Annotated in this window: 48 protein-coding genes (2 of these 48 running past the window's edge); 39 read left to right on the top strand and 9 right to left on the bottom strand. The window is 42.3% G+C overall.

Annotated features, from left to right (window positions below; all coding sequences use genetic code 11):
- Together ACZ5AE_RS14055 and ACZ5AE_RS14050 are read right to left on the bottom strand one after the other, a co-directional pair.
- Positions 1–457 carry the 5' portion of a cytochrome c oxidase assembly protein gene (locus ACZ5AE_RS14055; protein ID WP_464573295.1) on the bottom strand. Its footprint begins 347 nt before the window's first position, so only the first 457 of its 804 coding nucleotides appear in the window; the start codon lies at positions 455–457; its stop codon lies off the left edge, out of view.
- Entirely contained in the window at positions 444–947 is a 504-nt protein-coding gene (locus ACZ5AE_RS14050) for a DUF2243 domain-containing protein (RefSeq protein WP_464573293.1), read from the bottom strand. Before ACZ5AE_RS14050 ends, ACZ5AE_RS14055 begins: the two co-directional genes overlap by 14 nt.
- 166 nt (positions 948–1113) lie before the next feature.
- On the opposite strand from ACZ5AE_RS14050, the gene ACZ5AE_RS14045 reads away from it, so the two are divergent.
- The 3 genes from ACZ5AE_RS14045 (at position 1114) to ACZ5AE_RS14035 (ending at position 4676) form a co-directional block, all read left to right on the top strand.
- Positions 1114–2121, top strand: a complete 1008-nt coding sequence (locus ACZ5AE_RS14045) for a TAXI family TRAP transporter solute-binding subunit (RefSeq protein ID WP_464573291.1) — start codon at positions 1114–1116, stop codon at positions 2119–2121.
- Between the two features lie 79 nt (positions 2122–2200).
- Positions 2201–2734 carry a DUF1850 domain-containing protein gene (locus ACZ5AE_RS14040; RefSeq protein WP_464573289.1) on the top strand — a complete coding sequence of 178 codons (534 nt, stop codon included), beginning with the start codon at positions 2201–2203 and terminating at the stop codon, positions 2732–2734.
- Entirely contained in the window at positions 2721–4676 is a 1956-nt protein-coding gene (locus tag ACZ5AE_RS14035) for a TRAP transporter permease (RefSeq protein ID WP_464573287.1), read from the top strand. Before ACZ5AE_RS14040 ends, ACZ5AE_RS14035 begins: the two co-directional genes overlap by 14 nt.
- Positions 4677–4742: 66 nt before the next feature.
- Here ACZ5AE_RS14035 and ACZ5AE_RS14030 read toward each other — a convergent pair whose 3' ends face one another.
- A complete protein-coding gene (locus tag ACZ5AE_RS14030; RefSeq protein WP_464573285.1) occupies positions 4743–6323 on the bottom strand; it encodes an acetolactate synthase large subunit in 1581 nt (526 codons plus the stop codon).
- A 151-nt stretch (positions 6324–6474) separates the two neighbouring features.
- On the opposite strand from ACZ5AE_RS14030, the gene ACZ5AE_RS14025 reads away from it, so the two are divergent.
- The 10 genes from ACZ5AE_RS14025 to ACZ5AE_RS13980 all read left to right on the top strand — a co-directional run bounded on the left by ACZ5AE_RS14025 (position 6475) and on the right by ACZ5AE_RS13980 (position 17855).
- The gene (locus ACZ5AE_RS14025) at positions 6475–7131 is read left to right on the top strand and encodes a PIG-L deacetylase family protein (protein ID WP_464573283.1); all 657 of its coding nucleotides are present in this window, start codon (positions 6475–6477) and stop codon (positions 7129–7131) included.
- Entirely contained in the window at positions 7128–8423 is a 1296-nt protein-coding gene (locus tag ACZ5AE_RS14020; protein WP_464573281.1) for a glycosyltransferase family 4 protein, read from the top strand. The genes ACZ5AE_RS14025 and ACZ5AE_RS14020 overlap by 4 nt, the downstream gene beginning before the upstream one ends.
- A 23-nt stretch (positions 8424–8446) precedes the next feature.
- A complete protein-coding gene (locus tag ACZ5AE_RS14015) occupies positions 8447–9625 on the top strand; it encodes a carboxylate--amine ligase (RefSeq protein ID WP_464573627.1) in 1179 nt (392 codons plus the stop codon).
- Positions 9626–9654: 29 nt separating this feature from the next.
- Positions 9655–10722: a phosphotransferase gene (locus ACZ5AE_RS14010; protein ID WP_464573279.1), complete on the top strand. Its 1068-nt coding sequence runs from the start codon at positions 9655–9657 to the stop codon at positions 10720–10722.
- 82 nt (positions 10723–10804) lie between these two features.
- Positions 10805–11743 carry an NAD-dependent epimerase/dehydratase family protein gene (locus ACZ5AE_RS14005; protein ID WP_464573277.1) on the top strand — a complete coding sequence of 313 codons (939 nt, stop codon included), beginning with the start codon at positions 10805–10807 and terminating at the stop codon, positions 11741–11743.
- A 104-nt stretch (positions 11744–11847) separates the two neighbouring features.
- Positions 11848–12297: a hypothetical protein gene (locus tag ACZ5AE_RS14000; RefSeq protein WP_464573275.1), complete on the top strand. Its 450-nt coding sequence runs from the start codon at positions 11848–11850 to the stop codon at positions 12295–12297.
- A 97-nt stretch (positions 12298–12394) separates the two neighbouring features.
- On the top strand, positions 12395–13381 hold the full coding sequence (locus ACZ5AE_RS13995) for a proline dehydrogenase family protein (RefSeq protein WP_464573273.1): 987 nt from the start codon (positions 12395–12397) through the stop codon (positions 13379–13381).
- Between the two features lie 385 nt (positions 13382–13766).
- Positions 13767–14696 (top strand): thermonuclease family protein, encoded by a 930-nt coding sequence (locus ACZ5AE_RS13990; protein ID WP_464573271.1) that lies wholly within the window; start codon positions 13767–13769, stop codon positions 14694–14696.
- Positions 14697–14961: 265 nt separating this feature from the next.
- Positions 14962–15957, top strand: coding sequence for a VanW family protein (locus ACZ5AE_RS13985; protein ID WP_464573269.1), 996 nt, complete (start codon positions 14962–14964; stop codon positions 15955–15957).
- A gap of 146 nt (positions 15958–16103) precedes the next feature.
- Positions 16104–17855, top strand: coding sequence for a bifunctional metallophosphatase/5'-nucleotidase (locus ACZ5AE_RS13980; protein ID WP_464573267.1), 1752 nt, complete (start codon positions 16104–16106; stop codon positions 17853–17855).
- An 83-nt stretch (positions 17856–17938) separates the two neighbouring features.
- Here ACZ5AE_RS13980 and ACZ5AE_RS13975 read toward each other — a convergent pair whose 3' ends face one another.
- Positions 17939–19081, bottom strand: a complete 1143-nt coding sequence (locus ACZ5AE_RS13975; RefSeq protein ID WP_464573265.1) for an acyl-CoA dehydrogenase family protein — start codon at positions 19079–19081, stop codon at positions 17939–17941.
- Between the two features lie 150 nt (positions 19082–19231).
- Between ACZ5AE_RS13975 and ACZ5AE_RS13970 the strand changes: the two genes are divergently transcribed.
- On the top strand, positions 19232–20296 hold the full coding sequence (locus tag ACZ5AE_RS13970) for a tellurite resistance/C4-dicarboxylate transporter family protein (protein ID WP_464573263.1): 1065 nt from the start codon (positions 19232–19234) through the stop codon (positions 20294–20296).
- An 876-nt stretch (positions 20297–21172) separates the two neighbouring features.
- On the opposite strand, the gene pepF is transcribed toward ACZ5AE_RS13970, so the two are convergent.
- Positions 21173–22990 carry an oligoendopeptidase F gene (gene pepF / locus ACZ5AE_RS13965; RefSeq protein WP_464573261.1) on the bottom strand — a complete coding sequence of 606 codons (1818 nt, stop codon included), beginning with the start codon at positions 22988–22990 and terminating at the stop codon, positions 21173–21175.
- 246 nt (positions 22991–23236) lie between these two features.
- Between pepF and ACZ5AE_RS13960 the strand changes: the two genes are divergently transcribed.
- The 4 genes from ACZ5AE_RS13960 to ACZ5AE_RS13945 all read left to right on the top strand — a co-directional run bounded on the left by ACZ5AE_RS13960 (position 23237) and on the right by ACZ5AE_RS13945 (position 26151).
- Positions 23237–23614 carry a CidA/LrgA family protein gene (locus tag ACZ5AE_RS13960; protein WP_464573259.1) on the top strand — a complete coding sequence of 126 codons (378 nt, stop codon included), beginning with the start codon at positions 23237–23239 and terminating at the stop codon, positions 23612–23614.
- Positions 23598–24287, top strand: coding sequence for an LrgB family protein (locus ACZ5AE_RS13955; RefSeq protein ID WP_464573257.1), 690 nt, complete (start codon positions 23598–23600; stop codon positions 24285–24287). Before ACZ5AE_RS13960 ends, ACZ5AE_RS13955 begins: the two co-directional genes overlap by 17 nt.
- A 214-nt stretch (positions 24288–24501) precedes the next feature.
- Positions 24502–25653, top strand: coding sequence for a lactate 2-monooxygenase (locus ACZ5AE_RS13950; protein ID WP_464573255.1), 1152 nt, complete (start codon positions 24502–24504; stop codon positions 25651–25653).
- A 12-nt stretch (positions 25654–25665) separates the two neighbouring features.
- Entirely contained in the window at positions 25666–26151 is a 486-nt protein-coding gene (locus ACZ5AE_RS13945) for a PaaI family thioesterase (protein WP_464573253.1), read from the top strand.
- Positions 26152–26207: 56 nt separating this feature from the next.
- On the opposite strand, the gene ACZ5AE_RS13940 is transcribed toward ACZ5AE_RS13945, so the two are convergent.
- Positions 26208–27110, bottom strand: coding sequence for a TetR/AcrR family transcriptional regulator (locus tag ACZ5AE_RS13940; protein ID WP_464573251.1), 903 nt, complete (start codon positions 27108–27110; stop codon positions 26208–26210).
- 184 nt (positions 27111–27294) lie between these two features.
- Here ACZ5AE_RS13940 and ACZ5AE_RS13935 point away from each other — a divergent pair, with 184 nt between their 5' ends.
- The 10 genes from ACZ5AE_RS13935 (at position 27295) to ACZ5AE_RS13890 (ending at position 40118) form a co-directional block, all read left to right on the top strand.
- Positions 27295–28875, top strand: a complete 1581-nt coding sequence (locus ACZ5AE_RS13935) for a DHA2 family efflux MFS transporter permease subunit (RefSeq protein ID WP_464573249.1) — start codon at positions 27295–27297, stop codon at positions 28873–28875.
- 98 nt (positions 28876–28973) lie between these two features.
- Entirely contained in the window at positions 28974–29741 is a 768-nt protein-coding gene (locus ACZ5AE_RS13930) for a cobalamin-binding protein (RefSeq protein ID WP_464573247.1), read from the top strand.
- Positions 29734–30564, top strand: a complete 831-nt coding sequence (locus ACZ5AE_RS13925; protein WP_464573245.1) for a uroporphyrinogen-III synthase — start codon at positions 29734–29736, stop codon at positions 30562–30564. The genes ACZ5AE_RS13930 and ACZ5AE_RS13925 overlap by 8 nt, the downstream gene beginning before the upstream one ends.
- Positions 30565–30943: 379 nt before the next feature.
- Positions 30944–32311 (top strand): NAD(P)-dependent oxidoreductase, encoded by a 1368-nt coding sequence (locus ACZ5AE_RS13920; protein ID WP_464573243.1) that lies wholly within the window; start codon positions 30944–30946, stop codon positions 32309–32311.
- 44 nt (positions 32312–32355) lie between these two features.
- Positions 32356–33642 (top strand): NAD-dependent dihydropyrimidine dehydrogenase subunit PreA, encoded by a 1287-nt coding sequence (preA, locus tag ACZ5AE_RS13915; RefSeq protein ID WP_464573241.1) that lies wholly within the window; start codon positions 32356–32358, stop codon positions 33640–33642.
- 21 nt (positions 33643–33663) lie between these two features.
- Positions 33664–35070, top strand: coding sequence for a dihydropyrimidinase (hydA, locus tag ACZ5AE_RS13910; protein WP_464573239.1), 1407 nt, complete (start codon positions 33664–33666; stop codon positions 35068–35070).
- Between the two features lie 147 nt (positions 35071–35217).
- Entirely contained in the window at positions 35218–36693 is a 1476-nt protein-coding gene (locus ACZ5AE_RS13905; protein WP_464573237.1) for an NCS1 family transporter, read from the top strand.
- 13 nt (positions 36694–36706) lie between these two features.
- On the top strand, positions 36707–36925 hold the full coding sequence (locus ACZ5AE_RS13900) for a hypothetical protein (protein ID WP_464573235.1): 219 nt from the start codon (positions 36707–36709) through the stop codon (positions 36923–36925).
- A 335-nt stretch (positions 36926–37260) separates the two neighbouring features.
- Entirely contained in the window at positions 37261–38727 is a 1467-nt protein-coding gene (locus ACZ5AE_RS13895) for a CoA-acylating methylmalonate-semialdehyde dehydrogenase (RefSeq protein WP_464573626.1), read from the top strand.
- A 35-nt stretch (positions 38728–38762) separates the two neighbouring features.
- Entirely contained in the window at positions 38763–40118 is a 1356-nt protein-coding gene (locus ACZ5AE_RS13890; protein WP_464573233.1) for an aminotransferase, read from the top strand.
- A gap of 41 nt (positions 40119–40159) precedes the next feature.
- Here ACZ5AE_RS13890 and ACZ5AE_RS13885 read toward each other — a convergent pair whose 3' ends face one another.
- Together ACZ5AE_RS13885 and ACZ5AE_RS13880 are read right to left on the bottom strand one after the other, a co-directional pair.
- On the bottom strand, positions 40160–40597 hold the full coding sequence (locus tag ACZ5AE_RS13885; RefSeq protein ID WP_464573231.1) for an Rrf2 family transcriptional regulator: 438 nt from the start codon (positions 40595–40597) through the stop codon (positions 40160–40162).
- Between the two features lie 93 nt (positions 40598–40690).
- Positions 40691–42649, bottom strand: a complete 1959-nt coding sequence (locus ACZ5AE_RS13880) for a helix-turn-helix domain-containing protein (protein WP_464573229.1) — start codon at positions 42647–42649, stop codon at positions 40691–40693.
- A gap of 258 nt (positions 42650–42907) precedes the next feature.
- On the opposite strand from ACZ5AE_RS13880, the gene ACZ5AE_RS13875 reads away from it, so the two are divergent.
- The 9 genes from ACZ5AE_RS13875 to ACZ5AE_RS13835 all read left to right on the top strand — a co-directional run bounded on the left by ACZ5AE_RS13875 (position 42908) and on the right by ACZ5AE_RS13835 (position 53690).
- Entirely contained in the window at positions 42908–43120 is a 213-nt protein-coding gene (locus ACZ5AE_RS13875; protein ID WP_464573227.1) for an acetyl-CoA carboxylase biotin carboxyl carrier protein subunit, read from the top strand.
- Positions 43121–43192: 72 nt separating this feature from the next.
- Entirely contained in the window at positions 43193–44755 is a 1563-nt protein-coding gene (locus tag ACZ5AE_RS13870) for an ABC transporter substrate-binding protein (RefSeq protein ID WP_464573225.1), read from the top strand.
- Positions 44756–44779: 24 nt separating this feature from the next.
- Entirely contained in the window at positions 44780–45727 is a 948-nt protein-coding gene (locus tag ACZ5AE_RS13865; protein ID WP_464573223.1) for an ABC transporter permease, read from the top strand.
- 15 nt (positions 45728–45742) lie between these two features.
- Positions 45743–46582, top strand: coding sequence for an ABC transporter permease (locus tag ACZ5AE_RS13860; RefSeq protein ID WP_464573221.1), 840 nt, complete (start codon positions 45743–45745; stop codon positions 46580–46582).
- Between the two features lie 12 nt (positions 46583–46594).
- Positions 46595–47608 carry an ABC transporter ATP-binding protein gene (locus ACZ5AE_RS13855; RefSeq protein ID WP_464573219.1) on the top strand — a complete coding sequence of 338 codons (1014 nt, stop codon included), beginning with the start codon at positions 46595–46597 and terminating at the stop codon, positions 47606–47608.
- Complete coding sequence (locus ACZ5AE_RS13850; protein ID WP_464573217.1) at positions 47601–48569, top strand: ABC transporter ATP-binding protein; 969 nt, start codon at positions 47601–47603, stop codon at positions 48567–48569. Before ACZ5AE_RS13855 ends, ACZ5AE_RS13850 begins: the two co-directional genes overlap by 8 nt.
- 25 nt (positions 48570–48594) lie before the next feature.
- Positions 48595–50244, top strand: a complete 1650-nt coding sequence (locus tag ACZ5AE_RS13845) for an AMP-binding protein (RefSeq protein WP_464573215.1) — start codon at positions 48595–48597, stop codon at positions 50242–50244.
- A 67-nt stretch (positions 50245–50311) separates the two neighbouring features.
- Complete coding sequence (locus ACZ5AE_RS13840; protein WP_464573213.1) at positions 50312–51916, top strand: acyl-CoA carboxylase subunit beta; 1605 nt, start codon at positions 50312–50314, stop codon at positions 51914–51916.
- A 43-nt stretch (positions 51917–51959) separates the two neighbouring features.
- The gene (locus ACZ5AE_RS13835) at positions 51960–53690 is read left to right on the top strand and encodes an AMP-binding protein (protein WP_464573211.1); all 1731 of its coding nucleotides are present in this window, start codon (positions 51960–51962) and stop codon (positions 53688–53690) included.
- 37 nt (positions 53691–53727) lie between these two features.
- Here ACZ5AE_RS13835 and ACZ5AE_RS13830 read toward each other — a convergent pair whose 3' ends face one another.
- Complete coding sequence (locus tag ACZ5AE_RS13830; RefSeq protein ID WP_464573209.1) at positions 53728–54966, bottom strand: MFS transporter; 1239 nt, start codon at positions 54964–54966, stop codon at positions 53728–53730.
- Between the two features lie 447 nt (positions 54967–55413).
- Here ACZ5AE_RS13830 and proB point away from each other — a divergent pair, with 447 nt between their 5' ends.
- Complete coding sequence (proB, locus tag ACZ5AE_RS13825) at positions 55414–56526, top strand: glutamate 5-kinase (RefSeq protein ID WP_464573207.1); 1113 nt, start codon at positions 55414–55416, stop codon at positions 56524–56526.
- Between the two features lie 5 nt (positions 56527–56531).
- Positions 56532–57671 carry the 5' portion of a glutamate-5-semialdehyde dehydrogenase gene (locus ACZ5AE_RS13820; protein ID WP_464573205.1) on the top strand. The gene runs 102 nt beyond the window's last position, so only the first 1140 of its 1242 coding nucleotides appear in the window; it begins with the start codon at positions 56532–56534; the stop codon falls past the right edge of the window.

Raw genomic sequence — 57671 nt, 5'->3', positions numbered from 1 at the left:
TAGCCATATAAAGGTCACTTGTATAAAGAACCCAAAGTCCTCCGACGTTTATTAGGGAAGCAACAACCGGATCACCAAGAAACAGAAAATACCTCTTTTTTAAAAAGGAAACTAGCCTCCGCGCTGTGATCACGTTTAATGTTCGCAAGATTAGTTTCATGGGAGCTGCCAATACCATTAACAAAGGAGCCAGCATGCCCAAAAGCAGGTGGCCGAGCATATGTGCGGTAAAATCTTGATGGGCCCTCGAAGCTACAGGGCCTATAACTGCAACAGCAGTACAACATATGGCTAAAACAAAGAAACATGTCCGGTTCAGCGGCCATGACTTTTTTCGGAATTTTAAAAGATAAACTGCTAATAGATACAAAAACAATATCAGAACGGTCGGCAATATAAGGACAAGCTGTAAAAATGTTTCATCCATATAATGAGTACCATGATCATTGGAGTGCATTTTCTGGCAGCTCTCCTGAAGGCAAAGATTTTCTCCGTGCCCGGAGAAGAAGAATGAGGCCTGCGATTATAATCATCATAGCCAGAACGTTCCACACGATGTCATAGGGCATGATTTCAACGTTATAGCGAATCTGGTGAAGCTTCATCAGTTTGTGCTGTACGATGCCATCATATAGATTAAATAAACCTGCACCGAGGCACATGCCTGCTAACCATCTCGTCGTCTCCCATGCGTTCCGGCGCCGCAAATCTGCCGCCATAAACAACGCCCCTACAGTCGCAATCCAACTAAACGCATGGAAAAGTCCGTCAGAAATCAGACCAATACCATTAGTGGATTTGTCATAGAAGTGATGCCAGTGGAGAAGCTGGTGAAAAACAGTCTCATCAATAAATGCCACTAATCCAAGACCAAACAGGAAGCCCGACCAAACATTTCGGTTAGAATAAACTACTTTCTTATTTTTTTGATTAATCGTTCCAGCCATATTACCATCCTCGTTTTTTTCCTATTATTAATTTATCCGAAATCGAATAGCTATAATCCGAATTTAGGACTAAAGAACTAATTTAGCCATAAATGACAAGTTTCCTCGCTCTACTTAATAAGAATAGTTACGACAGACAGAAAATTTTTAAAGGGGGCTCTTACAATTGAAAAAGAAAAAGTTTCTTCTCTCTATTATTTTTGTTATGGTCATGTCTATGATTCTGGCAGCATGCGGTTCCAGCACGAAGGAGGAGGAAGAAACCACTAGCGGGACAAGCGGCGGTAAAAAAACAGAAGAAAGGCCAAAATTCATCAGTATTTTGACTGGTGGAACAGGCGGGACCTATTATCCTCTAGGTGGTTCATTTGCCAAGATTATTAAGGATGCCACAGGAATCGAAGCAAACGCTGAGACTTCAGGAGCTTCCGCAGAAAATATGAACACATTAAAAAATGGTGACGGAGAAATTGCTTTCACCCAGACCGATATTGCGGCTTATGCTGTTGATGGTAAGTTGATGTTTAAAGAAAAGGTCGGAAATATAAAGGCCATTGCCACCCTCTATCCGGAAACTATTCAAATTGTCACCACAAAGAAATCAGGCATCAAAACCATCGCAGATTTGAAGGGGAAAAAGGTTTCTGTGGGGGCACCAGGTTCCGGAACAGCAGCAAATGCTGAGCAAATTCTCGAAGTGCATGGCCTTTCCTTCAATGATATTCAAAAGCAAGACCTTTCCTTTGATGAATCTACCCAAGGAATTCAGGACGGGACGATTGATGCAGCATTTGTAACAGCAGGTACGCCAACAGGAGCGGTAGAAAGTCTATCTGCGACAGAAGACGTGGTGATTGTTCCGATTGCCCAGGATAAAATTGACGCGCTGATTAAAAAGTATCCATACTATATCAAAGATGAAGTTCCATCCGGAACATATGGGCTCAGAACTACGGTTACTACTGTAGCTGTTCAGGCTATGCTTGTAGCAAGAAGTGATTTGTCAGAACAAGTTGTATACGATATTACGAAAGCCATTTTTGAAAATCTCGATAAAGTGACCCATGCCAAAGGGAAACTGATAAAAGTGGAGAATGCCTTAAATGGGGTAGGGATCGATGTCCATCCGGGAGCAAAAAAATACTTTGATGAGAAAGGCGTCAAAGCCCAATAAAAACTATCTAGTTCACATATAATGACCGGCTCTGGCAAACGCCAGCCGGTCTCGTTTTCTTCATCAGTAAGGAGGAAAAATGAAAATCCCTAAAATAGCACAAACAATCATTGTGCTAGCAATCTGCTTGTCAATCGCTTCACTTGTAATAGCATCCATTCCGCTCCGGCAAGCACTCGTATTCACACCAGTTCATTCAACTTCTAAAACCGCTTTTATTCTATTAAATAAGGAATCTACTTTTCAAATTAAGTACACCCATTCGATCCACCTGTCTGACGTAGTGGAAAGCTACAAAATCACCGCTAAGCAGCTAATCCTGCAATATGAGTTGGAATATGAGGATACATCAATCGGGATGCCGGCCAATGCCGAAAAGGGAGAACGATTTGAACAACTTAACGGAAAGTATTACATCAAGAACATGAAACGAATTTTCCCATCCTTTTATTTGCGAATCGGACAGGTTCGGGCTAATCACCGCGTCATTTTTAATCATAAGGAATATCCTTTAGCGCATACCATTAAACCGGGAACAGTCGTTAAAGTAGAAATACGGAAACTGAATATATTTCAAATTTGGAAAGGAGTGAACATCCTTGAGTATTCATGAGGAAGCACTGTCTGAAGAAAAACAGCAGGAGCTTTTAGAAAAATACGACCCGGAAGCAGGAGCAAGAAAGCTGAAGGGCAAGATTGGCTGGATTGTGTTTGCCATTTTGTTGGCCTTTTCTATATTTCATCTCTATACGGGAATTTTCGGAGTGTTAACTGCCCAACTGCAGAGGTCCATTCATTTAGGTTTTGCATTAGCGCTTATTTTTTTACTTTTTCCAGCCAGCAAGAAAAATCGCGGGAAGGAGCATAGGGTTGCCTGGCACGATTATATTTTAGCTGCCATTTCAGTGGTAGTTGGCGCCTATTGGCCGGTCATGATCGATGACTTAGTGTTACGGGCAGGTATGCTTACCGATCTTGACTTTTATGTAGGTTTGGCAGCTATTTTATTGGTGTTGGAAGCGACCCGCAGAGCGGTTGGTTTGCCTATCGCGATTATTGCAATCGTTTTTATGTTGTACGCACTTTTCGGCCCCTACATGCCTGGCTTTTTAGCACACCGCGGTCTGGAAATGGACCGTCTTGTGCAAACGATGTTTTTTACGACGGAAGGCATTTTAGGAACACCGATTGCGGTGTCTGCCACCTACATCTTTTTGTTCTTATTATTTGGTTCTTTTTTAATTAAAACAGGAGTTGGGGAATACTTTAACGATTTGTCGATTGCAATTGCCGGCCGAAGTGTCGGCGGGCCGGCCAAGGTGGCTGTTTTCTCAAGCGCCCTGCAAGGAACAATCAGCGGCAGTTCTGTCGCCAATGTTGTTACCTCTGGGGCATTTACAATCCCGATGATGAAAAATCTGGGTTATAAAAAGGAATTTGCAGGGGCAGTTGAGGCATCATCATCAACTGGGGGGCAATTGATGCCGCCAGTGATGGGGGCAGCGGCCTTCCTCATGGTCGAGTTTATCGGTAACGGGATTTCTTACTGGGACATTGCTAAAGCTGCGGCGATACCCGCTGTCCTATATTTTGCCGGAATTTGGATTATGACTCATTTCGAAGCAAAGCGAATTGGTCTCCGAGGGTTAACAAAGGAAGAGATGCCAAGCAGAAAAGAAGTGTTCAGCAAGCTTTATTTATTGCTTCCTATTGTTGCCATCGTTCTGCTGTTGATGTCCGGGATGAGTGTAATCCGTGCCGCTCTATGGTCAATCGTCATCACTGTGGTGGTAAGTGCAATTAAAAAAGAAACCAGAATTGGTTTTAAAGGGATCATCGACGCGTTGGCAGATGGCGCTAGGTCAGCCCTCGGAGTGGCCGCTGCTACGGCAGCAGCTGGTATCATTGTTGGGGTGGTGACGAAGACGGGACTTGGCCTGAAAATGGCGAATGGCTTGCTCGATTTATCCGGCGGATATTTGCTGCCGACTTTATTCTTGACAATGATCGCTTCTCTGATATTGGGCATGGGATCTCCGACGACCGCCAACTATGTCATTACCTCCACGATCGCCGCACCGGCCATCATTTTATTAGGGGTTCCAGATTTATCAGCTCATTTGTTCGTGTTTTATTTCGGGATTGTCGCCGATATTACACCGCCAGTAGCATTAGCAGCGATGTCAGCAGCGGCTATATCGGGAGGTGAACCGTTCCGAACAGGGGTGGAGTCAACCAAACTGGCAATCAGTGCATTTATCATCCCGTATATGTTTGTGCTTTCTCCTGAATTGCTGATGATTAACACAACCTGGACGTATTTGATTTGGGTGGTCTTAACTGCGTTTATCGGGATGATTGTGATCAGTGCAGGGGTAATTGGTTTTTGGGTGAGAAAAATGCACTGGATAGAACGGATTGTCGCCTTAATTTCCGGTTTATGCTTGATTTATCCAGAAAAAATAAGTGATATTATCGGGCTCGTGGGGTTCGCACTTTTATTCGCCTTACAGATCATGAACAAACGAGGAAATGCTGCGAAAACAGGTACCTAAACAAGGCGGTTCCACCAGTAAGTTCTAAGGTGGATCCGCCTTTTTATATCCCGTCACGGGTTTCTTTCAGATTGAAACGTCAATTAACACGATTTCCTCAGAGACAAGCGCCTCTTTAAAAACTTTTTCAAAATACGACAACGTTTCGATCCGGAAACCTTTGATTCCGAAGCTATCGGCCAATTGAACAAAATCAGGATTCCCGAAGGTAAGGCCGTAGTTTTCTCCAAACATTTTGTTCATAGTTTGGACTTCAAGTTTGAGCATTGAGTCGTTTAAAACAATGATTATAAAAGAAAGGCCTAAACGCTTGGCAGTTTCGATTTCGGAAATATTCATTAAAGCTCCGCCGTCTCCGGCAATGCAAATAACCTGGTCGGAAGGACAGGCAAGCTTCGCGCCAATGGATCCCGGGATGGCAATCCCCATTGAAGCCAGCCCGTTTGAGATAATCGTTCGATTCGGCTTTTTAGGCTGATAGGTTCTGGCGATTGCAACTTTATGTGCACCTACATCGGAAATCACAATTGCGTTTTCGTTGGTGCATTTTTCAACTATATGAAGAATGTTTTCGATTGTTAAATTTGAATCGGTTTGTTCTATTTTATAAGCTTTTTTTATTTTTTCCTGAAGGCCGCCTGACGGAGACCATTTTTTGGCTCCAAGATTTTGCTGATCTAGCAATTTAAGTGTTTTCTTGATATTTCCGACCAATTCAGCTTGTACAGGGTAATACTCATTTATTTCGGCCGGAACTGTATCAATATGGATAACCGGCAGTTTTTTCGGATTCCAGTCCTTTGGCAATTTTTCAACAAAATCAAACCCTATAACAATAAGGAGGTCAGCTTCTTCTAGTCCAACTAAAACTTCGTCCTGCTCATTAAAGCCAAATGTAAAATATTGCTGCGGGTGATCTTTTGGCAGCACCCCTTTGGCCATAAAACTATGTGTGACAGGGACATCGAGGGCTTCGATAAAGGTGAGCAGTTCGTCTCCTGCATCCTGACGGATGACCCCGTTTCCGACAATAACAAACGGTTTTAGGTGGTTTTCAATAATCTGGACTGCATAATTTATGGAATCCATATCAGGAATAATTTCTGGAATCGGTGCCAGAGACAGAGGCATGTTTGGAATCATTTGGGCAGCCAGATTTTCCGGCAAGGTGACCACTGCTGAACCGGGTTTTTCTAATTTTGCCATTCTGAAAGCTTTTCGGATGGCAGTAGGAAGGGATTGAGACTCCAGTATTTGCGTACTCGATTTTGTGACCGGTTCAAATAGTTTGATGATGTCGACAAATTGATGTGATTCTGGATGCTGTCTGTTCAATCCGGCCTGACCGATAATTGCCACGACCGGTGAATGGTCGAGCAGGGCACTGGCGATGCCGGTTATTAGATTGGCGGAACCTGGTCCAAGAGTGGACGTACAAACACCGGGTTTATTAGCTAACCTCCCATAAACATCTGCCATAAAAGCGGCCCCTTGTTCATGCCTCACATTCACAAACTGGATTCGCTCCGATTTTGACAGGGATTCGGCAAAATCAAGTGTTTCCTTACCGACAATTCCAAAAATATATTCCACACCTTCATTCTCCAAACAATGCACGAGTACATCAGTTACTTTCAATTCATTCATCTCCCAAGAGTTTTTTCATAGTCTAGTTTTTACCAAATAGCATCCAAAAAATATGCCCGTTTTCTTTGTTCCTGAACGAGTATCCATTTCCCTGTAATATTTTTTACATATAATTATAAGAAAGTATTTTTTTATAAGGTGAGGTGGAATAGTGAATCAGACAATTCTCGTGGTTGCTGCACACCCGGATGACGAAATCCTCGGAATCGGCGGAACGATAAAAAAATTAATTAATCACGGCTTTAAGGTTGTAACCGTTGTTGCTGCCAAAGGGCGGAAGGAGGAGGAGCATCATATCAAGCCCTATTTGCAAAAAGCAAACGAACAACTGGGAGTGGAGGAAACCATTTTTTTAGAAATGCCGAACCTGTTATTAGAAATGATACCCTTGCACGAACTTAATAAGGAAGTTGAAAAATTAATCGCCCGTTATGAGCCATGCATGATTTTTACTCATCATTATGGCGATTTAAACCGAGATCATCAGGTACTGTTTCAAGCGGTCCTAACGGCAGCCCGGCCGCTGCCAGACAAGCGGCCGATAGAAATTCTCTGCTTTGAAACAGTCTCATCAAGCGAATGGAGTCAGCACACAAATGACAAGCAATTTAAACCTAATTATTTTGTCAATATATCCGAAACCATTAATGATAAACTCAATGCCCTAAAGCATTATGATGTTGAAATGCGACCATATCCACATCCTCGTTCTTATGAGGGAGTCACCTATTTGGCTAGAGTGCGCGGGATGACGGTGGGTGTCGAATACGCCGAAGCATTTGAAATCATCAGGAGGGTTTGGAAGTGACTGAAGAACAAAAAAACGAACACCCCTTCACACAAATCTTATTCCCGCAACTCATCACCCAAATAGACAATTATTATGGATTAACGGAACAATTAGAGGATAACGGAAAAAGGTGTCAAGCACCTTCTTCCATAAGTTCTCAAAAGGATAAATTGCGTATTTTAATTACAACTTTTTGGGATTATCCGTTTGTGGGGGGGTTGCAGAATTATATTACTGCCTTAAAGAGCGGGCTGGAGGATTTGGGGCACCAGGTCGATGTTCTGAGCCCGAATCAATTCCCAAAGGATGAAGTGAAAAAGCTTCGTTTGGAGATTACCAAAAATGCAAAACAATTTTTTACCAATCGTTATGGGAGTTATAATAAAAGAATTTTAAGAAATTATTGTAATTTATCTATTTATGAAGCTTTGGCAAAAAGTGTGGATTTAGGAGAATACGATATTATTCATTCGCAAGACAGGTTTACTGCATTTGTGATGGCAAAATTAAATCAGAAATATAACAAACCACTATTATTTACTCCGCATGGCTTTATGACCCAGCGCCGCTTAAAGTTCAATCTAATTGATAAAGGATCGTTAGAGGAATTCTACTTTTCTGAAATTGATAGACAAGCCGTAATAAACGCCAGCCATATCGTCATCTTGTGCGAAATTTTCAAGCCTCTTTTGCAAAATCTGGGAGCAGAAGATAAAAAGATGACGACTGTTTATACGGGTATCCAATTTGAAAGAGTAAAAGCTCAGAAGCCGCAGGACATCATCGTGATAACCTGTGTTTCCCGCCTTCGTCCCCGTAAAGGCCATAAATATTTATTCGAGGCACTTGCCCTCCTTAAAAAAAGACTTAGTAATGTTGAAGTCCGAATTGTTGGTGATGGGGATATGCGGGAAGAACTTGAGAAGCAGGTTCAGGACCTTCAACTGCTGAATGTTAAATTTTTGGGGAAGAGGACCGATATTCCAAACCTTTTAAGCGAATCAGATATCTTTGTCCTGCCAACGACGAGTGATACATTACCGATTTCAGTCATTGAGGCGATGTTCGCTGAACAGGCCATAATAACAACTGATTGCGGCGGCATACCGGAGATTATCAGGGATAAATACACCGGATTGATTGTGGAACCCGCTAATTCCAAACTGCTGGCGATAAAGCTTCTCAGTCTGGTTAAGAAAAAAGCTTTAAGGGAGAAATTAGCCAAGCAGGCATGCAACTATGCAAATAAACATTTAACAGTGAATTGTATGGCTCAAAAAATAGCCGAAATTTATCAATCTTTATTATGAAAGGAGGGAAGCATGTGAAGCATATGAATCATGATATCCCTGCTGTTGTCCTTGATATGAGTGCCACTGGAATCGGTATTGTTAGGAGCTTGGCCCAAAAAGGGATTGCGGTTTATTCATTTGATACTATAGGAAAATACAAAATTGGCAAAACGCGGCATGCCATTTGCGGCGCCTGTCCAAACCCGGTGACGGAGGAAGAGGAGCTGCTTTATTTCCTCTGCCAGGTTGGGCAAAATTTCCCGCAGAAAGCGGTCATGTTAGCTGGGTCGGATGATTATGTCCGGTTTATTTCAAGAAATAGGTACGTTTTATCGCAATACTACCGTTTTTTATTGCCAGATCATTCTCTTATCGAAGCAGTCCTCGATAAACGACTCACCTATGAATTAGCCGTTAAAGCGGGGGTCCTCTGTCCGAAGACCCTTTTCGTAAATGATGAACAGCAGATTGAACAAATTATTGAGCAGATAATCTTCCCCTGCATTTTAAAGCCTGTCCACTCCTCTCATTTTCGCTCCAATATTGACCACAAGCTCTATAAAAAAGCCATCTTGATTGAAGATGCTGCTCAGCTTCAAAAGGAATTTCTTTTTTATCGCCAATATGGAGAGCTAATGATTCAGGAAGTTATACCTGGTGAAGAAAATGCCATTTTCTCCGTAAAAACCTTTTTTGATAAGAAAATGGATTTGAAAGGTCTGTGGATGAATCAAAAGCTTCATCAATTTCCACCCAACTTTGGCTCTTCAGCACTTGCCGTCAGCAAAAGGGAGGAAGAAGTTATCGATCTGGCAATACCCTTTCTAAGGTCTATCGAAATGAAAGGATTGGCTATTGCTGAGTTTAAGAAGGATCCTAGTGACGGAAAGTTTAAATTTATCGAAATTAACCCAAGAATCGGCTTGACTCAAGGCTTATCGATTGCTTGTGGCGTTGATTTAGCATATTTATATTATTTATCACTTACAAATCAAAATCCAAAGCCGGTCGTAGTGCAGAAGGATGGAATCAAATGGGTCTACTTAGTTCGTGATTTCTTGTCTTACCGGCAAAAGAAAAGACTTGGCGAGATGACATTTTTTGAGTGGCTGAAGGGTCTTTCTGGGAAAAAGGTCGAAGCGCTGTTCAGGTGGGACGATCCTCTCCCATTTATTCGCAGCTTTGTATCACATCTTCGCAATTTATGGGGCAGGAACTAAAAAAATATATATAAGGGGGGATATTTCATTTGACCAGTAAGGAAGAAATTCTCAGCCAATGGCTGCACTATGCCTGGGAAGAAAAGTTTGCGGGTGTTCTTCAAAAACCCGTCACCTTAGTCGAAATAGAATGTTTGAAAAATTCACGGGTTAAAACCAGCGTTTGGAAACTAACCTTAAATTCTGAATCAGAAACCGTTCCAGTCATCCTGAAGATTTTTAAGCAACCGCTAAAAGAAAACCACCTGGTAGAAATGAATATGTATCGTAAGGCTTATCCTGTTTTTCAGGAAATGATGCCGAAAATGATTTGGCTGGAGTCTGATGTAAAAAATGGTGAATTCTGGCTGTTTACTGAATGCTTGAAGCCCGTTCGTGGTCAGATTAAGCTGAGACCTTATCATCTGGAACGGATAATACCAACGGTAGCTAAGTTTCATGCCCTTACTTTTAACAACCGTCTTTCGGATAAGCATGCGACGTTTTTTGATTCATGGCTTCCCCATTATGAGTCTAAGGAGTTGACTGCGGAGAGAATCAAGCATATTAAAAAAACAAAGGAATACCTGGATTTAGCCATGAAGGATCCAGATTTAAGGAAAGTGGTAGAACCAGCTTATGATATCATTAAAGTCATTTTGGGAAAGGGACCATTATTTTTTCCTGAAGTCATCGAAGCGGGTCAGTGCCTCATCCACGGTGATCTTCATATTCACAATATTTGCTGTCAAGATACGAGTGATGAACACAATTGGCCTGTTCAATTGATTGATTGGGAATCCGCTAAATACGCACCTTGCTGGTATGATCTTGTTGTACTTGTTGAACTGCTTATTGATTTCCGCGCTGATTGGCATAAGAACGATGAGGACATTCGCAGCCGCTGTGTAGACATTTACAACAAAGAAATGGAAAAGTATGGAATCTCCTTTCGAGAAGATCCCGTTAATCTTTTAAAAATGACTTATTTGCAAAGGGTTTTGGAAAAAAAACTGCTTAATCATTTACGAAGGGTGTTAAACGGAGAAAAGAGCCTCCTTTTAAAAAGATACCTTGAGAAAATCGTGGTTTGGGGGAAGGAGCTCGATTTATATTAGGTTTTTATGAAGGTAAGGGGGATTATTTTTTGATGAGAACGAAGCAGGGCAGTCTTGCTGATCTGGATGGCAGTGAGTATAGATGAAGGTGCTGGTAACAGGTGGAGCGGGGTTTATCGGTTCACATGTTGTGCAAGATTTAGTAAAGTCCGGCCATGATCCGGTTGTAGTCGATAATTTATGCACAGGAAGTCTTGAGTTTGTTGAAAAGGATGTTCCCTTTTATAAGGCAGATATAACCACGCCGCAGATCGAGACTGTTTTTGCAAAGGAACGTCCGGATGCGGTTATTCACCTAGCGGCACAGGTAGATGTAGCCTATTCAATTAAAGAACCGGCGGGGGATGCCAGACAAAATATTCTCGGAACAATTCAGCTTTTGGCCAATAGCCAGCGCTTTAATGTGAACAAATTTATCTTTTCCTCAAGCTGTGCTGTCTATGGGAATCAGGATGATGTAAGTATAGAGGAGACATTCCCTGTTCAGCCTTTATCCTATTATGGGATTTCCAAGTATTCCTCGGAAATGTATATCAAAGCCTTTAACAGTTTGCATCAACTTCCATATACGATATTGAGATATGCAAATGTATACGGACCCCGACAGAGCACAAAAGGTGAAGGCGGAGTCATTTCGATTTTTGTGCAAAAGGTTCTTCAAGGAAGTTCGCCTTTAATTTATGGCGACGGGGAGCAGACAAGAGATTTCGTCTTCGTGAAAGATGTTGCCGAGGCTAATGTGCTTTCGCTTAATAGCGGTACGAATGAAACCATTAATATTGGAAGCAATACAAAAACTAGCATCAATGAACTCTATCAATCTATCTTCAAACTTTCCTCTAAAAATATCAAGCCAATCTTCACGCAAGCCCGCAGTGGAGATATTCTTCACAGCCGCCTTAACAACTCCAAAGCTAAGTCACTTTTGGGCTGGGAGCCAAAATATGATCTTCATAGCGGTCTAACCAAAACACTAAATTATTACTTGAACATAAATGAAAATGGTTCATTTGGTGCCTGAACAACACCGCCTCCTGGCGATAAGAAGAAAGGGAAAATAAAATATAACTTAAGTGAAATACTATAGGCAGACGGGCTTAAGCTATTTCTAGGGCAGGGATGAAAATGACTTTTACGAGCATCATAATCATTATCTTATTAGTATATTTTTTGATTATTCGCCCATTAACCAATCGCAATCGTCCACAAATCATGGAACCGCCCCGCAGAAATTACTACGGCAGGCCAGATTATTACCCACCTGGCCACAATGGTTTTGGACGTTTTGGAACCTTTGCAGGGGGTATAGCAGCAGGGGCTTTATTGACCTATCTTTTTGAACAAGGCAGAATTAGTTTTGATCAGTTTCAAGCAATGCAGCATCTGCAGGACCATGAAATCATGCAGCAGCTGATGGACCAAAATATTATCCAAGAGGATGAAATCGAACAGCTCCAGGAAGAGATAGGTGATGAACCTAACCGGGATTATGATTATGACAATTCAGACAACAATGACCAGCAGGATATTTATGATCAAAGAGATTGGGACAGCGGTGACGATAATTGGATATAAACTAGATTCATTTTGAATTTTCTCAAAATAAGTTTTATTGGAAGCGTATGCTATAATATTTTTTGTAATTTGAATACATCAGTAAAAGGGAGCAGTCATGATGTTAAAAGATATTTTTATGAGTCTATCGCAAAATCAATTCCTTAATAGTACTGCCAAAAAGTACGGACTGAAGATGGGAGCACAAAGTGTTGTTGCGGGAACAAATATTGAGGAAGCAATAAAGAGTATTAAAGACCTCAACGCCAACGGAATCTCCTGTACTGTCGATAATTTGGGTGAGTTTGTATTTAAAGAAGAAGAGGCAGCAGCTGCTAGGGACCAGATTCTTAAAGTTATTGATGCAATACATAGTAATAATGCAGATGCGCATATCTCTTTAAAACCGACGCAGCTTGGGTTAGATATTGATTATAGTCTTTGCTTAAGCAATGTCAGGGAGATTGTTGACAAGGCAAATCAATATAACATGTTTGTCAATATCGACATGGAAGATTTCAAGCATCTTCAGCCAACTTTTGATCTATTGGATGATATTTCTTTAGAGTATGATAATGTCGGTACTGTTATCCAGGGTTATTTCCATCAGGCAATGGATTATCTTGAAAAATATAAAAACTATCGGATTCGCCTTGTAAAAGGTGCATATAAAGAGCCTGCAGAGATTGCCTATCAGGATAAAAAGGATATTGATGCCAATTACATCAAGCTGATTGAATGGCACCTATTAAACGGCAAATTTACATCGATTGCCACTCATGACCATCGAATCATTAATCATGTGAAGGAATTTGTTAAACGGAACGATATTCCTAACGATAAATTTGAGTTTCAAATGCTGTATGGTTTTAGAAAAGACCTGCAGTTAAAGCTCGCAAAAGAAGGCTATAATTTTTGTACGTATGTCCCATTTGGCAACGACTGGTACGGCTATTTCATGCGTCGTCTGGCCGAAAGACCGCAGAATTTAAATCTTGTGGCGAAGCAAGTATTCAATAAGAAAACAAACACAATTCTTGGTGTTGCAGCTGGAGCCTTCATTTTAGGACGTGTGACAAGAGGCAATAACAATAAACGAAAATAAGACTTCAAACTCCCATTTTTACGAATGGGAGTTTTTTAGATAGGCTCTTTTCTCAGAGATGTTGCTTTTAACTATATTGAAAACACCGAGTGGATTGGAGCGAAAGGCGCTTGACTCCTGCGGGAAATAGAGGAAAGGTCGAGACCCCGCAGACGGAACGTCGAGGAGGCTCGACTTCCTCCCCGCGGGTTTGCTGAGCGCCTGTAGCGGAAAGGAACGGACAGTGTTATTCCCAAAAACAACAAACTTTACGAAGAAAAGAGCCTTTAGATAATACACATATTTACATGGTAAATATAAGTAAATCCAAAGAAATTTATCACGAAAAATGCTATAGTAAACTAGTTGAATAGTTCGGTATATTTTTTTTAAGGAGAGAATAGCTTTGGATAGACTTAAATGGAACCATAGTTGGGTTATTGTCATTTCCCTCATTACTTCATTACTGTTGGGAGCATGTTCTAACGATTCTGCATCAAAAGAAACAAACAATACAAAAGTAGATACAGTTTCAAAGGAAACAACGAATAAAAAGATAGACGCTGAAGAAAAAGGATCGACGCAAACTGCAGAAGAGGGGAATACAAACGAGCCAGTTTCTGAGCCCAAGCAAAGTCAAGAGGAACTTGCCAAAAGTCTTGGTTTAGAGCTAGTCACAGTTGGCAGGGTAGTGGACGGAGATACGATTGTTACTTCAGACGGAAGAAAAATCCGCTTTGTTGGGGTTAACACGCCGGAATCGACGACTAGACATGAAGTTTACGGGAAGGAAGCCAGTGATTATACGAAATCAAAGCTAGCCGGAAAACAGGTTTGGCTGCAAAAGGATGTATCGTCAACCGATCGCTATGGGCGCTATTTACGGATTATCTGGATGGGTGTACCTACAAATGATATGGATGAAGCGGAAATTCGCAGCAAAATGTACAACGCAGATTTGGTCTTAAATGGCTATGCGGAACCTTCCACTTATCCACCGGATGTTAAATACAGCGAGTTTTTTGTGAAATTTGCCCGCGAAGCACGTGAAGTGAATAAAGGTCTTTGGTCATATGGTGCAGATGGAACGACGAAGGGTGATCTAGATGGAAGTTCTAATTCAAAAAGCAGCAATTCCTATTCAACAGGGAGCAGCACGTCTTCAGGTTCTTCTTCGAGCGGAACGGATGCAAGCACATCAGCGGGGAATAAATCGGAGTTTTTCAAGAATTGCACTGAATTAAGGAAGGTGTATCCTAACGGTGTTCCTGAGGGACATCCTGCCTATCAGGCGAAAATGGATCGTGACAAAGATAATTATGCATGTGAGCAGTAAGGGGATTCAGGTTTCTGAATCTCCTTTTTTTATTTAGTCAGACAAACAGACAAACTTCGACATTACCTTTGTTATATAATTTAAAAGGACTGGATAATAATCCCTGTTTTCTCATTACATATATTGTCGTTTATTATGGTCATTTGATGCAGACGGGAAAATACCTAGTCATATTGACATGTAATCCGGAATAGGATAGTTGAGTGGTCTCAAGTATAGTGTTGACTCGGACAACTAGATAAAGGATAAGAGGAGAAGTTGCGTAATGGGAAAGTGGAAGTGGGTCGTGCCAATTTGTTTAATTGGTAGTTTACTAGGATTGGCCGGCTGTGCTGAAAAAACGGTCAAAGAGACCACCGGGCCAAAAGTGGCAGAACCGGCCAAACAGCCTGCTAAAACAGCAGAAGAAAAACCTAAGAAGGAAGAACCAAAGCCTATAACAGTCAATGTTATTGATCCAAATACTAAGGCAATTATTAGAACGTTTTCACCGAAAGAAATGGGCTTTGAAACAAATAAAGAAGACTATCAAAAAGAACTTGAAAAATGGGCGAAGGAATTGGCGAGAGGAACTGAAGCAGCACCGGGATATGATCAAAAGATGGTTCTTGATAAAATCGATGCTAATGGCCAATTAATTAAAGGAAAACCGAGGATTATTCTTGAAGAATCGGAATTGGTGGAAAAAATAATGGCGGCATCCGTGACAGGCGGGGATGTGATGCTGCCGATTTATGTGACAGAAAGCGGCTATAAGCCTGAAGATATAGCTGGTTTGGGAGAAGTAGTATTGGCATCATACTCGACTTACTTTGACAGTAGAGTGGCTGGGCGCTCTAAGAATATCGAACTATCAGGCCAAGCAATTGATAATGTTATTGTTGGTACTGGAGACGTTTTTTCCTTTAATACAACTGTCGGGCCAAGTGATGCTGCTCATGGATATCAGCCCGCAAAAGAAATCGTCAATAAGAAGCTAGTAGATGGGATTGGCGGTGGTATCTGCCAAACGTCTTCAACATTGTTTAATGCAATTGACAAAGTTGGGGTGGAATATATTGAATGGAATCACCATTCACTTTCGGTTGGCTATGTCCCTTCTGGCCGTGATGCCACTGTCTCTTACGGCGGCAAAGACTTCCAATTCCAAAACACCACAGGAGTGCCGTTATTAATCAAAACCATTTACGGAAAAGGAAAATTAACCATTGAAATAAGAACATCCGCAGCTTATCAATCCCTTTATGCACAGGGTCATTAGATGTTTTAGTGGTGTCAGGCACAAGTATCCATATTGGATAAAGTGCCTGACACCACTTTTTTATTGGTTACTTTTTGAATACATATTCCTTCTTTACAAAGCGAAAAATAGCTTTGGTTTGTAATAAAATACAGGGAGGAAATGGCATGAAATGGATTAATAAGTTATTTGTTTTTGCGATTATTTTTTCCTTGATGGGCTGGGCGGGTGATTTGCAAGTCTCTGCGCAAGGGACAGATGGCCAACACCATCATGAAGTAATTTCAGAAACTCACAGTATTGAAACAGCCAGACAGAATCAAGGGGAAAATGGCGGCCAAGGGTTATCGGAAGAATACCACGGACATATTTCCAATCGGCCAGAAACAAAACAGAAAAAACAGAAGCCGCCAGGCCCGAGTCAGCGCTATATTCCGATTCAGCTTTTGGGAATAAATGATTTACACGGCCAGTTAAACGTAACCCGTAAGGTAAACGGGAAACCAGTTGGACGGGCTGACTTTTTAGCGGCTTATTTAAAGCAGCGTGCTGCCGAAAATAAAAACACGCTCCTTGTCCAGGCAGGTGATATGGCAGGCGCGAGCCCGCCCGTTTCGGCGCTTTTGCAGGATGAACCGACAATTGAGTTCTTAAACCGAATGGGGTTTGATATTGGTACCGTGGGAAATCATGAATTTGATGAAGGGGTAAATGAACTGCTTCGTCTGATCCATGGCGGATCACATCCGAAAACAGGCAATTTCGCAGGCTCCAAATTCCCTTGGGTGGCAGCCAATGTTATTAATAAAGAAACAGGCAAAACGATCTTGCCGCCTTACCAAGTCATGAAAATAAATGGAATGCCAATCGGCTTTATCGGTGTTGTCACGACGGAAACTCCCACTATAGTGGTACCAAGCAGTGTAGCAGGTTTGCAATTTACGGATGAGGTCGAAGCGATAAATAAAAACGTTGCCGAATTGAAAAAGCAAGGTGTCAAAGCGATTGTCGTTTTAGCCCATAATCCTGGTACTTCAGGTCCTAATGGGGAAAACCCAACTGGCCAGCTGGTGGATATTGCAAACCGTGTTGATGATGAAGTGGATGTAATTTTTGGCGGTCATAACCATGCCTATATGAATGCCACAATCGATAATAAGTTAATAGTTCAAGCCTACTCTTATGGAACGGCCTTTTCTGATGTCGATATCGAGATTGATCCAAAAACGAAGGATATTGTCACAAAAAGAGGTGAAATTGTGACAACCTTCCAGGAGGGTAAAGACCCAGACCCTGAAATAAAGCAAATGATTGAGAGTTATGAAAAGAGAATTGAACCTATTGTAAACCGTATTGTTGGTTCTACCACAGAACCATTAACAGCCAAGCAAAACGAAAATGGTGAATCGGTTCTAGGCGATTTCATTGCAGATGCACAAAGGCAGGCCCTAGGAACGCAATTGGCATTTATGAATCCAGGCGGGATCCGCGCAGATCTTGATCCGGGGGATATCACATGGGGCGAAGTGTATACGGTTCAGCCGTTTAATAATGATATGGTGAAAATGGCAATGACGGGGCAGCAAATTCGCAATTTGCTTAACCAGCAGTGGATAGACTCGAAAATGACCATGCTTCAGATTTCTGGGTTAACCTATACTTGGGATTCAACGAAACCTGCTGGCCAAAGAGTACAAAGTATCAAGCTTGCTGATGGAACGGAATTAGACCCGAATGCTTCCTATACAGTAGCGGCCAATATCTTCCTCTCTGGGGGAGGAGACGGTTTCACAGAATTTACTAAAGCCACAAATAAAGAGATTGGTCCGGTAGATTTAGATGTTTTGGTGAATTACATTCAGGCTCAGCCAAAAATGTTCACGTACAACATCCAAAATAGGATTCAGAAGATTAAATAATAGGAAAACCAAAAAGGGCAATGATTTTAAAAAATCAGAGCCCTTTTTCATTTTATTATAAACGTTTAGCCTTAAGCCGGTTCTTAAATTCCAAGAACCATTTTACTTATATTCGATCTCATCACGTCATTATTGCCAAAATGTATCGTCAAGGCACGGGCATCCCGATAATATTGTTCGAACGGATATTCTTTGGAATAACCATACATCCCGTGTAATTGAATAGCCGTATCAATGATTTGCAATGCCTTTTCCGTGGTATTGATTTTAGCCTGAAAGACGGTGGGAATCGGTCCGTGTTTACTTGTGTCCCTGTCATGGGCAGCTTGGTATAAAAGGCTTCGGGCAGCTTGAAGTTCAATCAGCATATCAGCAAATCGCATTTGAACAGCACCCATTTCTCCTAGTTTTTGCCCGAGGATTTGACGCTCCTTGAGATAGGTCTTTGTCTCATCAACGGCGGCCTGAGCTAATCCTAAAGCGATGGCACCCGCGCCTAAAGCGGCCAATCCGCCTGCCACACCCATTACTTGAAGACCGGATCCAATTGATCCGAGTAGTGCATCAACAGAGAGGCGGCAATCTTCAAAGAGTAATTCTCCTGTTGGGAGGGCAAGCATTCCAAGTTTATCCTCCAGTTTTCCAAAGGTAAATCCAGGTGTACCTTTTTCAACTAAAAACATACTTAATCCAGCTTTGCCTGATTCATTAATTGTTTTCGCCATCACCAAATAAACATCTGCAAAGCCTGCACCACTGATAAAGGTTTTTGTTCCATTTAAAATATAAGAATCCCCATTTTTAACTGCTGTTGTTTGGATGGTAAAAGGATTCGAACCTCCGCCTGATTCGGTCCCTGCAAGAGCGCAAATCCCTTCACCCCGTGCCAGAGGCTTTAGGTATTTTTCCTTTTGCGGGGCCGAACCAAATGCAAGAATGGCTAATGAGGCAGCCAGATGTGTGTTGAATAGGAAGGCTGTCGATGGGCAAGCCCTGCCGATGGATTCCATTGTAATGAGGAAACTGTATGTATCTGCACCAGCTCCTTCAAAAACCGGCGGGAGCATTAATCCCATCAATCCTTGTTTGGAAAGAAGGGAGAAAATTTCAGCTGGAAAAGCGCCATTTTGATAAATTTGTTTAGATATAGGTGATATTTTTTCAACGGCCAAATCCTTCACCATTTTTTGGAGTTGAGTCTGTTCATCAGAAAGCAATAAATTCATAACAATAAAAACCCCTTTCGATATTCCTGAATTTTCAATCTATTGACAGTATATAGAAGGGGGGGGCTATTGGTCTATGAACTGTATCACAGAGTCCGAAAAAATGTTATTGTTATAGTAGTGATATTTTGCATCCTAGGAGTGGGGAAGATGATAAATTTTATAAGGCAAACAGCGAAAACGCTTTTTCCAGGGTATTTCGCTGTGGTGATGGCAACCGGCGCATTATCGATTGCGGCCTTTTTGCTTGGAATGAAACTAATCTCGATAACTTTGTTATATGTTAATGTGGCGGCGTATGTTGTTCTATGGTTTTTAACATTGGTCCGGTTAATTAAATATTTTCCCAGTCTAAGAGCAGACATCTCAAGTCATACAAAAGGACCCGGTTTTTTCACCTTAGTCGCTGGTACAAGTGTGCTCGGAAGCCAGCTTATTATTGTTGAAAAGAATTATTCGATTGCGGTCTTTTTATGGTACCTTGCCATTTTTTTATGGATTTTGGTCATGTATACGTTTTTCGCAGCTGTAACCATTAGAAATGATAAACCTTCTTTGGCAGACGGGATTAACGGTGGATGGTTAATTGCGGTTGTGGCCACACAGGCTATTTCTATTCTCGGTACCTTGCTTTCCCCGCATCTATTGGCAGGGAAGGAAATGGTTTTATTTTTTACCTTGTGTATGTACTTTTTAGGATGCATGCTGTATATCAACATTATTACTCTTATATTTTATCGATTTACTTTTATAGAGTTGAAATTCTCTGCTATGACACCGCCTTATTGGATTAATATGGGCGCAGTTGCCATTACGACTTTAGCGGGTGCTACATTGATTCTAAATTCACAAAATTGGTCATTTCTTATTGAAATAACGCCATTTATTAAGGGATTTACGTTATTCTTTTGGATTACCGGTACGTGGTGGATACCGCTTTTATTCATTTTGATGGTATGGAAGCATTTATATCACCGTGAGCCGCTAAACTATGACCCGCAATTTTGGGGAATGGCCTTTCCGCTTGCTATGTACACGCTGAGTACATTTCAATTATCAAAAGCCCTGAGGGTGCCATTTTTAACCGTTATCCCGCACATTATGGTCTATATCGCCATGGGGGCATGGGTGACCGTATTTATCGGGCTCATTCATCATTTGTTTCACCACTTCAAAACAAAACATAACACCACTGGTATTGGGCATGGTGCCTGACACTCTATTGAACTCGTAACACCACATCGCACGAAGGAATCAGAGCCCCGGTCGTTATGAAGGGCTCATAACTCCCGAACACACGAAGGAATCAGAGCTCCGGTCGTTATGAAGGGCTCATAACTCCTAAGCGAACGAAGGAATCAAAGCTCCGGTCGTTATGGAGAGCTCCTAACTCCCAATCGACCGTAAAAATTAGAACTTCGGTCGTTATGAAGGACTCCATAACACCCGAATGCCCGAAAAAATTAGAACTCCGGTCGTTATGAAGGGCTCATAACTCCCGAATGCCAGAAGGAATCAGAGCCCCGGTCGTTATGAAGGGCTCATAACTCCCAAACGAACGAAGGAATCAGAGCCCCGGTCGTTATGAAGAGCTCATAACTCCCAAACGAACGAAGGAATCAGAGCCCCGGTCGTTATGAAGGGCTCATAACTCCCAATCGACCGTAAAAATTAGAAATTCGGTCGTTATGAAGGGCTCATAACTCCCAAACGAACGAAGGAATCAAAGCTCCGGTCGTTATGGAGAGCTCATAACTCCCAATCGACCGTAAGAATTAGAACTTCGGTCGTTATGAAGGACTCCATAACACCCGAATGCCCGAAAAAATTAGAACTCCGGTCGTTATGAAGGGCTCATAACTCCCGAATGCCAGAAGGAATCAGAGCCCCGGTCGTTATGAAGAGCTCATAACTCCCAATCGACCGTAAAAATTAGAACTTCGGTCGTTATAAAAGGTTCATAACACCCAAACTACTGAAGAAATGGGAGCTCCAGTGGTTATGAAATTCAATTATTTACAAAAAAGACAAAATGTCAGCCTGTGGACATTTTGTCTTTTTTGTCTTTATGCGGTGCCTGACACCAAACTTTTATTCGTAAGACTGCTCAAGTTCCTCGATTAGTGACCCAACATAAGCTACTGCTTTCTTGATAGGTTCCGGGCCAGACATGTCAATGCCAGCGTGTTTAATCAGCTCTAACGGTTTCATGGTTCCGCCAGCGCGAAGGACCTCGAGCCATCTATCAACAGCAGGCTGGCCTTCTTCCTGAATGATCTGGGCCATGGCAGTGGAAACTGTTAGACCAGCGGAGTAAGTATATGGATACAAGCCCATATAGTAGTGCGGCTGGCGCATCCAAGTAAGGCGCGCACCTTCATCAATGCTTACAGCATCACCCCAGAATTCAGAAAGCACGGAACCAGTAACTTCGGTTAATGTTTTGGCTGTCAGCGCTTTGCCTTCCTCTGCCATAGCATACACCCTGCGTTGATATTCAGCCTCCAAAAGATGGGTGACAAAGTTATGATAATAAGTTCCTAAAAGCTGAAGGATGACCCAGCGGCGCATTTGCTTATCTGCTTTATGTGTGTCCAATAAGTACTGTCCTAATAGCATTTCATTCATCGTTGAAGGCGCTTCTACGAAATACATCGAAGGACGGACATTCATGATTCTTTGATTTTTATTCGCCAAAAAGAAGTGTCCAGCATGGCCGAATTCATGGGCAAGGGTAAAACAACCGCGCATGTTATCCTGCCAAGTAATCAGGATATACGGATGTGCCCCGTAAGGACTTGAACAGAAGGCCCCGGTTGATTTGCCAATATTGTCGGCCCTGTCGACCCATCTTTCATTAAAACCTCTTTCAATCACTTCACAATATTCAGGTCCCATGACTTTCAAAGATTCCAATATTACTTGGCTGGCTTCTTCAAAGGTGGTACTTGGATTGAAATCCGGGTCAAGCGGTGCTTTTAAATCACAGAACAGCATCTCATCAAGGCCCAAAACCTTCTTCTTCAAAAGCGCAAATCGCCTCATATGCGGCGCCAATTCTTTATAAATAATATCTATTTGATTGTTATACATTTCAAGCGAAACCTGCTGCGGTTCCAACAGCATGTGGGTGACAGATTCATAATTGCGCAGTCGGGCAAGTGTAACTTGCTTTTTCACTTCTGTTGCATAAGTAGCAGCCATTGTATTCGTGTATTGTTTAAGCGTAGAAACAAAAGACTTATAGGCTTTTCGGCGGACATCAGTATCTTCCGAAAACTCAAATCGGCTTTCAAAAAGGGCAAAGGAAACCGGAAGCTCGTTTCCGTTTGAATCATGAATGGCCGCAAAGTCCATATCTGCCAATTTCGTCATTTGATAGATTTGATAAGGGGCACCGTGAACATCCCCAAGTGCGGCAAGCGCTTCTTCGGTTTCAGGGGAAAGCCGATGTTTTTTTGTATCAAAAAGCTCTTCTAAATTTTTTCGGAATGGTTCTAGCCTATGCTCTTCTTGAAAAAACTTTTCAAGGGTTCCTTCTTCAAAATCAAGGATTTCCGAATTGATAAACGATAGGGCAGCAATACTCTTTGTCCGTAATAAAGCAAATTTTGCGGAATTGGCTTGGTTTTCCGGATCTGACCCGTCAGCCGATTGCTTTAAGTTCACATATGTCCAAGCTTTGATAATCCGCATCGAATGCTGCTCCTGTGCCGACAGGCAATCAAGCAAAGCTTTAGAACTTGTATGTAAAGTACCTTTAAACTGATCGAAGAGGGTAATCTCTTTATCTATTATGTCTAACTCTGCTTCCCATGCCGCCAAAGATGGGAATAAATCACTGAGATTCCAAGTGAAATCTTCGGGAACTTCGGACCTGATTAGCCGTTTTTCGCTTGTTTTATCCATACATGCATTCCCCCTAAAATATTTAGCTTCCCTAAATTTTATCATATAATTTCCCTGAAAATTTAGTCAACTTTATTTTTTAGAAAAAGTTAGGATATCTCACAAACATCAGCTTTGATTTAAATTTCAGTGTTAGAAAACCTAACAAATTTGCAGAATGTTCCTTCGCTATATGTCATACTTGCAACATTAAAACGATTCCTGCTCGTTAAACAATAAAAATGAGCTGGCAGGGGGTGGGAACCGGTGGTTCGATATTTTGTTCAATTTATCACAATCCTTTTGATTTATCTTATTGGAAATGGTCTAGTGATATGGCTTAATCTTCCTGTTCCAGGAAGCATCGTTGGAATGGCCCTTTTGTTTCTAGGTTTGGCATTAAAGGTCTGTAAACTCAAGTGGGTCGAAGCGATAGCACAGCTCCATATCAAACATATTACACTTCTTTTTATTCCTTTTGCAGTCGGAGTTTGGCACTATACTGGTATCTTTCGGGTCGAAGGATTAAAACTGACTGCCATACTCGCATCCAGCAGCATCGCAGTATTGCTTGTTACGGCGGGAATGGCAGAGTTTTTCGAAATCAAAACAAAGAGGGGGAGGCAAAATGGAAAAAATGATTGAAAGCATCCTTTTATGTACAGCCGTCACGGTAATCAGCTACCTAGTCGGACTGAAGGTTTTTCAGAGATATCATAAGCCGTGGTTAAACCCTTTATATACCGTTACAGTTTTCATCATTTCGATGATTTCGTTGTTCCACATAAATATGGAGGATTATACTTCTGGTTCTGGGGTGTTCTCCCTGCTTTTGGGAACAGCCACTGTTTCATTAGCTGTTCCTTTATACAAACATATCAAGCTAATAAAAAAATATTTTTTGGTCATTCTATGGGCGGTCCTTTCCGGTACCATAACGGGTGTGGCGACGGTTGTGTTTTTGACCAAGTTGCTCCATATCAATAAGGAAATAATGATTACCCTCATTCCAAAATCTGTTACCGCCCCCATTGCACTTTCTATTTCACAATCGGTGGGCGCAAGCCCTTCACTAACCTTGATGTTCGTTCTGATTTCCGGTATTTTATCGCTTATTGTTGGGCCTTCAATGTTAAAGCACGTACGTATAAAAAGTGGAGTTGCCAAAGGCCTGGCATTGGGAACATCAGCGCAGGCTATCGGGGCTAAACGGGCGTTTGAGTGGGGTGAACTTGAGGGTGCGATGGGAAGCATTGCTATGATAACCGCTGCCATCATTATGTCTGTATTCGCCCCTTTAATCCTTTATATTTACTAAACAAGATTGACATTTTGTAATGTAAAAGAAGGAAGATACACAACTTCCTTCTTTTTCCTATTTTCACTATAAATAAAAAAATGTTTTTATAATATTTCGTCAACTCGTTGACCAAGCTATTTTTCCAATGATATTATGACATTGTAAACGTTTTCGATAAACATTATTTTAAAAAAGTATTTTTAGAAAAAATTCATTGGAGAGGAAGAAAAAAATGAGTTTCGGTAATCACGTCCAATTTAAGGTTTATCAGCAGTACGAGAAAAATATCATCCCGGTATCCTACGAAGAGCTAGAGGCAAAGGCGAAGGAGAAGCTGGAAAATAAGCCATATTATTATGTAGCTGCTTCTGCAGGCGCCGAAATCACTGCGAAGCAAAATAACAAGGCGTTTGAAAAGTGGCAGATTGTGCCAAGAATGCTTTGCGATACATCCTCCAGAGATTTAAGCATTGAACTTTTTGGAAGAAAATACGCCTATCCCGTTTTATTGGCCCCGGTTGGTGTTCAGTCTATTGTCCACCCCGAAGGTGAACTGGCAACAGCACGGGCAGCTGCGGCCATGGATGTTCCGTTCATTGCTAGTACAGCCTCTACATACAGTTTGGAAAAAATTGCTGGTGAGATGGGACAAGCTCCCCGCTGGTATCAATTATATTGGAGTAAAGATAGGGAAATTGCAGCGAGTATGGTGAAAAGGGCGGAGGCATCTGGCTATGATGCGATCGTCATCACCTTGGACACTCCGATGATGGCCTGGCGCGAAAAGGATATTGAGAATGCCTATCTGCCATTCCTTGAAGCTCAGGGTATCGGCAATTATTTGGAAGACCCCGTATTCTGTTCAAGACTAGACAAATCACCACAAGAGGATTTGCAAGCGGCTATCATGCTGTGGGCAAGGGTTTTCGGAAATCCGACTCTAACATGGGAGGACCTTGAATTCATTAAAGCTCAAACTTCCTTACCAATTCTACTGAAAGGAATATTACACCCCGAAGACGCAAGGCTTGCAGTAGAACATGGTGTAGATGGAATCATTGTCAGCAATCACGGCGGCCGACAGGTTGACGGTGCGATTGCCGCAATCGATGCCTTACCGGAAATCGTCGACGCTGTGAATGGTGAAATTCCGGTACTTATGGACAGCGGAATTCGTAGAGGCTCAGATATTATTAAAGCTCTCGCTTTAGGAGCGAAGGCAGTTTTGGTCGGACGTCCTTATATGTACGGTTTGGCTTTGGCGGGTCAAGACGGTGTTAAACAAGTTTTGAGAAACCTAATCGCCGATTTTGACTTAACACTTGCTTTATCTGGTAAACGCACGGTTACCGAATTAAATAGAGATTTATTAAAAAGTGTTTAGGGGGTAAGCAAGATGGAGGAGTTGGTGTTAAACGCAATACAGGATGAATATCCAGATGATTTTGCCTGGTGTTATGGCTGCGGTCGCTTAAATGAAGAAGGTCATCACTTTCGGACCGGCTGGGAAGGCGAAAAAACAGTCACCATCTTTACTCCAAAACCTGAACATCTAGCGCTGCCAGGTTTTGTTTATGGAGGGCTTGTTGCTTCCTTAATTGATTGTCATGGTACGGGTTCAGCGGCTTTGGCCCTGCACCGGAAAAATGGTCATGAACCGGGGGAAGGAGCGGAACCGCCTCGTTTTGTCACAGCGTCCTTAAATGTCAATTTTATGAAACCAACTCCCCAAGGAATACCATTAAAAGCGGTGGGCATAGTGGAGGAGATACACCCAAAGAAATTTAAGGTGACTACCGAAGTATTTGCAGCTGAAACTCTTTGTAGTAAAGGCGAAGTTGTTGCAGTTGTCATGCCTAGCACATTTGTACAAAAGGGGTAATAAATTAAAAAAGCAGTCCCTTTACCAAAACCAGGTAAAAGGACTGCTTTTTTCTATTAATCTTCAGAATTATCGAGACTGTTAAAGAAATCTTCAACAATACTTTCCAATTTCTTCAGGTCTACCTTCAGAATGGTTCCTAGTTGTGCATGTAAAGAAAGAAGGGCGCTTTCAATTAGAAATTTACGAGGTTTTTTTGTATCGAGCAGCTCTTCTTCAATAAAATCCAAAAGGCTAATAGAGGCAGATTGCTCATTTTGGCCCAATTTGCATTTAATAGTAAAAATAGCATGATGAATCCTTTTTTGAAAATCATGCTGATTTTTTTTACAATCAGGGAACCAGTATTCCAATGCTTTCGGACTGATTAATTGCTCATCCTGCTCAGCCACTTCATTCACCATTTTTACAAGCCGGTTAACCGTATAGCGTACGACATGGCTGAGATTGGCATTTAAATCATGGGCCAACAGCGAAAACTTTAGGTTCTCTCTAAGCATACCCATAAACATAATGGAACAATCTAATAAATAGTCTTTCTTTTTTTCACCAAAAAGATCAATTAAACGAAGGTAAATCCAGTGTATGTTCTTTACTTTTCCCTGTTCAATAAATTGCTTTAGGTCGGCATCATTAGAAACCAAAACCTCTTCAAAAAGGGGAATTAACTTATTTTTTCGATTGGTCTTTAATTGTAGTTCAATCTGCTTAATAAAGATTTCAATATCAGAACGATCTTGGCCAATTAACAGCTCATTTCGTAATGTCGCTAATTCCGAATAAACAGATTTGAAAATTGCAATTAATAATTCACTTTTTGAGGAAAAGTAATTATAAAAGGTTCCTTTGGAAATGCCGCTGTAATCTAAAATATCCTGAATCGATGTTGACTGAAATCCTTTATCAATAAATAGCTGATGTGCCATTTTGACAACATGCTTTTTTCGCTCATTCATCATTTATCACCTTGATTTTTTTTTGTACCGAGTGTATAAAATCATAGTACCTGAATTATTACTAGTTTACAAACCAATTAAACATGCAGATTTTTTTATTGCAAAAATTGAACAGCGCGTATATTATTATGTAAGTATGAAACAGGTGTATAAAAAAATGAACAACTAGTTTATAGGGGGAAATAGAATGGATCAAACCATAAATAAGTCCGGCCGGCCGCCATATGGCATTATAGCGGTGTTAATGGTCGGTGCTTTTATTGCGTTCTTAAATAATACATTATTAAATATTGCTTTGCCATCGATCATGAAGGACTTGGATGTGGAAGCATCAACAGTGCAATGGTTAACAACCGGCTTCATGCTCGTAAACGGAATTTTAATTCCTTCCACAGCTTATTTAATTCAAAAATATTCAGTTCGACGATTGTTCTTATCGGCGATGCTATTATTTTTGGCTGGAACTATTCTCGCCGGAACTGCTCACGTATTTCCTATATTATTAGGAGGGCGGATGCTTCAGGCTTCAGGTTCTGCTATTTTAATGCCGCTCTTGATGAATGTTATGTTAGTAAGCTTTCCTGTTGAAAAAAGGGGAACAGCTATGGGCGTGTTCGGCCTCATCTTAATGTCTGCACCAGCAATTGGGCCAACCCTTTCAGGCTGGATTATTGAACATTATGATTGGAGAATGCTCTTCCACTTCATTACACCAATAGCCGTCGTTGTAGTATTAATCGGCTTTTTCCTACTGAAGGATAAAAAAGAAAAAGTGAATATGCGTATTGATTTAATTTCACTTGCGTTATCTAGTCTGGGTTTTGGCGGAATCCTTTATGGATTTAGTTCTGCCGGAAAGCGAAATACTTCAGGAGACACTGGCGGCAGTACATGGGGCCAGGGCGGCTGGGATGATCCTATTGTCTATGGCTCAATTATTATTGGTGTTATCTGCTTGATTGTGTTTATTTTGCGACAGCTAAGGCAAGAAAATCCTTTACTTAATTTCCGAGTTTATAAATACCCAATGTTTGCTTTATCTTCTGCAATCGCCATGGTTGTCAATATGGCATTGTTTTCCGGGATGATTTTACTTCCAATATACGTTCAGACCATTCGCGGCATTTCGCCTATGGATGCAGGTTTAATGCTGCTGCCTGGAGCGATATTAATGTCGATCATGTCTCCGATTACCGGAAAATTATTCGATAAGTTTGGCGGACGGATCTTGGCGCTTATCGGTTTAACTATATTGACCGTAACAACTTATATGTTCAGTCAGCTTGAGCTGCATACTTCTTATACACACTTGATCATTCTATATTCCATCCGGATGTTTGGAATGTCGATGGTCATGATGCCTGTATCAACAAATGGTTTGAACCAATTGCCAGCCCGCTTCTATCCACATGGTACAGCGATGAACAATACCTTAAACCAGGTGGCTGGCGCCATTGGTACTGCCTTGTTAGTAACAGTTATGACCAACCGGACAACAACAAAGGCAGAGGAACTTGGGGCAGCTGCCCAGGCAGCCATGAAAAACGCTGCCCAGCCTCCAACACCAGAAGTTATCGCGCAAATGAAACAAGAAATTATGATGAAAGCCATGTTAGATGGAATCAATTATTCCTTCGTCTTTGCAACAGCTATCGCGGCAGTTGCACTCGTCCTTGCCCTCTTTATTAAGCGGGCAAAGCAGGCAGAAGATTCTGGTGAAACAAAGCCAGCAGGTACCAAAGTAACAACTAAATTAGCAGGAAATTAATCCGCGCCAAATTTTTTACCAGGTATTCCTTACGGATGCCTGGTTTTTATATATAATGAATAAATAAAAGTAGTATTTCGAAGGGGGATAGGGAAGCTTTGCGAGTAATTTCATTGTGTCCGAGTAATACAGAACTGATGGAGTACCTCGGCTTGACACACCTTTTAGTGGGTGTTGACGATTTTTCAGATTGGCCTGGATCTGTTTCAGAATTGCCTAAATTGGGGCCCGATTTATCAATAAATATGGACATAGTTGAAGAGCTGCAGCCAGATATGGTTCTAGCTTCACTAAGTGTGCCCGGAATGGAGAAAAATGTAGAGGCTCTAAAGGAGCGAGGGATTCCTCATATAGTTTTAAACCCGCAATCATTATACGATATTGAGCGGGACTTAATTATAGCAGCTGAAATACTTGGAGTGCCGGAACAGGGGACGACGGCTGCGAAGGAATTTCGCGAAAGACTCGAAGCCATTAAATCCTTAGCAGCGGAGGTACCTAATCGGCCGGCCTTATATTGGGAATGGTGGCCAAAGCCGATTTTCACGCCGGGAAAAATTAATTGGCTGACTGAATTATCGGAGGCAGCGGGTGCGAAGAACGTCTTCGGGGATGTAGACTTGGCGAGCGTCCAGACCGGTTGGGAAGATGTGATAAACCGTAAGCCGGATTTTATATGCCTAGCCTGGGTAGGAGTCCGAAGGGAGAAGGTTCAGAAGAATGTAGTCAAGAATCGGCCCGGTTTTGAACGATTAAACTATTTGACAGATGATCGGATTCTCATCCTCGAGGAAGAACTTTACTGCCGTCCATCACCAAGACTATTAGATGGCTTGGAAAAATTATTTAAGCTTATACATGAATAAGAAGGAGTTAAATATGAACGAAAAAGGGTTGAAGGGGAAAAAGATTATTATTTGCGGATCAAGAAAAAACGAAGAGATTAGTACGATCATTGAGAAACAAGGCGGAATTCCAATCGTTCGGCCCCTTCAAGGGACAGTTTTTTTGGCTGAAAAGGAAGTGGAGCCTGAATTAGTGAAATTTGTTGAAAATGGGGCTGATTGGGTAATCCTTACGACCGGAATTGGAACCGAAACACTCGTTAGCATAGCGGCAACGGTTAGTTTGGAGGAGCTTTTCTTAAAAAGACTGCGTGAGGCTAAGGTGGCGGTAAGGGGATATAAAACGATTTCGGTGCTGAAAAAATTATCGGTACAGCCGGTTGCCGCAGCAGAGGATGGTACTACAAAGGGCTTAGTTCAAGCACTTGAGTCCTACGATTTCTCCGATAAAAAAATTATGATACAGTTACACGGTGAATGGGCACCGACGTTAACGGCGTTTTTTGAAAGCCGAGGCGGATCGGTCCAAAAAATCCTCCCATATCAGCACATCGCGCCTGAGCAGGCGATTGTTGAAAAATTGTCTCAAGAATTAATGACTATCGACTGTAATGCTGTTTGTTTTACTACAGCAACACAGGTTCACTCGCTTTTTGATTATGCACGTAAGCAAAATATTTATGATCATATTGTACATTCTCTAAATAATAAGGTAGTTGCTGCAGCAGTGGGAAAAGTGACCGCTGAAGCATTGAGAGATGAAGGTGTAAATCGCCTCGTGGTGCCTGAAAATGAAAGAATGGGCGCAATGATTATCGAACTTGGCAAGTATTTCAACGCCTAACAGTATGTATGTGCTCCTTTGGGAGCACATTTTTGTTTATTAAGAAAAGTGTCGATAAAAAAGTGTGTAATGATTATTGACATTACGCCATTTTTTTACAATCTTTTCAGATGAACTGTGTTAAATTGAAAGAGTGTTCAGAAAAGAGTACAGTGATCCTATTTGTGTATCTGATAGAATCTTTTTTACATAGTGATTAAAAAGAATAGGTAGAACTATTTATCTGGGTGTAAGATGTAACGCCGGTTTATAAACTGTAGAATTATGGTGTATCAAGAATTTTTATAAAATAAATATTGAAATGAGGGGGTTAAAAAATCTAAATATTAAAGCGCTTTCATTAATGTTATTTAATGAACAAAAAAGGGAGGGCTTTTATTTGGCAAACGAAAAAACACAACGAATTTCCTTAACGAATCTTGAAAAAAACTTTCAAGAGGTTGAGCCGGGACTTACGAATCAAGAAGCGATTGAAGAAGCTAATCGCTGCCTCTACTGTTATGATGCCCCATGTATCAAGGCCTGTCCCACAGGCATCAATATTCCTGCCTTTATTAAAAAAATTGCCTCAGGAAACTTGCTTGGTTCTGCAAAAACAATTATGTCTGCAAACCCAGTAGGAGCAAGCTGCGCAAGAGTATGCCCGACAGAGGAACTCTGTGAGGGTGCATGTGTCCTGAATCACTCCACAGAACCGATCATGATTGGCAATCTACAACGCTATGCAACAGATTGGGCGATCCACAATAATACAACTCTATTTGTAAAAGGGGAATCAAACGGAAAGAAGATTGCCATTATTGGCGGTGGTCCGGCCGGATTATCAGCGGCCCGTGAGCTTGCCCGGCTAGGTTATGAGGTGACTATTTTTGAAGCAGCTGAAAAGGCTGGCGGCCTCAATACGTATGGTATTGTTTCATTCCGGTTACCGCAGCGGATTTCCTTTTGGGAAGTTGAGCAGGTGGAAAAATTAGATGTCACCATTCGAACCAATACTGTGGCAGGAAAAGACATTTCAATGGAAAAATTAACAGAAGAGTTCGACCGGATTGTCCTTGCGGCTGGAATGGCACATGTGCCAAGTCTCGGCATTGAAGGCGAGGAGCTGGACGGGGTTTATGATGCCATTGAATTTGTCAAAAAAACCAAAGATGGGAAACTATCGAATGATTTTGTCGGTAAGCGGGTTGTTGTAATTGGCGCAGGGAATACAGCCATTGATGGTGCGACTTGTTCCGTTCGGCTAGGGGCTGAAAACGTGAAGATCCTCTATCGAAGAACCGTAGATGAAATGACAGCCTACGATTTTGAATATGAGTTTGCCAAGCAAGATGGTGTCGAGTTCCGCTGGCTGACTGCACCGCAAAGGATTATTGGCAGTGAGAACGGCAAGGTGACAGGAATTGAGTGTATAAAGATGAAGCTCGGCGAACCTGATACGGATGGACGGCGACGTCCTTTAGCAGTTGTCGGGTCAGAACATGTAATTCCGGTTGATGCTGTGGTGAAAGCTATCGGACAAACAAGACATCTCTCTTTAATTGAGAAGTTTGGCCTAGAGCACGACGGAGGGGTGGTCAAGGTTGACCCGGATACATTGCAGACATCAAATCCAAACATATTTGCCTGCGGCGATGTGATTTTTGGCAAAGGACAAGGGGAAGCGATGGTTGTAACGGCCGCCCAGCAAGGGAAAGAAGTTGCTTATGCCATTCACAAACAATTTACTACGGTGGGAACTACTTGACTCGAGTTTATTAATCTCGTGAAAACTTTAAAGGGGGAAATTTGATGGCTGATTTACGGATTAACCTCGCTGGGATCAAATCGCCAAATCCATTTTGGCTGGCGTCTGCACCACCGACAAATTCAGGCTATCAGGTTCAAAGGGCCTTTGAGGCGGGGTGGGGAGGAGCCGTCTGGAAAACGCTTGGGGATCCCATTCTGAATACAAGCTCCCGCTTTGCTGCCATCAGCTTTAACGGCCAGCGGGTCGCAGGCTTTAACAATATTGAATTGATTACTGACCGGCCGCTCGATGTCAATTTAAAGGAAATCTATGAAACGAAAAAGAAATTCCCGAATCATGCCATCATTGCCTCGCTAATGGTTGAACCAAAGCAGGAAAAATGGCACGAAATTGTCAAACGTGTGGAGGATGTCGGGGTCGATGGACTTGAACTGAATTTCGGATGTCCGCACGGCATGGCAGAGCGGGGCATGGGTTCAGCCTCTGGCCAGGTGCCGGCCCTTGTAGAAAAACAAACCTTATGGGTAAAAGAAGTGGCAAAAACACCTGTTATCGTCAAGCTAACACCGAATATTACCGATATTACAGCAACTGCGGAAGCGGCTTGTAACGGCGGTGCCGATGCCATTAGTATGATTAATACGATAAACAGCCTTATGGGCGTGGACCTAGATACTTGGAATACGATCCCTCATGTCGCCGGGAAGGGTGCCCATGGCGGTTATTGTGGTCCGGCCGTAAAGCCAATTGCCTTAAATATGGTGGCAGAGTGCGCCAGACATCCACAAATCAATGTCCCGATTTCCGGAATCGGCGGCATCTCCAACTGGCGAGATGCGGTTGAATTTATGCTGATGGGGGCAACCGGAGTCCAAATCTGTACCGCCGCCATGCATCACGGCTTCCGGATTGTGGAGGATATGATTGAGGGGCTGAATCATTACTTAGATAGCAAGGGAATCGCTGCTATTTCCGATATTATCGGCAAATCAGTGCCGAAATACTCGGATTGGGGAAATCTTGATCTGAACTACAATACCGTGGCTAAAATCAATACGGATGTTTGCATTAACTGTAACAAATGTTATATAGCCTGTGAGGATACATCGCACCAATGTATTGAAATGCTTTCTGATGCATCAGGAAAAAGCTTTCTAAAGGTACGGGAAGAGGATTGTGTCGGCTGCAACTTATGTGCGATTGTCTGTCCGGTAGATGGGGCGATTGATATGATTGAAGTCCCGAATGAAATGCCGCCAATGACTTGGAATGAACGTCAGGCTGCTATTAACGCTGCCATAACTTGCAAAGTGGATACAACTAAATGATAGATTAGGAGGGCTAAACCAATGAAAAAAATCGTTAAAAATGGAACGATTGTTACAGCAGCAGATACGTTCCAAGGAGAAATTTTAATTGAAGACGGCAAAATCACGCAAATTGGCGCCAATCTTTCAGCTGTTGGAGCAGAAGTGATTGACGCAAAAGGCTGCCTAGTCTTCCCCGGAGGAATTGACCCACACACCCATCTAGACATGCCATTTGGCGGTACAGTAACAAGGGATGATTTTGAATCAGGAACGATCGCCGCTGCCTTCGGAGGCACAACCTCGATCATCGATTTTTGCCTAACCAATAAGGGCGAGCCTTTGAAAAAAGCGATTCAAACCTGGCATGAAAAATCCAAGGATAAAGCGGTCATTGATTATAGCTTCCACCTCATGATTAGCGAAATCAATGATCAAGTACTTAACGAATTGCCACAGGTCATTAATGAGGAAGGAATCACCTCCTTTAAAGTGTTTATGGCGTATAAAAACGTCTTCCAAGCAGATGATGAGACCTTATTTAAGACACTTGTAACGGCAAAGGACCTAGGTGCTCTGGTCATGGTTCATGCCGAGAACGGGGATGTCATCGATTACTTAACGAAAAAGGCCCTCTCGGAAGGGAAAACGGATCCAATTTATCATGCCTTAACAAGACCGCCGGAATTGGAGGGTGAAGCGACCGGCCGCGCTGCCCGATTTACCGGACTGGCGAATTCGCAATTATATGTTGTACATGTTTCCTGTGCTGATGCCGTTGAAAAAATAGCGGAGGCAAGAGCGAAAGGGTATGAGGTCTGGGGGGAAACCTGCCCGCAATATCTCGTCCTAGATCAAAGTTATTTAGAAAAACCAAATTTTGAGGGAGCAAAATATGTCTGGTCACCGCCGCTCCGTGAAAAATGGAATCAGGATGTCCTTTGGAATGCCTTAAAAAGCGGACAGCTCCAAACATTGGGCTCCGATCAATGCTCATTTGATTTCAAAGGCCAAAAGGACCTCGGACGGGACGATTTTACAAAGATTCCTAATGGCGGACCAATGATTGAAGATCGTCTTACCATTTTATTTTCGGAGGGAGTGAAGAAGGGAAGAATTAGTCTGAATCAGTTTGTTGACATTACCTCGACGCGGATTGCCAAACTTTTTGGCCTCTTCCCCAAAAAGGGAACAATTGCTGTCGGTGCGGATGCCGACCTTGTCATTTTTGACCCGAATATTGAGCGGGTGATTTCAGCTGAAACCCATCATATGGCGGTTGATTACAATGCCTTTGAAGGAACGAAAGTCACCGGTGAGCCAGTTTCCGTTCTAGTCCGCGGCGAATACGTGGTCCGAAACAAGCAGTTTGTAGGCAAGCCAGGCTCTGGTCAATACTTGAAAAGGGCTAAATATAGTTCATCTGCACCATTAAATCTGTCTGAATGAAACACTATCAATCTAGCAAATCCGACTTATTTTTGAACCACTCCTGCATTTGCTCGGGCAAGCTCGAGTAATTGCCCCATTAATGAATTTTTCATGTCGGTTGTTTTCATAAAATTTTTTAAAATTTAACCGAATTGGAGTGTTCATATGAAAAAAAGCCATTTAAAATCACCCGATTTATTGCCCATTCAGCAAAAGGATAGGAAAATCACCAATTTAGGTTACTCCTTTATGTGGGTGGGGATGGTCGTCGTTCTTGCCACCTTCGCCATTGGCGGAGCGGGGGTCATGACCTTGTCGCTGCCTTGGGTTATCCTTGCAACAATTATTGGAAGTCTAGCCATTGGTTTCTTTATATCTTTAATCGCGGACATTGGGATTGAACATGGGTTATCGTTTCCGGTCTATATGAGGGCACCGTTCGGCACTATCGGAACGCATATTCCTTCGATTACCCGGGGAGTAACGGCGTCCATGTGGTTTGGGATTAACACCTATTTTGGGGCAACGGCAATGAACGGTATTTTAAATATTTTATTTGGCTTTGATAACTGGTTTATTTGCTTCCTAATTTTTGCGGTTGTTCAGTTGGTCAACACCGCATTGGGGATTAAATCGATTGAGAGGTTTGCGGATTTGGCTGCTCCGATTATTCTTTTAATCTCGCTCTGGATGTACGTGTCGTTATCAGACCAGGCTTCTGCAGCCGGAAGGGACGTTTGGAGCTGGGTAGAATCACCTGTTACTGGCGGTGCTGCCTTTACGGCGTTTTTGGTCGTGATTTTCTCTAACATGGGCTTTTGGGCCACATTAAGCGCTGATATTCCAACGATATCTCGGTTTATCAAGGCACCTGCAAATGAAAAGAACTGGTTTAAGCGAAATAAAGGATCGTTGATTGGTAACCTTGTGGCGATGCCATTAACACAGACTTTTATGATTATTATTGGTGCAGTTTCATATATTGCGGTATTAAATTATGATCCTGTGGTGGCTCTGCAGAAGGCTGCCGGCGGCTTCATTCTTGCCATTTTACTATTAATGATTGTGTTGGCTCAATGGTCAACCAATACAGCGGCCAATGTTGTCCCAGCTGCGACCATTTTTTCCAACGTGGGCGGTCCTAAGTTTCCGTTTTGGGCAGGTGTCATTACAGCTGGCATCGTCGGAACGGTCGTCCAGCCGTGGGAGCTGTTTGGTGTTATAATCCCGATTCTTTTATTTGTTGGGGGAATCCTTTCGGCCATCGTTGGTATTTTGTTTGCCGATTACTATCTGATTCGAAAAAGAAGGGTCAATGTTCCGGAACTATATGAAGATCAAGGGCAATTTAAATACCTTGGCGGAGTAAACATTGCCGGTTTTATTGCTTGGATTATTGGGGCAGCAGCTTCTTATTTTGTTCCGGAATATGGCTTTCTCGTCGGCTTTCTTGTAGGTGCAGCGGTTTATTATGTTCTGGCTAAATATTGGTGGTTTAGACTATTCCGTCAGGCGGAAATTGAAGAGCCGAGTGATGAAAAATATTTAGGAATTTCAGTTGGGCGTGACTGGATTATTGAAGAGGAACACATCTATGAACCGGCTGTTAAAGAACTTCCGGAAAATCTCGATTTATATTAATGGAGGCGGGGACATGTCTGAGCATCAACAATTTCTTGCTGAAAGGGACAGAATAGACTTTTTCATCCAAAAGGGATATCGAATACATTCTGTATATGAGCATTTGGATGGGGCTACTGTTGAATTTGTTCATCCAAATGGAAACGTGACCGAAGCTTTGTTGATTAGCAATGCAAATGCCCGAAAATATTTTTCCAGCCTTTTAATCAAACAGAACACAATGGGCAAATAATGGTTTCGGAAATGGATTGGCCAATAGCCAGTCCTTTCCGAATATAGCTGACATTTTTAGGGGAGAACTGCGGGATGAAAGAACAATGAACACCAGTTCCCGATTATCATTTTTCAAGACGAGGTCCCGTTTGTTGAAATTCCCAAAGCTATTCATTCTTCATCATAAGTCAGCAGTTCAACAAAATTTCAGATTTGGAAAATTATTCGCAAAGCCTAAATTGATGTTCACACTGTCGAAGAAATGCACTTAGTCGTTTTACAATGTGTCTAATGAATACTTTGTAAGGATAAGAGATAATTAACTTATAAACTTTAAAATATGGAGGATTAATGATGAGCGTGACAAAAAATGATACAGCCGTTTTAAAAAATTTTATAAATGGTGAATGGGTCAATTCAAACAGCGCTATAACGCTGGATGTACCGAATCCTGCGACAAATGAACTATTAATCAAGGTGCCGGTTTCAACAAAGGAAGATGTAAATCTAGCAGTTGCAGCAGCAAAAGAGGCATTTAAGACATGGAAGAATGTTCCTGTACCAAAAAGGACGCGCGTTTTCTACAAATATCATTATCTATTAACAGAGAACCATGAGGAATTGGCCCGCTTAATTGTCCAAGAAAATGGCAAGGCTTACAAGGAAGCGTATGGCGAGGTGCAGCGCGGAATTGAGTGTGTAGAGTTCGCATGCGGGGCGCCAACATTAATGATGGGCGAGACGTTGTCAGGAATCGCCGAAGACATTGATTCGGAAATGTTCCGCTATCCATTAGGCGTCGTTGGAGGAATCACGCCATTTAACTTTCCGATGATGGTGCCAATGTGGATGTTCCCACTCGCGATCGCATGCGGAAACACATTTGTGTTAAAGCCATCTGAACGAACTCCTATTTTAGCCAATAAATTAGTTGAGCTATTTACGGAGGCGGGTGCACCGAAGGGTGTTTTAAATGTCGTTCATGGAGCGCATGATGTGGTAAATGGATTAATTGAACATAAGGACGTTGCGGCCATTTCGTTTGTCGGATCTCAGCCGGTAGCGAAGTATGTATATGAGCGGGCTGCCCGTGAAGGAAAACGGGTCCAAGCCCTTTCCGGTGCGAAAAACCATCATATCATCATGCCAGATGCAGATATCGAAAGGTCCGTTCAGCATGTTATGAGTGCCACCTTTGGCAGCGCCGGCCAGCGTTGTATGGCCTGCAGTGCAGTAGTTGTCGTAGGAGATAATGACGCGTTTGTTGCAGCCTTAAAGAGGGAGGCTGACAAGTTAAATATTGGTAACGGCATGGATGAAGAAGTTTTATTAACCCCGGTTATTCGCAAGGAACACCGTGATAAGGTCCTTGGCTATATTGAAAGTGGGTTAGAGGAGGGAGCGGAATTAATAAGGGACGGCCGAAAGGAAATGAGTAACCTTCCAAAGGGCAACTTCCTGGGACCAACCATTTTTGACCATGTTACTCCCGAGATGACTATTGCAAAGGATGAAATTTTTGCACCGGTATTGAGCTTGCTTCGTGCAAAGGATTTAGATGAGGGATTGGAATTTATTCGCAGGTCCCGTTATGGAAATGGAGCCGTCATTTATACAAATAATGCTAAAGCAATCCGGAAGTTCCGCGAAGAGGCGGAGGCTGGAATGCTCGGAATCAATGTTGGTGTCCCTGCCACGATGGCCTTTTTCCCGTTTTCAGGCTGGAAGGATTCCTTCTATGGCGACCTCCACGTTAACGGAAAAGACGGGCTCAATTTCTACACCCGGAAGAAAATGATCACATCACGATTTGAAGCATAAGTATAAATTAACTGTTAGAATTGGAGGGAAGCGTAATGGTTCAAACGGACCGTTCCCAGGAATCGTTGGTTAAGAATGATGATAAATATGTATGGCATGCGATGCGTCCATACAGTCCGGATGCGACGATTGTTGTTGAGAAGGCGGAAGGTTCTTGGATAACAGATATAGACGGCAAGCGTTATTTAGATGCGATGTCCGGCCTTTGGTGTGTAAATATTGGCTACGGACGAACGGAGCTGGCTGATGCCGCTTATGAGCAATTAAAGGAAATGGCCTATTTTCCCCTTACGCAAAGCCATGTTCCGGCAATAAAGCTGGCTGAGAAGTTAAACGAAATGCTTGGTGACGACTATGTAATATTCTTCTCAAACAGCGGTTCAGAAGCAAATGAAACTGCTTTTAAAATCGTACGCCAATACCACCAGCAAAAGGGCAATCACAATCGCTATAAGATTGTCGCCAGGTACCGTGGTTACCATGGAAATTCTTTCGGGGCACTCGCTGCCACGGGCCAGGCTCAAAGGAAATATAAATATGAACCGCTCGCATCAGGCTTTATCCATGTATCTCCGCCGGATTCTTACCGTGATGATACGAATGTGTCCGATCCGATGAAATTATCCTCAGTGCAAGAGATTGATAAAACGATGACCTGGGAGTTAAGTGAAACGATTGCTGCGATGATCATGGAACCGATTATTACGGGAGGCGGCATTCTCGTACCACCGGATGGATACATGAAGGCAGCCCATGAAGTATGCAAAAAACATGGAGCACTTCTCATTGTCGATGAGGTCATTTGTGGATTTGGCCGTACCGGCAAGCCGTTTGGTTTTATGAACTATGGGGTCAAACCTGACATAATTACGATGGCAAAGGGTATAACAAGTGCGTATCTGCCGTTATCGGCAACTGCTGTACGCAAAGATATATATGAAGCGTTTAAAGGAACTGAGGAATACGACTATTTCCGTCATGTCAACACATTTGGAGGAAATCCGGCAGCCTGCGCTTTAGCTTTGAAAAACCTCGAAATTATGGAAAAAGAAAAGCTTTTTGACAGGTCCCGGGATTTAGGAGAACAATTGTTAAATGATTTAAATGGCCTTCTTAAAGACCACCCGTACGTCGGCAACATCCGTGGTAAGGGCCTATTAATTGGGATCGAGTTGGTAAAGGATAAGGGCACAAAAGAGCCCCTTGACGTCGGCCTTGTTAACCAAGTAATCGCCGGCTGCAAGGAAAAAGGCATTATCATTGGTAAAAACGGGGCAACAGCAGCCGGATATAACAATGTTCTTACCCTGGCACCTCCATTAAGTATTGAACTTAAGGATTTGAACTTTTTAGTAAAAACGCTGGGAGAGGCACTTGATAAGATAAAATAAGTGAAAAAAGAGCACTCGTGAATGTTCACAAAGTGCTCTTTTTATTGAGCTTGCTTTTCCTTCTCCAAAATCCCTTTTACAACATCCTCAATCGTCACATTAGCCAGAACTTTTTCCATGGCCAATTGCGCTGTCGAGAAAAGGGGCCCGATTGTTTCTTGAATATTTCTTCCGACCATACAAGCTGGATTTGGCTCCTCATGGATACTGAACAACTCATTATCTGATACAACATTAACTGCCTTATATACATCCAATAATGTAATATCCGATAATCCCTTTGCCAATTCTGCGCCGGCAATACCAGGCCTGACATGGACCAAACCGGCGTTCTTAAGCATCCCCATGATTTTTCGTATCACAACAGGATTTGTGTTAACGCTTTTAGCAATATATTCTGAAGTATTGACATCATTTTTATTAACTTCCAACAAGGATAATATATGAATTCCTACAGAAAAACGACTACTGATGGACATACCTTTCGCCTTCCTTTTTCTTCTTTCCAATCACCTACCATTCAGTATAACACAATGATATTGATTCATAATGAAAAACAATTTAGTGTACATTTAGAAAAATGATTCCTTTAAATGACAGGCAAGCTGAATTTTTAATCTATTTTCCGGTTCCTCAAGAGAAACATTTAACAGATCCTCAATTTTTCTCAGCCGTTGATACAAAGTATTGATATGAACATGAAGGAGCTCCGCCGTTTTCACCGCTGATTGATTCGTTTGAATATACGTGATTAATGTTTTTTCCAAATCATTGTTTCTCAGTTTATTAGAATTTAGCGGTCCAAAGATTTCTTCTAAAAACCGTTCAATTTCCTCTTTGGATTGATTTAAAAAGAGGCGGTTAATGCCGATATCCGAAAATTCCATTAATCCGGAACGATGTCTGGAGCTTAAATAGGCAATGGCTCTGGCTGCTTCATTATGGGTTTTATAGACAGATTCTACTCCCTTATACACACCGCCCACTCCTGCCCTTAGTGCCACACCTTCATTTTGTTCCCACTCTTTTAATATTTCTTTAATAGTATTCAGAACTCTCGGAAAAGCAGTATTATTTTTAAACGTTAGAAGCAGCATTACTTTGTTGCTATTTCCGAAAACGATCTTATCTATCCCGGAGAGCTTGGATTTGATCCGAGAAACTAATCGATGAATACTTGTTTGCAAAACATGATGGTCAATAAAATTAGTTAGTTCGATGATCGTTGTGCAAAGATAATTATTTAAATCTATTCCAATATCAAGCCCTTGTTTATAGAGAAGACGCGGTGCCTCTTTTCTTAATAGATTTTGATAAAAATCGCTTGTTTTTTTAAAGTAGAATTCTGTAAGGGACTGCCGTTTTGCCAATTCTAGTGCCAATACGGATCCGCCGCGTTCAATAATCATGTGTTCGAGCTGGGTTATTGAGCGCTGGGCAGAAACAATTAGGCAGCCAGTACATGTGCTGTCAGTAAAAATTGGATAGATAAAAAAAGATTTCTGATCATGGTCATAAAGATCCACATATATCGGATAGTTTTTTGTGCCGATAATCTGTGTTAATTCCTCGCTACTGAAGAATAAAAAAGCTCTGCCAGGAAAATATTCGTTCTTTAAAAGATCAACAAAAATTAAAGACATTCCCAGCATACGGGTCAACTCTTTGACAATTGCATCAATCCCTTTATTTTGGATAGAAAGCTGTGTCAGTGTGGCATGCACTTCATTTTGTTTGATGAGGACCTGATTTTTCCTGTTTATTTCAGTAAAAAGGCGGGCATTCTCGATGGCAATAGCAATTTGAGCAGTCAGCCCCTGTAATAGTTTAAGATCCCAGTCAGTAATTTCATGTTCAAGGTTAACCCGATGTATTCCTAAAACTCCAATAATTTCATTATGAAATCGAACCGGAACTGATATTGTTGAGTTTACATTCCTTCCGTGAAAAGCTTTTTTCAAGAGTTCATCATTCTTCTTGGAAGTCCCTTTCATGGCATCATTTGCCTCCCGAAAGGAATTATAGATACGCGGCTTGCCATCTAAAAATGTTTTCCCTGTCACTGATTCTCCAACTCTATATTTTACTTGTTCAATTTCCTTTTTCCAGCCCCGATAAGCCTTGCAAACGAGCCGGTCGATGACTGGATTGTAAAGCCAGAAGGCCGCTGTGTCGGCTCCTGGGATGATGCTGGCTACATTATCAAGAATTTTTGTCAGCAGCACATCTAAGTCAAGGGAGGAGGTGATGTTTTGTACCCCTTCTATCAACTTTTCCATTTCTAAATTTTTCGATTTTAATGCGTACTGTGTATATACGGGGTATAAAAGATGATAAAAAATATCAATATTTTCTTTTTCTTTGGTGATATTTTCGTTGGAGGATAAAAGATACACCTTGTAGCCCTGTGGGTAATCTAGCGTGATGATGGTTTGATGAATCAGTTTTAATGGTGATGGTTCCAGTACGGAGGAATCAACGTTTTCAATATCAGAATCATAGCTGTCAATAAGCTCCCATTTGTGTTCCATGGGAGAATATATCCAAATTTGATAGGAAGATAAGGATAATTTTCTTTTTAAAAATGTCCTTAGAAAAGAATGGTCAAGCACTTTTCAACACCTCAATGTAAAAAACTCTATTTAAATTACCTAAAATGTAAATGAACCTACATTGTGTCAATTCTACCAATTTTATATACTTTAAGTAAATACTGAATATTCAGACATAAATCGACAATTTGTGAAATCGCTTTCTTTGAGCGGTTATCAAAAGGAGGTGGCAAAAAGATGAGTTCCATCACATCGTATATGGCAGGCAACATTTTTAAAGTCCTAGTAAAAGAAGGGGATACGATTTCACCTGGTGAGGATGTCGTTATTTTGGAGTCTATGAAAATGGAAATACCCATAGCAGCAGAAGCGCAGGGTACAGTTCTTGAGGTTAACGTAAATGAAGGAGATTTTGTAAACGAAGGGGATGTCTTAATTAAGTTTGAATAGGACAAATTCAACCTTTACACGAATATTCGTTCACGCATTCCCGTCATCCCCCACTTATAAAGGAGGTTCCATATGAAAAAATCTAGTAAACTATTTGGTGCCCTATTTTTAGCAATTCTTCTACTTGTCGCTGGATGCTCGAAAAATAATTCAACGACTAATCAAACTTCCGGCAAAACGTCGGAGGGGACAACGAAATCCGAGCCGAAAAAGGGTGGAAGTATTGTTGTTGCTTATGATTCTGATATAAGTAACTATGACCCGATTTTAGGTAATTCTGGTAATGATCACGCACTTCTATATCCTGTTTATGACACACTGGTAAACTACAACGCAAATTTAGAAGCTGAGCCAGGACTTGCAAAATCCTGGGATACACCGGACGATAAAACGATTATCCTGCACCTCCAAGAAAATGTCTTATTCCACGACGGCACCAAATTTAATGCAGAAGCAGTGAAATTTAACATTGAACGGATCAATTCCCCAGATTCAAAGGTTTCCGACCTTTCCAATGTTGAATCTGTAGAGGTTGTGGACGAGAATACCGTTAAGTTGCATCTCAAACAGCCAGATTCTTCTATCATACTTGCCTTATCCGATCGTTCGGGGATGATGGTATCACCTGCCGCTGTTCAAAAATTCGGTGCAGATTATGCTCAAAATCCGGTAGGTACGGGCCCGTATAAAATGGTCAAATGGGTCCGCAATGGGGAAATTGACTTTGAAGGAAATAAAGATTATTGGCAAAAAGGGCTTCCATATTTGGATAAAATCACAGCTAAGATTATGCCGGATGAAAATACTCGTTTAAATGCTCTTAAATCAGGCCAGATTCAATTCTATTGGAATGTTTCGCCTGATAACAGCCAGGTATTAAAGAGTGACAAGAATATCGTGTTAGATACGAAAATGAAGGTTGCTTTCTATAATATGTACATCAATACGAAATTGGCTCCATTTGACAAAAAGGAAGTCAGACAGGCTTTGGAATATGCCATTGACCGGGAATCATTGGTTAAAGCGTTAACATTCGGCGAAGGAGAAGCAGCTTATCAAACCTTTCCAAAGGACTATTGGGCAGCATCTCCTGATGTAAAAATTTCATATGATCCGAAAAAATCAAAAGAATTATTAAAACAAGCCGGTGTTGACAGCGTCACCTTTGATATGTTTGTGCCTACGAGCACATTCTATACAAGGTTAGCTGAAGCAATAAAAGGTCAGGTAAAGGAAGCAGGATTTACCATTAATATCCAGCCAATGGAATTAACAAAAGGAGTAGCGCTGTATTTCAACGAAAAGCAAATTGCTGCTAACTTAACGTCTTGGACTGGACGGCCAGACCCGCAGCAAACCGTCAATTTATTCCTAAGCCAAAAGGGTTTCTATAATGCTGGCGGTGAATCAACACCGGAAAAGGAAGAACTAATTTCAAAAGCCGCTGCTTCTTACGATCAAAAGGAACGGGCCAAATTATATGCAGAAATTAACAAGATTTCTATATTAGACGAAGCCATGCAAGTGCCAATTTTGTTCCAGCCTTCAACAGCTGCCATGACAACGAAAGTGAAAGGCTTTGAAGGGACATTGCTTGGAAAACCAAAATTCTCAACCTTATGGTTAGATCAATAGAATTGTAGAGAGGGGAAGAGATCCATGTTCTTTAAGTTTTTACTGCGGCGTTTAATGTATGTTATCCCGATGCTAATTGTAACGACTTTGATCGTCTTTTCCCTCATCTTGATCATTCCGGGAGATCCCGCTCTCGCGCTTCTAGGAGACAATGCGACGGAAGAGAAATTAGCATTGTTAAGAAGTCAGCTTGGGCTGGATCAGCCCGTACTGATTCAGTATTGGAATTGGCTTACCAATGCGGTTCAAGGTGATTTGGGACGTTCTCTGTTTACTGGGGAGATTGTGAGTGATGCTGTCTTTTCAAGACTAGGAGTCACCTTCCAGCTTGTCGTCGCATCCATCATCTTTTCATTTGTTTTTGGAATGATTTTTGCGATTGGCTCAGTCATTAAGCCCAATAGCTGGATGGATTATATTTCAAGGTTCATGGGGACGATTGGCACTGCCATCCCTAACTTTTGGCTGGCTATGCTCCTTATTGTTGTATTTAGTGTAAACCTTGGCTGGCTGCCGTCGACAGGATTTACAAGTATTTCTGCTAATCTAACAGGTTTTTTCCAAAGCATTATCCTTCCGTCTATTTGTTTAGGGGCTTTTGGTGCAGCCCAAATCACAAGGCAATTGCGATCATCCCTCCTTGAAGTGCTGGAATCGGACTATATTCGTACAGCTTATTCAAAGGGACTAATGCTTTGGCCGGTAATTTGGAAGCATGCACTGCGGAATTCCCTGCTTCCAGTTATCACGACAACAGGTCTGCTGTTTGGAAACATGTTAGGGGCGACCGTCGTGATCGAAACGGTATTCGCCATCCCAGGAATGGGCCAGCTGGCGGTGAACTCCATTTTACAAAGGGACTTTCCAATGCTGCAGGGCGTAGTGTTAGTCATGGTTATTTTGGTATTGATTATCAATTTTGTGACCGACGTGTTATATAGCGTTTTGGATCCGAGGATTGAAATTAAATAAGAAGGAGGCAGCTTGATGCAATTCCGTTTAATGTTTCAACGATTATTTAACGAAAAGCTGGCATTTGTAAGTATGATATTTTTGCTGCTTTTAGTATTCTTATCACTCTTTGCATCTTGGATTGTTCCTTTCGATCCAAATAAGCAGGATTTGACCAAAGTCATGCTGCCGCCTGATGGAACTTATTGGTTTGGTACAGATGAATTGGGCCGTGATGTATTCTCGCGTGTACTGATGGGAGCGCAGGCGGCCATTCAAGCTGGCGTTGTGGCAATTTTAATTCCTCTTGTGGTGGGGGTACCGCTTGGCATTATTTCCGGATATCTTGGCGGAATTGTCGATGATATTTTCATGCGAATTGTAGATGCGATTTTATCGTTTCCTGCCATACTCCTGGCCCTTGGAATTACCGGCGCATTAGGTGTCAGTTTATGGAATGCAATGATTGCTATCGGAATTATTTTTACGCCGCAATTTGCCCGCCTGGCAAGGGGGCAAACCCTTCAAGTCAGAAGAGAGCCTTATGTGGAAGCGGCAAAAATATCAGGAGCAGGTCCTTTATGGATTATGATGAAACATATCCTGCCAAATATATTATCACCTATCATCGTTCAAGCATCGTTTAGCTTCAGTCTTGCCATTTTAGTAGAGGCCTCATTAAGCTTTCTTGGCATGGGGGCGCAATCGCCGCAAGTCAGTTGGGGCGGAATGCTGCATCAGGCCTACAGTATGATTTTCGTCAATCCATACATGATGCTTTTCCCAGGCCTTGCCATATTGATTTCTGTATTGGCCGGTAACTTTTTTGGAGATGGATTACGAGTGGCAATTGATCCAAAAATGAAGAAATCTTAGGGGGGGATTGAATTGAGAGGTCCGAATGAACCTGTTTTAGAGGTGAAAAATCTTTGTTCTTATATCCCCACTTCCAGGGGAGTTATCAAACCAGTAAATAATATTTCCTTTTCAATCGGAGCCGGCGAAATTGTTGCTTTGGTCGGGGAATCAGGAAGCGGCAAAAGCGTGACGGCATTGTCCATTATGGGGTTGAATTCACCATCGATTAAGTACGAGAAGGATAGTGTGATTTCCTTTAAAGGCGAGAATTTGTTGAAAATGAAAAAAAGGCAGATGAAAAAGATTAGAGGGAATGAGATTTCGATGATTTTCCAGGATCCGATGTCTTCGTTAAATCCGCTGCATACGATTGGAAAACAAATCGCCGAGCCGATCGTGCTTCATCAGGGCGTCAGCAATCAGAAGGCAAAGGAAATTGTCGTGAACTTACTGGCAAAGGTCGGTATTCCTGATCCGCAAAACCGACTGAACGATTATCCCCATCAATTGTCCGGGGGGATGCGGCAGCGGATTATGATTGCGATGGCATTAGCCTGTAATCCATCATTACTGATTGCTGATGAACCAACAACAGCTCTCGATGTCACCATTCAGGCGCAAATCCTAAATGTAATGAGAGATTTGCAGAAGGATACGGGCATTTCCATCTTGATTATTACGCATGATTTAGGTGTTGTGGCTGAAATGGCCGATCGTGTACTCGTCATGTATTGCGGGGAAATAGTCGAAGAGGGGGATGTCTATTCACTGTTCAAAAATCCCCAGCATCCATATACAAAGGGGCTGCTGGCAAGCGTCCCAAAACTCAGGGGAGCATCGGAAAAGCTTCTTCACACGATTCCCGGTGCTGTGCCGAATCCGCTCGAGCTGCCAAAGGGCTGTAATTTTTCCGGGCGGTGCAGTTATGCAACCGAAAAATGTCTCAGCGAGGCTCCCAACCTGGTGGAAACAGGGAAAGACCGAAGAGCAGCATGCTGGCATCTGGTAGATTTGGAAACGGAAGAGGTGACTGTACATGCCTGAACCATTGATATCGATTAAAGACGTCAAAAAACACTATCCAATTGGAAGCGGTTTATTTAGCAAAAAAGGAAAATGGTTAAAGGCCGTGGATGGAATAAGTCTTGATGTCCACCGTGGTGAGACAGTTGGTCTAGTAGGAGAATCAGGGTGCGGAAAATCGACACTGGGCAGGATGGTTGTCGGGCTCTTGGAGCCAACTTCAGGTGAAGTCGTATTTGAAGGAAATTCGCTTTTATCCAAAGGACGTAATAAGCGTGATTTGGGGCAAAAAATTCAAATGGTCTTCCAGGATCCGTATTCGTCGCTGAATCCAAGAATGAATGTGGCCAACATTATTGCTGAACCATTAGTGCTTCATAAAATTGGAACAAGCAGTGAAAGGAAAAAACGTGTGGATGAACTACTTGAAAAGGTAGGACTGACCTCGGCTCATGGAAGCCGCTATCCAGAAGAGTTCTCAGGCGGCCAGCGCCAGCGAATCGGCATTGCCAGAGCGTTGGCCCTTAATCCAAGTTTGATCGTTTGTGATGAACCCGTTTCAGCATTAGATGTGTCGATTCAAGCACAAATCTTAAATCTATTAAAAGAAATACAGGAAGATATGGGACTCTCCTATATATTCATTGCCCACGGACTGCAGGCAGTCAAACATATCAGTGATCGGATTGTGGTGATGTATTTAGGAAAGGTCATGGAAATTTCAGAAACAGATCAGCTCTTTGAGCAGCCGCTTCATCCATATACAGAGGCATTGATTTCTGCGGTGCCGGAACCTGATCCAACAGTTCGGAACCGGGAACGCATTCTATTAAGTGGAGATCTTCCGAGCCCGGCAAATCCTCCGTTAGGATGCAGATTTTCTACTCGGTGCCCGCTTGCGGATGAGCGCTGCAGGCGTGAAGAACCGCCGCTTGAACAAGTATCCGAGGGCAGATGGGTTGCTTGTTTTTATCATGGGTGATTCATAGTTTTAGAGGTAATAATTATTGAAAGTTATTCTGTATACGAAAGGGATGTGTTCCTTGAATAGTGGAAAGCCATTACACGAGTACCTAAGAAACCATGCCAAAGTGAACCCAAATAAACCAGCCGTCATCTTTTATGGAAGAACCCTGACATACGAGGAACTAGATAACTTATCGGATCGCTTTGCCCATTATTTACATTCACAGGGGATTCGCAAAGGTGATAAAGTAGCTCTGTTTTTGCCAAACTGTCCACAATATATCATTTGCCATTTTGGAATCCAAAAGATTGGTGCAATTGTAGGGCCATGTAACCCGATGTTCAAGGAATGGGAGCTGGAATATGAAGTAAATGACCTTGAGGCAAAAGCAATTGTAACTTTGGATCAATTGTATCCAATCGTCGAAAGGGCAAAGCCAAATACCATGCTCCAATCGGTGATTACAACTAGCTACATAGACTTCCTTCCGGAGAAACCAATTCCTGAGTTCCCTGAGGAATTGCAGGAAAAGAAATCATATCCAGAAACCACTGATTTAAATAACATCCTTCGTACATGGAGTGCAGATTGCCCGAATGTGGAATTAGATATTGATGAAGATGTATGCCTTATCGTCTATACATCCGGTTCCACTGGTCTGCCTAAAGGTGCGATGCTCACTTACCGGAACGCCCTTTACAAATCTCAAGGTGTTGCAGAAGCAAGAAAATTTCATGCAGATGATATTGCCTTATCGATAATGCCAATCTGTCATATTGCTGGCATGTTGTTTATGAATGTTAGTTTTTATACAGGTGGAACAATCGTTCTGCTTAATCGTTTTACACCCGAAGCCGCGATGGATGTCATCGAACGGCACCGAGTAACAGTCGCGCAAACTGTTGTACCAATGAATGTGGCCATTATAAATCATCCTCATGCAGGCCTAGTCGATTTCAGTTCATTAAGAGTCAATTCCTGTACTAGCTTTGGGATCCAATTGTCAGAAGAAATCTCAGATCAGTGGAAGGAACTGACAGGCATCGGATTATTTGAATCCGCTTATGGCTTAAGCGAAACACATACAGGAGATTCGTTGATGTCACCAGATGCTATTAAATTCGGGACGACTGGAAAACCAATTCCGGGAACGAAGATTAAAATCCTTTCTCTGGATGAACCACGTCAAGAACTTCCCATTGGTGAACAGGGCGAAATTGTGGTCAACAGCCCAGGAGTATTTAAAGGCTATTTGAATAAACCCGAAGCTACGGCCAAAACACTGCGGGATGGCTGGGTTTATACCGGGGATATCGGCAAGTTTGATGAAGATGGTTATCTTTACTTTTTAGGGCGAATCAAAGAAATGATTAAATGTTCCGGTTATAGTGTGTTTCCGGAGGATGTCGAAATTTTATTGAACAAACATTCTGCTGTTGCTGAGTCCGCTGTAATCGGTGTACCGGACCCAATTCGCGGTGAGACCGTTAAAGCATTCGTTGTCCTTCGTCCAGAATATGAAAACAGTATAACTCCTGAAGAGCTCATATTATGGAGCAAAGAAAAAATGGCGGCTTATAAGTACCCCCGTCAAATTGAATTCCGTGAAACCCTGCCAAAAACAGGGACGGGAAAATTGCTGAGAAGAGTGCTGGCGGACGAAGAAAAAGCAAAGGTAAAGGTTAATTAAGAAAGAATTATTTCTACAATAGAAATTTTAGATAAATTAAAATGGTTTCGGCCCAAGGAGGTTATCAATGGTGGAAAAACTAATCGAATCTACTCATAAGGAGGAGAAGAACAAAATGACATGGGAACCAGAAATAAAAGAACTGCGGCGCCGTGAAGAACTTGCCCGCCAGATGGGCGGAGAAGAGCGTGTCGCAAAACATAAATCGCAAGGGAAATTAACTGTAAGAGAAAGAATTGATGGTTTGCTAGATTCCGGTTTGTTCCATGAAACCGGAGCGATTGCCGGAAAAAGTAAATATGATGAGAATGGCAATTTAATAGACTTTACACCAGCAAATTTTATCTTGGGCACTGGAAGGATCAACGGAAGAAAGGTTGTTGTGGGTGCGGATGACTTTACCGTAAGAGGGGGGGCAGCGGATGGAGCTATTCGCGGCAAACAGATTTATGCGGAACGTCTGGCACATGATCTGCAGCTGCCGATTATTCGGCTGGTCGACGGAACCGGAGGCGGGGGCAGCGTGAAGTTCCTGGATATGGAGGGACATACCTATGTTCCTGTTAATCCTGCCTGGGATTTGGTCGTAGGCAACATGGAGCGCGTGCCAGTTGTTGCTGCCTGCTTAGGCTCAGTAGCCGGGCTCGGAGCAGCAAGGGTTGCCGCATCACATTTTTCGGTAATGGTAGAGGAAACTTCCCAGTTATTCGTTGCAGGCCCGCCAGTTGTAAAATTCGGGATGGGACAGGATTTAACGAAAGAAGAACTTGGCGGTGTACAAGTCCATCGTACCAGCGGTGCAATTGACAATATAGCGAAATCCGAAGAAGATGCCTTCGAACAAATCCGTACGTTCTTGTCCTATTTGCCATCTAGCGTTTGGCAGCTTCCGCCAGTTCTGCCATCAAATGATGACCCGGAACGCCGGGAGGAGCGGTTAATTTCCGTGATTCCGAAAAATCGCCGGGTTCCTTATAAAATCCGTGAAATTCTGCCAATGATTTTTGATAAGGATTCCATTTTTGAAATGGGACGGTACTATGGCGGCGGTACTCTCACTTGTTTCGCACGTCTTGATGGATATCCGGTTGGGGTGATGGCTAACGATCAGTTTGTCAATGGAGGCGGATTGACCGCCGAAAGCTCAGAAAAAATTGAACGATTTGTCGACCTTTGTCAAACCTTCCATTTACCAATTGTGAACTTAGTCGACCAGCCAGGCATGATAATCGGACTTCCATCTGAGAAGAAAGGAACGATTCGCAAAGGGGTCCGCGCTATTTCAGCCATCTATCAGGCTACCGTTCCGATGATGGAAATTATCCTTAGGAGAGTATTTGGTGTTGGCGGGGCAGGAATGTCTAATGGTCACGGATTAAACTTAAGATATGCCTGGCCTTCCGGTGATTGGGGATCACTCCCTGTTGAAGGCGGTGTCCATGTAGCTTATCGCCGTGAGCTTGAAGCAAGCGATAATCCTGAAGCTTTACTAAAGGAATTATTAGAACGAATGGAATCAGTACGATCTCCGCTTCGAACAGCTGAAGCCTTCGGGGTGGAGGAAATCATCGACCCTAGGGATACCCGTCCATTACTCTGCGAATGGGTCCGGGATGCCTACGAGCTGCTTCCGCAGCAATTGGGTCCTTCCAGTCACGGAATGAGACCATAATTGAGTAAATAGAAAGATGTCATAATGGAGGAGGTTTGAGGAGATGAGTCAGACAGAATTATTAAATGAATTATCTTCCCGTGAGGAAGTGGTGTCCAAATGTCTTGAATATTGGGCGGAAACAGCAGGGGAGAATACCTTTATTTATTACGGGGAATCAGAAAAAAAAATTTCGTACCAAAAATTTAATCAGATTGCCAATAGCATTGGCCATTCTTTAAAAGCAAGGGGAGTCCAAAAGGGGGATCGAATCTCGGTCTTTTTAAGAAACCCTCTTGTTACTACCATGGTAATGTTTGGAATTTGGAAATGCGGGGCTGTTTTCAGCCCTATAAATTTTAACTACCGCGGAAGACTGCTCAGTTATCAGTTAAACGATACCCAGCCAAAGGTACTTTTTACCGAACGTTCCATGGTACCAATTTTAAACGAAATTGCTTCTGAAGTAGAACAGTTGTCAACCGTTGTTTTCAATCCCCAAGAAGGCGACCATGATTATATAGCGGAAATGGCGGATATCCCGTTAAATCTAGTTTTTAATGAAATTTCCTTCGACCGCATGCTGCAGGCCGAATCACATAATCTCAATATCGAGTTAAACTATTATGACATCGCCAATATCATTTATACATCCGGAACAACAGGACCGGCTAAAGGAGTCGTTCAGTCCCATCGCTGGGTGAACGGCTATACATTAAGATTACGCTCATGTTTGACGCAAGAGGATGTGGTTTATAACGATCTTCCGTTGTACCATGTCGGCGGTGCATTTGCCAATATTGCCAGGGCCTGTTACGCAGGGTGTACTGTCGCCATTTGGGATAAATTCAGTCCAAATCAATTCTGGAAACGGATTGAAAAATCAGGGGCAAGCGTGGCGATTTTGCTTGATGTTATGATCCCTTGGCTGATGAATGCAAAACCATCAGAAAATGACAGGTTCAATACCCTAAATAAAGTTCATATGCAGCCGCTGCCAAAATATCACAATGAGGTGGCTAAACGATTTGGTTTTGATATCGTCACAGCCGGATTTGGCCAGACGGAAGCCGGAGCGCCGCTGTCAAGTATTATCCTTGAAACTGAAGAAGGGGAAGGTACACCTAAACATCTTTATAAAGGGCTTTCAAGAAAGGAGATTATCGTCAATTGCGAAAAGGAGAAAGTTCCGGTCATTGACGGCAATAAGGAATTGCATAAAGGTTTCATGGGGAAACCTAACCAATATTTTGATGTCATTGTTTTGAATGAAAAAGATGAAGAAGTTCCTGTTGGGCAAGTAGGACAAATTGCCTTCCGCCCACGCTTGCCGCATCTCGTATTGTCGGAATATTACAACAAGCCTGAATCCACCAAAAAGGCTTTTCAAAATCTTTGGTTCCACAGTGGAGATGCCGCCTATTTAGGCGAAGACGGCTTTTACTATTTCGTCGACCGCCTTGGCGGTGTGATTCGCTGCCGCGGTGAAAAAATTTCTTCCTATCAATTAGAGGATATCATCAACAGCCATCCTGACATTGAATTATGTGCCGCTTTTCCTGTGCCGGCAGAAGTCGGTGATGAAGATGACGTCGCCATTTATGTGGTGAAGAAAACCGGCGCAGAAATCGATGAAGAGGAATTAAGGATCTGGGTGAAGGATAAAATGCCAAAATATATGTGGCCAAAGCATATCCGCTTTGCCCTGGACATTCCGAGGACACCGACCAACAAAATTGAAAAATATAAATTACGTCAAGAGTTAATGATGGAACTAGAAAAACAGACTGTATAAGGTAAAAAATAAAAAAGCATCAATCGATGCTTTTTTATTATGGACTGACATGTTCTTTTAAATCTGTATTTAAAGTTTTTAACACCTGTTCATTCTGTACAGGATTTCTAACCTTCAACGTTAATATGATCCCAAAAGCGAGGCAAATGGTTGAGAAAATGAACGCTGTTCTAAAGCCGCCAAAATCTTCAATCAACCAGCCTGCGATGGCTGGCCCAACCAATTGGCCGACAGCGAAATAGAAGGTGACATAGCTAAATGCAATCGGCATCTCAGCAGGTTTAACATGATCCATACTTGCTGCCTGCGTTAAAGTAAACATCCCGGTGGAGGTGCTGCTCATTAATATGATGTGCATTGTGAAGCCAAGCTGCGTAGGAAATAATACTGGAAGCAGCATTGAGACCATGGTTAGTCCCATAGTTATGATTAACGATTTTCTCCGGCCGAACCTGTCAGAAACAAACCCCCAAAACGGCCCGCTAAAGATGGATAATACCCCGTTTAAAGCCATTAGCTGTCCTGCAAATTTTACACTTATTCCCGCATCTATCATATAACTCATTATAAAAATCACCTGGACAATATAAGTGAGCCCTACGACACCGTAAATCAAGCCAATATTAATTACCTTTGGGTTTTTATAGATTTCCTTTGCCGGTGTCTTTTCCTGATGCTTTTCAGATACAGGCTCAGCAGGCGGGTTTTGAATGAAAAACATCGTTAATAGGACAACCAAAAGGCCTATAGCCGCATAAATCCCCCATGCCCATCTCCAGCCATTTTCGCTGTTAATACTGCTAAGATACGGTACAATCATACCGGCAAAAAGGATACCAATTCCCGCTCCACTAGTTGATAAACCAATGACAAATCCTTTTTTCTGAGGAAACCAAGAAACGAGCAAGGTGATAAACGGCGTAAAAGTAAAGGAAGTACCAATCCCCAATAAAAGCATAAACAAAAAAGCTAACAAATATGAGTTGCCTAAAGAAAGTCCTGCAAGTCCTGCTGTAACCAATGAAACACCGAGTAAAACGGTCCTTTTACTGCCCCACTTAGACGCAAGAATACCAGCAAAAATCAGTGTGCTTAAATATCCAAACGAGGTAGTTGTTCCTAGAAAGCCTGCCTCTTTATAAGACAGGCTTAATCCATCCCGCATAAATGGCAGTATCACCCCATATGAAAGTCTTGCGAAAGCCAGTACGACAGCGGTTGTTAACATTCCAATCAGGGCATATGTAAGCAGATTATTTTGGTTCTTTTGTTCCATTTAGTACGCTCCTTTACATTTTTCACAACGTATTTTTAGTTTTTATTTTAACATTATTTCGAGTATAGAAGCATCATTATTGATTAAAAATTGTAAATTTTCTTAATTCTCATCGCGCTTTAATATTACTTCAAGTTTTCAAAAAATTCTATTGACTTTTCCTATTTTTCCTATGATAATCAAAGAAATTAAATTAAAAGCAAGGGACTAGTAAATTTTTGGAACGTGCAAGAGAGTGAAACCCTAAAGGCTGGAAGGTTTCTCACGGGAAGAGGTTGAACCTGCCCTAATGATTGCTGCTTATGCAAACATAAGCCGTCTAATCCGCGTTAAGGTTTCAAGTGGGTGCATGGCATCAATTAAGGTGGTACCGCGGAAACGATTTTTCCGTCCTTTGTATAAGGGCAGAAGAATCGTTTTTTATTTTTCAAAAAGAAGGGTATGACAATGAAGAAACAATTAGTGGTAGTGAAAATTGGGAGCAGTTCGCTGACGACTTCGGCAGGGACGATATCTGAAGAGAAAATGCGCGACCATGTGGGAGCACTCGCCCTGTTAAAAAAACAAGGGCATGATGTCATCCTAATTTCATCCGGTGCAATAGCTGCGGGTTTTGGTTCGCTTGGTTATCCTGCTCGTCCAAAAACAGTTGCTGGCAAGCAAGCTGCAGCGGCCGTTGGGCAGGGGCTGCTAATGCAGAAGTATATCCAGCTTTTTCAACAGTTTCAAATTGTGCCTGCACAAATGTTACTAACCAGGGAGGATTTTTACAGCCAGGTCCGGTTTCAAAACCTTTATTCGACGATGACCGAGCTGCTTCACAGGGGCATGCTGCCAATCATTAATGAAAATGATTCGGTATCTATTGAGGAACTGACATTTGGTGATAATGATATGCTATCTGCGCTGGTAAGCGGGTTTCTTCATGCCAATGCATTGATTATTTTAACGGATGTAAATGGGATATATGACGGGAATCCGAAAGTTTCAAAGGATGCCAAGAAATATCATTTCATCCCTGAGGTATCGGAGAAAATGCTGGAAGCTGCAGGCGGGAGCGGTTCTGCACTGGGAACTGGCGGAATGAAATCCAAGCTGCTGGCTGCAAAAAAAGCATTGTCTCTTGGTGTAAGTGTGTTTGTCGGAACTGGATCGGGGCGGGAAAAGTTATTAGACATTCTAGCAGGCAAAGGGGATGGAACGTATCTCGGCGGACCATTCCAAACACAGATGCAAATGAGAAAACAATGGATTGCCTATCATTCACAGGTTGGGGGAATCATTGAAGTGGATGATGGAGCAGAACAAGCTATCGTGCAAAAGGGGAAAAGCCTGCTTCCAGTTGGAGTTACAAATGTCATTGGTGAATTTAATGCCATGGATGTGGTCGAGGTCCGGAACAAAAAAGGGAAAACCATCGGAAAAGGGCAAATTTATTTTTCCTCACAGGATTTACTAAAAGTAAAAGGGCTGCCAAGCGAACAATCGAAGATTTATTCGATCAATAAGCGTGCAGAAGTGATTCATCGTGATAATTGGGTTATTTTACGGGAGGAGTAAATGGAATGAGTGAATTAATCGAAAAGGCAAAGCTCCTAAAGGCTGCCTCAAAGAGATTAGGGATGCTTTCAACTAGCGAGAAAAATGATGCATTATGCCAAATGGCTGCTCGCATTACTGAGGAAAAGGAATGGATTCTTCTGGAAAATCAAAAGGATATTTTAGCTGGAAAGGATAATGGTCTATCTGATTCCCTTTTAGATCGCCTGCTCCTGACTCCTGAAAGAATCGATCAAATCGTTGATGGTGTCCTCCAGTTGATCGGGCTTGACGACCCGGTCGGGGAAGTGATTGAATCATGGGACCGGCCAAATGGTCTGCAAATTGAAACAGTCCGTGTTCCACTTGGTGTTATTGGTATGGTTTATGAAGCACGGCCAAATGTGACGGTCGATGCGGCAAGTCTTTGTTTGAAGGCAGGGAATGCTGTCTTGTTGAGGGGAAGTTCATCCGCACTGAATTCAAATAAGGCACTTGTTCAAGTTATGCGTACTGCCTTGGCCGAAACTGCGATTCCATCGGATGCCGTGCAGTTACTCGAGGATACGAGCAGGGAAACCGCCTCGCAAATGTTTAGGCTGAATCAGTATTTGGATGTGCTAATCCCGCGCGGCGGGGCCGGCCTTATTCAATCAGTCATTCAAAATGCAACTGTACCGGTGTTGGAAACAGGCGTCGGCAACTGCCATGTATTTATTGATGAATCGGCTGAGCGGGAAATGGCCATCCAGATTGCCATAAACGCAAAATTGCACCGCCCATCCGTTTGCAATGCAGCAGAAACGATTCTTATTCATGAGAAATGGCCTTATGTTTCTGAATTACTATCCGCTCTTCATGGCCAAGGAGTAGAGCTGCGGGGGGATGAGGTCTTGGCGGGAGCGAATGCCTTTGTGAATCCTGCAAAGGAAAACGATTGGTATACTGAATTTTTAGCTCCAATTGCTGCTGTAAAGCTAGTCGGTGATGTACGGGAAGCCATTGACCATATTGATCGATATGGAACAAAGCATTCAGAAGCGATCATTAGCGAAAATAATGATAACGTTAGTTTATTTTTCCGAGCCGTTGATGCTGCTGTGCTGTATCATAACGCGTCAACTCGTTTTACCGATGGTGAGCAATTTGGCTATGGTGCGGAAATC

This window comes from Neobacillus sp. S1227, assembly GCF_055385255.1.
The sequence above is the reverse complement of the archived record's forward strand: the minus strand, read 5'-3'. Positions and strand labels throughout refer to the sequence as shown.

What these genes read in the sequence shown, in the direction of transcription:
- ACZ5AE_RS13985 (WP_464573269.1), top strand. Translation starts at nt 14,962, where the DNA reads ATGGGAAAGTGGAAGTGGGTCGTGCCAATTTGTTTAATTGGTAGTTTA.
- ACZ5AE_RS13940 (WP_464573251.1), bottom strand. Translation starts at nt 27,110, where the DNA reads ATGATGAATGAGCGAAAAAAGCATGTTGTCAAAATGGCACATCAGCTA.
- ACZ5AE_RS14000 (WP_464573275.1), top strand. Translation starts at nt 11,848, where the DNA reads ATGACTTTTACGAGCATCATAATCATTATCTTATTAGTATATTTTTTG.
- ACZ5AE_RS13875 (WP_464573227.1), top strand. Translation starts at nt 42,908, where the DNA reads ATGAGTTCCATCACATCGTATATGGCAGGCAACATTTTTAAAGTCCTA.
- ACZ5AE_RS13830 (WP_464573209.1), bottom strand. Translation starts at nt 54,966, where the DNA reads ATGGAACAAAAGAACCAAAATAATCTGCTTACATATGCCCTGATTGGA.
- ACZ5AE_RS14050 (WP_464573293.1), bottom strand. Translation starts at nt 947, where the DNA reads ATGGCTGGAACGATTAATCAAAAAAATAAGAAAGTAGTTTATTCTAAC.
- ACZ5AE_RS13975 (WP_464573265.1), bottom strand. Translation starts at nt 19,081, where the DNA reads ATGAATTTATTGCTTTCTGATGAACAGACTCAACTCCAAAAAATGGTG.
- proB (WP_464573207.1), top strand. Translation starts at nt 55,414, where the DNA reads ATGAAGAAACAATTAGTGGTAGTGAAAATTGGGAGCAGTTCGCTGACG.
- ACZ5AE_RS13935 (WP_464573249.1), top strand. Translation starts at nt 27,295, where the DNA reads ATGGATCAAACCATAAATAAGTCCGGCCGGCCGCCATATGGCATTATA.
- ACZ5AE_RS14030 (WP_464573285.1), bottom strand. Translation starts at nt 6,323, where the DNA reads ATGAATGAATTGAAAGTAACTGATGTACTCGTGCATTGTTTGGAGAAT.
- ACZ5AE_RS13925 (WP_464573245.1), top strand. Translation starts at nt 29,734, where the DNA reads ATGAATAAGAAGGAGTTAAATATGAACGAAAAAGGGTTGAAGGGGAAA.
- ACZ5AE_RS13865 (WP_464573223.1), top strand. Translation starts at nt 44,780, where the DNA reads ATGTTCTTTAAGTTTTTACTGCGGCGTTTAATGTATGTTATCCCGATG.
- ACZ5AE_RS13870 (WP_464573225.1), top strand. Translation starts at nt 43,193, where the DNA reads ATGAAAAAATCTAGTAAACTATTTGGTGCCCTATTTTTAGCAATTCTT.
- ACZ5AE_RS13835 (WP_464573211.1), top strand. Translation starts at nt 51,960, where the DNA reads ATGAGTCAGACAGAATTATTAAATGAATTATCTTCCCGTGAGGAAGTG.
- ACZ5AE_RS13900 (WP_464573235.1), top strand. Translation starts at nt 36,707, where the DNA reads ATGTCTGAGCATCAACAATTTCTTGCTGAAAGGGACAGAATAGACTTT.
- pepF (WP_464573261.1), bottom strand. Translation starts at nt 22,990, where the DNA reads ATGGATAAAACAAGCGAAAAACGGCTAATCAGGTCCGAAGTTCCCGAA.
- ACZ5AE_RS13890 (WP_464573233.1), top strand. Translation starts at nt 38,763, where the DNA reads ATGGTTCAAACGGACCGTTCCCAGGAATCGTTGGTTAAGAATGATGAT.
- ACZ5AE_RS14040 (WP_464573289.1), top strand. Translation starts at nt 2,201, where the DNA reads ATGAAAATCCCTAAAATAGCACAAACAATCATTGTGCTAGCAATCTGC.
- ACZ5AE_RS13880 (WP_464573229.1), bottom strand. Translation starts at nt 42,649, where the DNA reads ATGGAACACAAATGGGAGCTTATTGACAGCTATGATTCTGATATTGAA.
- hydA (WP_464573239.1), top strand. Translation starts at nt 33,664, where the DNA reads ATGAAAAAAATCGTTAAAAATGGAACGATTGTTACAGCAGCAGATACG.
- ACZ5AE_RS13955 (WP_464573257.1), top strand. Translation starts at nt 23,598, where the DNA reads ATGGAAAAAATGATTGAAAGCATCCTTTTATGTACAGCCGTCACGGTA.
- ACZ5AE_RS13895 (WP_464573626.1), top strand. Translation starts at nt 37,261, where the DNA reads ATGAGCGTGACAAAAAATGATACAGCCGTTTTAAAAAATTTTATAAAT.
- ACZ5AE_RS14015 (WP_464573627.1), top strand. Translation starts at nt 8,447, where the DNA reads ATGAATCATGATATCCCTGCTGTTGTCCTTGATATGAGTGCCACTGGA.
- ACZ5AE_RS13860 (WP_464573221.1), top strand. Translation starts at nt 45,743, where the DNA reads ATGCAATTCCGTTTAATGTTTCAACGATTATTTAACGAAAAGCTGGCA.
- ACZ5AE_RS13970 (WP_464573263.1), top strand. Translation starts at nt 19,232, where the DNA reads ATGATAAATTTTATAAGGCAAACAGCGAAAACGCTTTTTCCAGGGTAT.
- ACZ5AE_RS13995 (WP_464573273.1), top strand. Translation starts at nt 12,395, where the DNA reads ATGATGTTAAAAGATATTTTTATGAGTCTATCGCAAAATCAATTCCTT.
- ACZ5AE_RS13950 (WP_464573255.1), top strand. Translation starts at nt 24,502, where the DNA reads ATGAGTTTCGGTAATCACGTCCAATTTAAGGTTTATCAGCAGTACGAG.
- ACZ5AE_RS13840 (WP_464573213.1), top strand. Translation starts at nt 50,312, where the DNA reads ATGGTGGAAAAACTAATCGAATCTACTCATAAGGAGGAGAAGAACAAA.
- ACZ5AE_RS13905 (WP_464573237.1), top strand. Translation starts at nt 35,218, where the DNA reads ATGAAAAAAAGCCATTTAAAATCACCCGATTTATTGCCCATTCAGCAA.
- ACZ5AE_RS13885 (WP_464573231.1), bottom strand. Translation starts at nt 40,597, where the DNA reads ATGTCCATCAGTAGTCGTTTTTCTGTAGGAATTCATATATTATCCTTG.
- ACZ5AE_RS13980 (WP_464573267.1), top strand. Translation starts at nt 16,104, where the DNA reads ATGAAATGGATTAATAAGTTATTTGTTTTTGCGATTATTTTTTCCTTG.
- preA (WP_464573241.1), top strand. Translation starts at nt 32,356, where the DNA reads ATGGCTGATTTACGGATTAACCTCGCTGGGATCAAATCGCCAAATCCA.
- ACZ5AE_RS13850 (WP_464573217.1), top strand. Translation starts at nt 47,601, where the DNA reads ATGCCTGAACCATTGATATCGATTAAAGACGTCAAAAAACACTATCCA.
- ACZ5AE_RS13945 (WP_464573253.1), top strand. Translation starts at nt 25,666, where the DNA reads ATGGAGGAGTTGGTGTTAAACGCAATACAGGATGAATATCCAGATGAT.
- ACZ5AE_RS14005 (WP_464573277.1), top strand. Translation starts at nt 10,805, where the DNA reads ATGAAGGTGCTGGTAACAGGTGGAGCGGGGTTTATCGGTTCACATGTT.